Genomic DNA, 41,893 nt, shown 5'->3' on the forward strand with positions numbered 1-41,893 from the left:
CCGCCGTGAGCGCGCGCCACGGAGCCGCCGCGGGGCGACGGCTCACGCGACGTCCGTGAGGTCGGGCAGCACCGCGCTCGCGCCGGGGCCGGTGCCGTACTGCCCGGCCGACCCGCCCATCTGCTCGCGCAGCGCGTACACGACCGCCACCCGCCCCATCGGCGAGCCCACGTCGTCGACCGTCGAGACGGCCTTGCGCTCGTCGCCGTCGCCGCGCACGGTCGCGAGCAGCCCGCCCGCGTCGGCGCTCTCGACCGGACCGACGGCCACTGCACCGCTGCTCGCGCCGTCGAGCTGCGCGGCCACCGCCGACCACGCGCCGAGCGTCGCCGTCTTCTCGTCGTCGGTGCCGGTCAGGCTCGCGGCCGGGCCGGCCGCGACGACGGCGAGGGTGGACGGGAGCGGACCGTCGCCGTCGAACGTCACGAGCCCGGCGTCCTTCAGCCCCGCGAGCGCCTGTGCGGCGGCGGCGTTCGCGGTGTCGGCGTCGCTCACCTGCCCGACGACGAGCGCCCGGGCCAGCAGCTGCCCCATCCGCTGCTCGAGGTCGCCGTCGGACGCCGGCAGCCCCACCAGCGGGCCGAGGTTCGTCAGCAGCTGCTCGCGGAACGTGCGCTTGCTCGGGTCGGACCACGCCTTCTCGACCGTCACCTGGCCGTTCACCGTGGCCCCAGAGGCCTGCAGCGTCTTGGCCAGCGCGTCGACCTCGCCGCCGTCCACGCCGGGCAGCCGCACCACGACGACCGACCGGCCCCCGAGCCGAGACGCCACGAGCTGCGGGGTCACGGCGTCCGCGAACGCGTCGGAGGAGTCGACCTGCCGCTGAGCCTCGGTCAGCTGCGTGCGCAGGTCGGCCTTGTCCTTGCGCAGCGTGCTCACCTGGCTCTGCAGCGTCTTGCCGAGCTCCTGCTGCAGCGGCCCCGCCCCGAGCACGATACCCACCGCCAGCGCGAGGAAGATCGAGACGATGGACACCACGTGGTACCTGAAGTCGATCACCCGGGCACCACGCAGCCACGTCCGTCCGTCATGCCGCCACCGTACCGAGCGCCCCTGGGACGCCGTGCGCACCGCGCTGGCACCAGCCGCAGGCACAGGGACAGCAGCTTCGGCACGGCGGTATCCGAGATCCGAATGACCCGTTGACCGGCAGCCGGCGGGTCAGCGACGTTCCGTGCACCACGGACGCCTCTCGGACGGAGCACGATGCACCGACCTGCACCTGACACCGCGCCAGCCCATGGCGGCGCTCCCTCGCGCGCGGCCGCCGCCCGCCGCCGGCGCATCGTGGTGCGGGAGGCCGTGCACTTCCTGACGCTGGTGGTCTTGCTGGCGATCGGGGCCCGCGAGCGACCGACCGCCGCCGTCGGTCTGGGGCTGCTGCTCACGACCTACCGCCTGGCGTGGCTCGGGCGGGAGTGGCGACGCGCTGGCGCCACCTGAGGCGTCGGAGCGGCCTCAGGCCCGGACGTCGGGGACGCGGGCGACCTGGAACGTCGTGCGGCGGCGCAAGCGGAAGCCGAGCGACTCGTAGAGCCGGATCGCGTTCGTGTTGTCGCCGGCCGCGTGCAGGAAGGGCGTCTCGCCGCGCTCGCGGATGCCGTGCGCGACGGCGAGCACCAGCCGGGTGGCGAGGCCCTGGCCGCGGGCCGACTCGTCGGTGCAGACGGCGCTGATCTCGGTCCAGCCCGGCGGGTGCAGGCGCTCCCCCGCCATCGCGACGAGCCGGCCCTCGCGGCGGACGCCGAGGTAGGTGCCCATCTCGATGGTGCGCGGCAGGAACGGGCCGGGGCGGGTGCGCTCGACGAGCGCGAGCATCTCCGGGACGTCGGCGGCGGTCAGCCGCACGGCGTCCGGGTCGGGCGCCGCGGCCACCCCGTCGTCGACCAGCTGGACGCCGGCCACCCGGGCGACGACGTCCCAGCCGTCGGGCGGCGGTGCGTCCACGCCGGCCAGCGGCACCAGCGCGCCGGGGCCGGCGAGCGCGGCGACGTCGGCCCAGTCGTCGGGCTGCAGGTCGTCGGGCAGCGCGAGGAACGGCGACACGTCGACCGGGTAGCGCAGCACCCGACCGCGCCGCTCGGCGAAGTGCGCGTGCGGTCCGGTCAGGGCCGAGCGCGCGGGGTTCTCGAGCGGCTCGAACCGCGTGGGGGTCACCGACGTCACGGCTGCAGCCTGCGGTACGCGCTGCGGTGGAACACCAGCGGGTGCACGTCGTGGTCGGCGTCGAGGTCGTGCACCCGCAGCACCACGATGTCGTGGTCGCCCGCGCGGTGCTGCGCCTCGATGCTGCAGTCGAGCCACGCGCTCGCGCCGTCGAGCAGCACCGCGCCCTCGGGCGTCACCCGCCAGCCGAGGCCGGCGAACCGGTCGACCCCGCGGGCGGCGAGCCGCGCCCCGACGTGCTCCTGGTCGGCGCCGAGCACGCTGATGCCGAGTCGCTCGGCGCGGCGCAGCACCGGCCACGTGGTCGAGGTGTGCGCGACGCACACCGACACCAGCGCGGGCTCGAGCGACACCGACGTGAACGAGCTGGCGGCCAGGCCGACCGGCACGCCGTCGACCTCTGCCGCCACCGCGGTGACGCCGGTCGGGAACGCGCCCAGCACCCGCCGCAGGGCGGCCGGGTCGAGCACGTGCGCGGTACGTGTCACCGGCGTGCCCACTCGTCGGCGAGCAGCTCGTACGAGCGCACCCGGTCGGCGTGGTCGTGCGTGATCGTGGTGACGACCAGCTCGTCGGCGCCGGTGGCGTCGCGCAGCCGCTCGAGGTCGTCGGCCACCTGCGCTGGCGACCCCACGAACTGGGTGTCGACGCGGTCCTGCACCAGCGCCCGGTCGGCGTCGGTCCACCGGTGCCGGCGCGCCTCGTCCGGCGACGGGAACGGGATCGCGCCCTCGGCGGTGCGGATGCTGCGCACCCACACCCCGTAGCCCGTGGCGAGCTCGCGGGCAGCTGCCTCGTCCGGCGCGACGACGACGTCGGCCGAGACGCTGACGTGCGGCCGGTCGAGGTCCGCCGACGGGCGGAAGGCCGCGCGGTAGCCCTCGACGGCCTCGAGCACCGTCGCGGGGCTGACGTGGTAGTTCGCGGCGAACCGCAGGCCGCGATCGCCGGCGACCTCGGCGCTCTCGCCGGCGCTGCTGCCGAGGATCCACACCTGCAGGTCGGCGCCCTCCCCCGGCACGACGTGCGCCTCCTCGCCCGCGGCGTCCACGTAGGTGCCGGCCAGCAGCGCCAGCACGTCGTCGACCTGCTCGGTGTAGTCCTGCGACGTGGCCCCGGGCAGCGTGAGCAGCCTGCGCTGCAGGGCGAACCGCGGCGACGACAGCAGCGCGCCGGGCGAGAACCGCGGCGGGATCCGCAGCCCGTTGCCCGTGCGGCCGTCGACCACCTGCGACGACTCGGACGCCGGGCCGCCGACGAGCGCGGGCTGGCGCGGCGGCTTCGACGGCGGTCCGGTGCGGCCCAGGCCCAGGTCGAACCGGCCGGGGTGCGCGGCGTCCAGCAGCCCGAAGTCCTCGACCGTGGCGAGCGCGGTGCGGTGCCCCATCTGCAGCGCGCCCGACCCCAGTCGGATCGTCGACGTCGAGCCGGCGGTCAGCGCGAGGACGACGGCGGGCGAGGTGCCGGCGACGCCCGGGTTCAGGTGGTGCTCGGCGAACCAGTACCGCGCGTAGCCGAGCCGCTCGGCGCGCTGCGCGAGGTCGACGCTGTTGCGCAGCGCCTCGCCGGCGGTCGAGCCCGACGAGACGGGCACGAGGTCGAGCACGGTCAGCGGTGTGGTGGTCATGCGCGCGTCTCCTCCAGCTGGCGGGTCGGGAGCGGCGCGAGCCCGAGGTGCTCGCGCAGCGTCGTCCCCTCGTAGTCGGTGCGGAAGACACCGCGTTCCTGCAGCAGCGGCACCACCTGGTCGACGAACGGCACGAGGCCGTCGGGCGTCAGGTGCGGCACCAGGATGAAGCCGTCGCTCGCGTCGTCCTGCACCAGCTCGTCGATGGTGCGGGCGATCGTGGCGGCCGACCCGACGAACGACTGCCGGCCGGTCACCTCGACGACGACCTCGCGGGCGCTCAGGCCCTTCGCCTCGGCCAGCGCCCGCCACTCGTCCGCGGTCTCGACCGGGCTCTTGGCCAGCATGCGTGCGCTGGCCCTCCCCTGCGCCACCAGCTGCTCGCTCACCACCGGGTCGAACGAGGGCAGCGGACCGTCGACGTCGAAGCCCGGCAGCGCGGTGTTCCACAGCTGCTCGATGAACAGCACCGCGGTCTGCGGCGACACCTGCGCGAGCCGCACCTCACGGGCCAGCTCGGCAGCCTCCGCATCGGTGTCAGCGAGCGCGAACGTGGCCGCGGGCAGGATGAGCAGCTCGTCACGGGTGCGACCGAACCGCTCGAGCCGACCCTTGACGTCGGCGTAGAAGGCCTTCGCCGCAACGGGTTCGGTGTGCCGGGAGAAGATCGCGTCGGCGGACGACGCCGCGAAGTCGCGTCCCTCGTCGGAGTCGCCGGCCTGGAAGATCACCGGTCGTCCCTGCGGGCTGCGCGGCACGTCGAAGCGGCCCTCGACGTCGAAGAACCGGTCGTGGTGGCTGAACGAGCCGGCGCGCGGGTCGCTGAGGAACCGCCCGGAGTCGCGGTCGGCGAGCACCTCGTCGCCCTGCCACGAGTCCCACAGCTCGGTCGCGGTCTGCAGGAACGTGCGGGCCCGCTCGTACCGGTCGTCCTGCGCGAGGTACCCGCCGCGGCGGAAGTTCTCGCCGGTGAACGCGTCCCAGCTCGTGACCACGTTCCAGGCCGCCCGGCCGCCGGAGAGGTGGTCGAGGCTGGCGAACTGCCGCGCCACCTCGTACGGCTCGTTGAACGTCGAGTTGATCGTGCCGGTCAGCCCGATCCGCTCGGTGACGGCGGCCAGCGCGGCCAGGACGGTGAACGTGTCCGGCCGCCCGACGACATCGAGGTCGTGGATGCGGCCGTGCTGCTCGCGCAGCCGCAGCCCCTCCGCGAGGAACAGGAAGTCGAAGCGACCGCGCTCGGCGGTCTGCGCGAACCGGCGGAACGACTCGAACTCGATGTGGCTGCCCGCGGCCGGGTCGCTCCACACCGTCGTGTTGTTGACGCCGGGGAAGTGTGCCGCGAGGTGGATCTGCTTGCGCTGCCTGCTCACCGGAGGGCCTCTCGTGCGGAGTGGTCGAGTACGTCGCTCATGCGAGGGCGTAGCGGCTGGCCGGACGTGGCAGGCCGAGCAGCCCGCGCAACGTCGTGCCGGCCGCCGGGTAGGCGGTGCGGAACAGCCCCCGGCGCTGCAGCTCGGGCACCAGCGCGCGGGTGACCTGCTGCAGGTCGTGCGGCACCGTCGCCGGGCGCAGCCGGAACCCGGTCAGCCCGGCGGCGTGCCAGGCGGTCAGCAGGTCGGCCAGCTGGGCCGGCGTCCCCGCGAAGACCGTGGCGTCGCTGGTGAACTGTTCCCCCGCCACCAGGTCGAGCCGCTCGCGGCGCGCCCGGGCGGTCGCCTCCCGCTCGTCGAGGAGCACCACCAGGTCGCCGAAGACGTGCACGCGCTCGTCGGCGCGCCCGGCGGCCCGCTGCTGCGCGGCGACCTGCGCGACCAGGTCGGCGGCGTCCGCCTCGTCGCGCGGCGTCACGAAGCCGAGGTCGGCGGCGCGGCCCACGAGGCGGTACGGCACCTCCGCGTGCGCCAGCGCCGCCACCACGGGCTGCCCCTGCGGCGGCCGCGGCGTGATCGACGGCCCGCGCACCGAGAAGTGCTCGCCGACGAAGTCGATCGCGTGCAGCTTGTCGCGGTCGACGAAGCGGCCGGTGGCGACGTCGCGGATCTCGGCGTCGTCCTCCCAGCTGTCCCAGAGCCGGCGCAGCACCTCGACGTAGTCGGCGGCCTCGTCGAACAGCTCGCCGATCTGCCGCTGCCACGACGGGTCCGTCAGGTCGCGCGGGTCGCGGACCGCCGGCAGCTCGCGGCGACCGAAGTGCGCCGCCGTGTCCGGACGCGCGGCGACCTGCACGCGCACCCCGGCCCGGCCGGAGCTCACGTGGTCGAGGGTCGCGACCGCCTTGGACGCGTGGAACGGCTCGGTGTGCGTGACCACGACGGTCGGCACCAGGCCGACGTGCCGGGTCAGCGGCGCCACCCGCGCCGCGACCAGCAGCGCGTCGAGCCGGCCGCGCACCCGGTCGGTGCGCTCGTCCGGGCGGAACGGGTCGTCGGACTGCAGCTGCAGGCCGTCCTCGATGGTCACGAGGTCGAGCAGCCCGGCCTCGGCCTCGGTCACCAGGTCGGTCCAGTAGCCGGCGCTCAGCAGCTCGCGCGGTCGGGCGTCCGGCTCGCGCCAGGCGGCCGGGTGCCAGCCGGCGCCGTCGAGGGCGACGGCCAGGTGGATCGGGGGGTGTGCCACGGGTGCTCCGCTCGGGGTGGTGGTGGGCCGGTCAGGCGGTGACGGGGGCGACGTCCCACGCCGCGGCGGCGTCGGCCGCACCGAACGACGCGAAGTCGGTCGTCTCCCGGAACGCCGGCAGGGCGTACAGGTCGCGGGCGTACGCCCACAGGTGCTCGTGGTCGACCAGGGCCGGCGCACCGTCCGCCGGCCGGTACCGCACGAGCGTCACCCAGAGCCGGACGTCGGCGAGGGTGAGCCGGTCGCCGAGCAGGTAGCGCCCGCCGGCCAGCCGCGCGTCGAGGTCGGACAACGCGTGCTGCAGCGCCTCGCGGGCGGCCTCGGCGTCCGGGCCGGTGCCGGAGGCCGCACCGGCCCCGTGGTTCACCGCCGGGCCGATCCAGCCGTCGAGCGCGTCGACGTCGTCCGCCAGGTCGTCGGGCACGAGCTCGACCGCCCCCGGACCGGGCGCGAACTGCGTGGCCAGGTCGAGGTCGATGCCGCCGTAGTGGTTGCTCACCAGCCGGCCGCGCTCGCGGTCCCACAGGGCGGGCACCGAGACGTGGCCGGCGAAGCCCGGCTCGGTGGCCTCGTAGGCCTGGCGCAGCAGGCGGAACCCGTTCACCGGGTCGGCGCCGCGGGTCGCGCGGAACGCCCAGCCGCGGCCGTCGCGCTCGTCGTCGACGTACGACAGCGAGACGACGTCGTCGAGGCCGCGCAGCCGCCGGACGATCGTCGCGCGGTGCGACCAGGGGCAGAACAGCCCGCCGTACAGGTGGTAGCGGCCCGGCTCGGCGCGAAAGCCGCTCGAGCCGTCGGCGGTCACCCGGCCGGTGAACCGGATCAGCGGGTGCTCGTCGTCGACGTGCGGCAGCCGGTACCGGCCGAACGCCGCGGTGTCGACGGGCGAGGCGTGCGCGGGGACCTCGTGGGTCTCGGGGCTGGTCATGCGGTGCTCCCTTCCAGCGCCGGCGCGGGGTGCCCGCGGCGGCGGTCGAGCGCGAAGCGGTCGAGACCGGGGCGGCCCTCGACCAGGTCGGCGGCGAGCGCCCCGATCACGGAGCCGAACTTGAAGCCGTGGCCGGAGAACCCGGCCAGCACCGTCACCGGGCCGCGACGGTCGACGACGAAGTCGTGGTCGACCGTGGTCGTGTACAGGCAGGTGGTCGACGTCGGCCGCAGCGCGTCGACGCCGGGCAGCCACCGGGCGGCGTAGTCCTGCAGGCGGCGCTGCGCGACGACGTCCGTGCTGCGGTCGCGGTGCGACGGGTCGCTCACCACGGGGCCGACGCCGTGGAACCCGACCTTGATCCCGTCGACGCTGCCCAGGCCGTAGACGCCGTCGGACGTCGCGGGCAGCGCGCCGCCGCCGTGGTGGATGAAGCTCGGCCACCCCAGCGGCTGCGCGGCCGGGAAGTGCGCCGGCTGCTCCTGGGTGACCCGCAGCGACGGCACGTGGTCGAGCACGCCCGGCAGGCCGGCCAGCACCTGCGGCGCCCAGCCGCCGACGGCCGCCACCACGGCGTCCCCGTGCAGGGTCTCGTCGGCTGTCGACACCTCGACGCGGTCGTCGCCGCGCACCGCCACCCGCTCGACCCGGACGTCGTGACGCACCTGCGCACCCCGGCGCTCGGCCGGGCGCTGCAGCGCGGCCACGGAGTCGTCGGCGTGCAGGCGACCGGCGTCCGGGTGGAAGACCGCGGTGCCGTCGGCGCGCAGCCCCGGCCAGCGCTCGGTCACCTCGGCCGGGGCCAGCCGCTGCACCTCCCGCCCGGCCGCCGACAGGGCGCCGACGAGCGGCTCGGTCGCGGGTGCCGGCCCGTGGTCGAGCGCCCCGGTGAGGTCGAGCAGCTCGGCACCGGCCTCGTCCTCCAGCCGGCGCCACAGCGGCAGCGCCCGCACGGCGAGGTCGACGTAGAACGGGTCGGCGTACGCCAGCCGGAAGATGCGCGAGCTGCCGTGCGAGCTGCCCAGGTCGTGCCCCGGCCCGAACTGCTCGAGCAGCACCACGTCGTGACCGCGGCCGGCGAGGTGCCACGCGGCGGACGACCCCATCACTCCCCCACCGACCACGATCACCGCGCTCACCGACGTCCTCCTGAGGTGCTGTGTTGCATGCTGGTGAGTGTCACGAGCTGGTGACGGGCAGGCCGGGCGGGTTGACCTCGGACGATTTCACGGCCTCGGCCTCGAGGTGCCAGGCGGTCAGCCACTGCTGGTACTGACCGCCGTCGATCAGCGAGTTGATGGCGTCGGCGACCGGCTTCGCGAGCCCGGAGTCCTTCTTGCTCGTCGCGCAGATCAGGCCCTGCAACGACTGTCCTGCACCGGAGAACGTACCGGCCGCCTTCGTCGGGTTCGGCGTGCTGGCCGTCTGCGTCGCGTGGTAGACGATCGAGGGGTTCGGCGCGAAGTAGGCGTCGATCTTGCCCGAGGCGAGGGCGAGGTAGGTGGCGTTCTGGTCGGCGAAGTACTTCACCGTGAGCGTCTTGCCCTCCTGCTGCAGCTTGGTGCGCCACCCCAGCAGGATCTTCTCCTGGTTGGTCCCGGCGCCGACGGCGACGGTCCTGCCCGCCAGCACCTCGGGGTCGCCGGTGAAGGCGAACGAGCTGCTCTTCAGCACCTCGAACCCGAGGTTGTCCTGGCGGTAGCAGGCGAAGTCGTACTTCTCCTTGCGCTGCTCGGTGTCGGTGATGTTCGAGAACCCGAGGTCGGTGCGGCCGCTGTCGATGCCGACGAAGAGATTGTCCCACGTCGCGTTGTCCACCACCGGCTTCAGGCCGAGGACGCCGGCCACCAGGCGACCGAGGTCGGGCTCCGAGCCGGTGAGCGTCTTCTGGTCGGTGCCGACGAAGCCGAGCGGCGGGGCGCCGGACGGCAGCAACCCCAGGCCGATCACCAGCTCCCCCTTGTCCCGCACCGCAGCGGGCAGCTCGGCGCGGATGCTGTCGTCGCGGGTGACGGTCAGCTTCGTCTCCTGCGCCGAGCCGTTCGAGAGGGCTCCCACGGTGACGACGGACTGCGTGGCGTCCGACGCGTTCGCTGCCGGCTCGGCGTCCACGTCACCGGAGGCGTCGCCGCAGGCGGCCAGCACCCCGGCGATCACGAGCCCTGCGGCGAACAGGCCGGACGCTCGCGCGCGTCGGCGGGTGCGGGGGTGCTGCTGGGGCACGGTGCTCCTCGGGGTGTGCGGCTCGGCGGGGCGAGCCGGGGTGCGGGTGGGTCGCTGCGCGGTCACAGGACCCTGCTCAGGAACTCGCGGGTGCGAGGGTGCGTGGGGTGGTCGAGCACCTCGGCCGGGGTGCCCTGCTCGAGCACCCGGCCCTCATCGAGGAAGACGACCAGGTCGGCGACCTCGCGGGCGAAGCCGACCTCGTGGGTGACGACGATCATCGTGGTGCCGGTCGAGGCGAGGTCCTGCACGACGGCGAGCACCTCGCCGACCAGCTCCGGGTCGAGCGCGGACGTCGGCTCGTCGAAGAGCAGGACGCCGGGGCGCATGGCCAGCGCCCGGGCGATCGCCACGCGCTGCTGCTGCCCGCCGGACAGCTGCCGCGGGTACGCGGCCGCCTTCTCGGCCAGGCCGACGCGCTCGAGCAGCGCGCGCGCCTGCTCCTCGGCCTCGCGGCGGCTCGCCCGGCCGGTGGCGACCGGCGCCGACGCGACGTTGTCGAGCACGGTCAGGTTCGGGAACAGGTTGAACCCCTGGAACACGAAGCCGACCTTCGCGCGCTGCCGCAGGATCGTGCGCTCCGGCAGCGCCTTCAGCCGATCACCGTGCCGCCGCACGCCGATCAGCTCGCCGTTGACGCTGACGTGCCCGACGTCGAGCGGCTCGAGGTGGTTGATCGCCCGCAGCAGCGTGGACTTGCCCGAGCCCGACGGGCCGAGCACGACGGCGACCTGCCCCGGCTGCACGGTCAGGTGCACGCCGTCCAGCACCTTGTGCGCGCCGTACCACTTGTGCGCGTCGTGCACCTCGACGCCGGCCGCCTGCACCGGCTCGAGCGCGAGCGACGGGCTCGCGACCGCCTGCAGCGCCTCGATCCTCGTCACCACGACGCCCCCGTCCGGCGCGCACGCAGCGCGGCGGCGCCGAACCGCAGGCGCTGCAACGGTGTCGGAGGCAGCGTGCGCACCGCGCCGCGGGCGTAGGCGCGCTCCACGTGGTACTGGACGGTCGAGACGATGCTGGTGAGCACCACGTACCAGACGGTCGCGACGAGCAGCAGCGGCACGATGTCGCCGGGGTAGGTGCTGCCCATCGTCTCGACGGTGCCGAACAGGTCGAGCAGCGACACGTAGTAGACCAGCGACGTGCCCTTCACCAGGCCGATGAGCAGGTTCACGTAGCTCGGCACGATCGAGCGGAGTGCCTGCGGCAGCATGATCCTGCGGAACTGGTACCGCCTGGGCAGCCCCAGCGCGGACGCCGCCTCGTGCTGCCCCTGGTCGACCGAGAGGATGCCGGCACGGACGATCTCACCGGCGAAGGCCGCCTCGTTCAGGCTGATGCCGACCACCGCGATCGCCAGGTCGGTGGCCAGCCGCGACTCGGAGAACTCGAAGAACGCCGGGCCGAAGGGCACGCCGACGCTCAGCGTCTGGTAGAGGGCGCTGAAGTTGTAGAGGAACAACAGCAGCACGATGAGCGGGATCGACCGGAACAGCCAGGTGTAGGCCCAGCTCACGGCCTGCAGCACCGGGTTGCGCGACAGCCGCATGAGCGCCAGCACCACGCCACCGAGCAGCCCCAGCACCGCGCTCAGCGCGGCGACCTTCAGCGTGACGAGCAGGCCCTCGAGCACCACCGGCCGCAGGAACCAGTACCCGAAGCGGTCCCACTGGAAGAACGGGTTCACCACCAACCCGTGCACGACCTGGGCCACCACCACGAGCACCACGGCGGTGGCGATCCAGCGGCCGGGGCGGCGCAGCGGCACGACGCGCTGCGCCCTGCGCGGGACGGCGTGCAGCGGGGTGGGTGCCGTCTGGGACGACGCGGACGACGGCGGGGACGGCGGGGACGGCGGGGACGGCGGGCGGGCGGGCGGTGTCGCCGTCCGCACGTCGGTGTGGTCTGACACGGGCTCTCCGGTGGACGAAGGCACGACGCGGCGCGGCGGCGACACGGGACACGTGTCGTCGCACGCCGGTCGGCGGGCGAGGTGGGGCGCGGCTCGTCAGGGACGGCGCGCGCAGGTACCCGGCCGGGCGACGGCGCGCGGCGGGTCAGGAGGGCTGGCGGTGGTGCGGGCGGTCAGGCGTGACAGAGCGCGCTGCACGTGCGCGCGAGATCGACGTGACGTCGCGCGCTCAGCGCGAGCGCATCGAGGACAACCCAGCGGGTCGACACCTGTGAACCACCTGTTCCCCCCGGAGGGGCTTCGCGCTTACCGGACGATCCCGGTCTGGTCGTCACCTGGAGCACCCCACCGCGGAGCGAGGGTTGCTGGTCAGCAAGCCAGGGCCTGTTGCTGACGCTCTTGACCGTGCGACGCCGACGGTACGCACTCGAACGGCGTCGTGTCAATGTCGATCGACCGACTCGACTTTGCGGGCGCGGCCGGGCGCGACGTCCGGAGCCCGGTCTGGTCGGATGGACGCCGTGAGCGGTGCACCGGACGGCGCGTGGCAGCGGGCGGCGCGCCAGTTCGTGCACGTGCGGCCCGCGCCCGGGGCGCACCGGGCCGCGCTGCGGGCCGGCGTCAGCGTCGGCGTGCCGCTGCTGCTGGTCGTCGCCCTCGGGCGGCCGCACCTGTCGGCGTACGCCGCGTTCGGGGCGTTCACCTCGCTGTACGGCCGCAACCACGTCGGGCTGCCCCGCGTCACCATGCAGCTCAGCGCGGCCGCGGCGCTGCTTGCCTCGCTCGTGGCCGGCGTCCTGGTGGGTGCGACGGGGTCGCACTGGCTCGCCGTCGGCGTGGCGACCGTGCTGGTGCTGGCGGGCAGCGCGCTCGCCTCGGCGCAGGACTGGCACCCGCCCGGACCGCTGTTCCTGGTGTTCGCGTTCGGCGCGACGAGCTCGGTGCCGCACGCGACGTCCGACGTGGGGGTCGCCGCGCTGGTCGCGACCGCCAGCGCCGCCTTCGCGCTGGTGGTGGGCAACGCGGGTGCGGTGCTGCGGCGCGACCTGGCGGCCTTCCGGCGGGCCGGGCCGCGCGAGCGGCCGCGCCAGGTGGCCTGGGGCGACGTGCTGCTCTACGGCACCGCCGTGCTGCTCGCCGGTGCGGCGGCGACGCTCACCGGCCTCGGGCACCCGTACTGGGCGAGCGTCGCCGCGGTGGCGCCGCTCATGGGGCTCGGGGCCACGAACCGGCTGGTGCGGGCGGCGCACCGCGTGGTCGGCACGCTGCTCGGGCTGCTCACGAGCGCCCTGCTGCTCGCACCGCACCCGAGCCCCGTCGCCGCCGTGCTCGTCGTGGCGGTGCTGCAGGTGGCGGCCGAGCTGCTCATCGGGCGCAACTACGGCCTGGCGCTGCTCGTGATCACCCCCATGGCGCTGCTGCTGGGCCAGGTGGCGGTGCAGCGCCCGGTCGGCGAGCTGCTGCTCGAACGAGGCGTGCAGACGGTGCTCGGCGCCGTGGTCGCAGCCGTGGTGGTGCTGGTGGCCCGGCGGGTGCGGCCGGCCGGGGGACGCGGCTAGAAGAGGCCGCGCACCCACGACACGAGGTCGTCCAGCCGGGCGCCGAACAGCCCGAGCACCGCCTGACCGGACGGCGTGGCGTAGAGCGCGACGAAGAGCGCGAGCAGGCCGCACACGATGAGCGCCGCGACCTGCCACGACGAGACGCGCGTGCGGTAGAGCCGGCTGACGCCCTTCGCGTCGACGAGCTTGCCGCCGATGCGCAGCCGGGTCAGGAAGGTGCTGGCCATGCCGGCCCGGCCCTTGTCGAGGAACTCCACGAGCGTCGCGTGCGTGCCGACGGCCACGATGAGCTCGGCGCCCTTGTCGTCGGCCAGCAGCATCGCGACGTCCTCGCTGGTGCCGGTGGCTGGGAACACGACCGGCTCGATGCCGAGCCGCCGCACCCGCTCCAGGCCCGGCGCCCGGCCGTCGCGGTAGGCGTGCACCACGATCTCGGCGCCGCACGCGAGCGCCCGGTCGGACACCGAGTCCATGTCGCCCACGACCATGTCGAGGTGCAGGCCGGCCTCGAGCACGGCGTCCGCTCCCCCGTCGACGCCGATGATCACCGGCTTGTACTCGCGCACGTAGGTGCGCAGCGTGTGCAGGTCCTCGCGGTAGTGGTACCCGCGGACCACCACGAGCACCTGGCGGCCGTCCATCCGCGTGACGACGTCGGGCACGCCGACGCCGTCGAGCAGCAGCTCGCGCTCGCGGCGCAGGTAGTCCATGGTGTTCGCCGCGAACGCCTCCAGCTGCGTCGACAGCCCCGCCCGCGCTTCTTCCATCGCCACCGCGACCGTCGCGTCGGTCTGCCGCGTGCCCTCCGCCACCTGCTCCTCGAGGTCGTCACCCAGGTAGACGCGGCCCTCGTCGACCCGCACCCGCTCGCCCTCGGCAACCCGCACCATCACGTCGCGCCCCACGCCGTCGACCAGCGGCACTCCTGCGGCGAGCAGGATCCCCGGCCCGAGGTTCGGGTACCGGCCGCTCGTGCTCGGTGCGGCGTTCACCACGGCTCCCGGCCGCTTCGCCACCAGCGCCTCGGCCGCCACCGTGTCGATGTCGAGGTGGTCGATCACGGCCACGTCGCCGGGCTGCAGCCGCTTCGTGAGGTCCTTCGTGCGCGCGTCGACCCGCGCGGTGCCGACGACCCCCGCCACGTCGGGACGCGCCGCGCGGCGTCGGAGCAGGGACAGGCGCATCGCCGTCCATCGTGCCACGCCCGCACGCACCCGTCCGGCAGCCGCGCGGAGCCCGGCTCCGCCGGTGCGGCCTTCCACCCGTCGCCCCCTGGGGGCGACCGCCGCCGACGTCCCGGCGGGCTCGGTCTCCCCGACGCGGCGACGGCCGCCACGTGGTCGGTCAGCGTGTGGTGGCGAGGGCGGCGACGTGCGAGCGGGCGCCGTCGAGCAGCTCCTGCGCGTGCGCCCGGGCCGAGCCGGAGTCCTCCGCCCCGGCGAGCATGCGGGCGAGCTCGCGCACCCGCTCGTCGCCCTCGAGACGGGTCACGTCGCTCTCGGTCACGGTGCCGTCGTCGGCCTTCACCACGTGCAGGTGCCGGTCGGCGTACGCGGCGACCTGGGGCAGGTGCGTCACGACGACGACCTGCGAGGTGCGGGCGAGGGCGGCCAGCCGGCGTCCGATCTCGACCGCCGCACGACCACCGACCCCCGCGTCGACCTCGTCGAACACGAACGTGGGCACCGGGTCGGCGCCGGCCAGCACCACCTCGAGCCCGAGCATCACGCGGGACAGCTCGCCGCCCGAGGCGCCGCGGGCGACCGGCCGCAGCGGGGCACCGGCGTGCGGGGCCAGCTGCAGCTCGACGTCGTCGGCGCCGTGTGCGGCGACGGCGACGCGTCGCGACCCCCCGGGCAGGTCGAGCTCGAGCGCCTCGTCGTCGTCGCGGTCGGTCTGCGTCACCACGACCTCGAGCCGGGCGTGCGGCATGGCCAGCTGGGCGAGCTCGTCGGCGACGAGGGTGCCGAGCCGGCCGGCGGCCTCCGTGCGCGAGCGGGTCAGGGCGGCGGCCGCGGTCGCCAGCTCCGTACGGCACCGCGCCTCCTCGGCGCGCAGCTGCTCGACCAGCCCCTCGTCGTCGTCGAGCTCGAGCAGCCGGGCGGACGCCCGCTGCCCCCACGCCAGCACGGCGTCGACGTCCTCGCCGTAGACCCGCGTCAACGCGGCGAGCTCGGCGCGACGGTCCTGCACGGCCGCCAGCCGGGCGGGGTCGGTGTCGAGCGCAGCACCGTACGACGACAGGTCCTGCGCGAGGTCGGCCAGCAGGTACCCGATCTCGCCGAGCCGGTCGTCGATCGCGGCCAGCTCGGCGTCGTGCTGGCGCACCGCGTCGAGCGCCCGGCGGGCGTGCCCGACGAGCTGCTGCGCGTCCGTGGCGTCGAGGCCGCCGGCGTCGAGGCCGTCGGCGACCAGCGCCCCGTGCGCCTGCTCGGCGGCGGCTCGCAGCGCGTCGCCGTGGGCCAGCCGCCCCTCCTCGTCGCGCAGCGCGTGGTCCTCACCCGGCTGGGGGTCGACGGCCTCGAGCTGCTGCAGGCCGTGCCGCAGCACCTCGGCCTCCTGTGCGCGCTCCTGACGTCGGCCGACGACCTCCGTCAGGCGGGCGCGCACCTCCTGCAGCGCCGCGTGCGCGGACGCCACCGCGGTGAGCAGCCCGTCGTGCCCGGCGAAGCGGTCGAGCGCGGCGCGCTGGCGGGCAGGCTGCAGCAGCCGCAGCTGGTCGGACTGACCGTGCACCGTCACCAGCTCACCGGACAGCTGCCCGAGCGTGCCGACGGGCACGGCGCGGCCGCCGACGTGCGCCCGGGACCGGCCGGACTGCGCGACCGAGCGGGCGAGCAGCAGCACGTCGTCGTCGAGCACGCCCCCGGCCTCCTCGGCCGCGAGCGCCACCGGCCCGGTCGGGTCGACCACGACGCGACCCTCGACCACCGCGGCCGACGCGCCGGTGCGCACCACCCCGGCGTCGGCTCGGGCACCGAGGAGCAGACCGAGCGCCGTGACCACCATCGTCTTGCCCGCACCGGTCTCGCCGGTCAGCACCGTCAGGCCGGGGTCGAGCTCGAGCACGGCGTCGCCGATGACGCCCAGCCCGCGGATCCGCATCTCCTCCAGCACGTCCGTCAGCCTAGGCGGTGGGTGCGACGACGGGCGGACGTCGTGCACAGGCTCCGGGGTCAGCCGCGGGTGGGGCCGCCGCGCCAGCCCTGCACCGGCAGGCGGAACTTGCCGACCAGCCGGTCGGTGAACGGGCTGCGGCTGAGCCGGGCCAGCCGCACGGGCCGCTCGCCGCGCACGGCCTCGATCCGCGACCCGGGCTTGAGCTCGTAGCGCCGGCGGCCGTCGCACCACAGCACGCCGTCGCCCTCGGTGTCGGCGAGCACCTCGACCGCGAGCCGCGAGCGGGGGTCGACGACGAGCGGCCTCGAGAACAGGGCGTGTGCGGAGATCGGGACCATGAGCAGCGCCTCGACCTCGGGCCACACGACCGGGCCGCCGGCCGAGAACGCGTAGGCCGTCGAGCCGGTGGGGGTCGCCATGACGACGCCGTCCGCACCGACGGTCGACAGCGGCCGGTCGTCGACCTCGATGACCAGCTCGAGCATGCGCTCCCGGGCGGCCTTCTCGACGGTCGCCTCGTTCAGCGCCCAGCACCGGTGCTGCACGACGCCGCCGGCGCGCACCGTGATGTCGAGGGTCATCCGCTCCTCGACCTCGTAGTCGGCGGCCACCACGCGGGCGGCCGTGGACGCGATGGCGTCCCGCTCGCTCTCGGCGAGGAACCCGACGTGCCCGAGGTTGACCCCCAGCACCGGCACCTCGCTGTCGCGCACCATCTCGGCGCCGCGCAGGATCGTGCCGTCGCCGCCGAGCACGACCGCGAGCTCGGCGCCGCGCGCCGGGTCGTCGGGGTCGGCCGTGACCACACCCGCTCCGGCCCGCGGCGCGGACTCCTCGGCGAGCACGGCCACCTCGAGCCCGGCGGCCAGCAGCCGCTCGAGCATCTCGTCGGCGGCGGCCACCGCCTCCGGACGCCCGAGGTGGGTGACGAGCAGCACGCGACGGCTCATGCGGGGCCTCTCTCGACGGCGGCGGCGACGACGCCGGGCAGGTCGTCGGCATCCACGCTGCCAGTCGGCTCACCGCTGCCGTCGGGCAGGGTCAACCACAGGAAGTACTCGACGTTGCCGCTCGGTCCCGGCCAGCGACTGGCGTGCACGGCGCGCACCACCAGCCCGAGGTCGTGCGCGGCGGTCGCCACCCCGAGCACCGCCTCGGCCCGCAGCGCCGGGTCGCGGACGACGCCACCGCTGCCGAGGCGCTTGCGCCCGACCTCGAACTGCGGCTTCACCATCGGGAGCAGGTCGGCGCCCGGCCGCACGAGCGCGAGCAGGTCGGGCAGCACGAGACCGGTCGAGATGAACGACAGGTCGGCCACGAGCAGGTCGGCCGGGCCGCCGACGTCGGCCGCGAGGAGGCCTCGGACGCTGGTGCCCGGACGGTCGTCGACGCGCGGGTCGGCACGCAGCGGTGGCGCCAGCTGGTCGTGCCCCACGTCGACGGCGACGACCTCGCGAGCGCCGCGCTCGAGCAGCACCTGCGTGAACCCACCCGTGCTCGCGCCGGCGTCGAGGCACCGGCGTCCCGCGACGACCGGGCCACCACCGGGCACGGCGCCGAGGTCGTCCAGGAACCCGCGCAGCTTCAGGGCACCGCGCCCCACGACGTCCGGTTCGGCACCGGCGTCGACCGTGATGTCCGCCGCCGAGGACACGGTCTGCGAGGCCTTCGTCGCCGCTGATCCGGCGACCCGCACCCGTCCGGCGCGCACCAGCTCACCCGCCTGCCCGCGGGCTCGCGCGAGCCCGCGACGCACCAGCTCGACGTCGAGGCGCACGTGGACGGCGTCGCCCGCCTGCGGATCGCTCACCCGTCGAGGTCGGCGAGCCGGTCCTGCAACGTCCGGTGGACCGTCGCGTACCGCTCGACCTGCTCGGACAGGGGCGCGGACCGCACCTCGGACAGCGCCTCCAGGGCCTCGTCGACCCGACGGTCGCCGGTCTGCGGCAGCGCCGGACCCTGCACACCCTCGGCCGTTCTGGCCCCACCGTCGTCACCGGACGTCGCGGGTGCCGCCGGACCGTTGCCGTCCGCCTCGACGACCACCGCAGCGCCGGACCGCTCGCCTGCCGGGGCGACCTCCGGCGACTCGGTGTCGCCCGTCGGACGGGACGACGCACCGTGGTCGGGCAGGCCGGCCCCGGGCGGCGTCGGCCGAAGCCCCGGTCGAGGGCCGGGCCCTGGTCGCGGGACGCCGGCACCCGGCCCGGGAACGGGTCGCCCACCGTCTGCGCCCTGCCCGGCCACGGGCCGCTCGTCGTCAGTGGTCACGGCGTGCTCGTCGGCGGTTCGGCGGCAGCGGTGCCTTCGTCGCCACCCGCGGTCCTGGTGGTCACGCCCACTGCCTCCAGGGCAGCCGCGCGCTCGGCCTCGGACGGCCGTGCCGCGACCGGCTCCCCGCCTGCGCCGTTCTCGACACCAGGTCCCGGCGCAGTGCGCCGAGGTGCCGCCGTCTTCGTGGTCTTCTTGACGGCCTTCTTGACGGCCTTCTTGGTGGCCGCCTTCGCGACCTTCTTGGTGGCCGCCCTCGTGCCCGCCGCGACGCTGCCCGGGGTCGCAGCGCCGGGCAGCGCAGCCTCCGACGCATCCGGCACGTGTGCGCCGGCCCGCGTGGCCTCGTCCGACGACGGTCGGTCCGCCGCTGCGATCTGCTCGGCGGCCGCTCGCTGCGCGGTCGCCCGCTTCGCCACCGCCTGACCTCCACCAGCCTGCGGCACGGCGGTCTTCGCGGCTGCGGACTTCGTGGCGGCCGAGGACTTCGTGGCGGCTGCGGACTTCGTGGCTGCGGACTTCGTGGCTGCGGACTTCGTGGCTGCGGACTTCGTGGCTGCGGACTTCGTGGCGGCCGCGGACTTCGTGGCGGCCGCGGACTTCGTGGCGGCCGCGGACTTCGTGGCGGCCGCGGACTTCGTGGCGGCCGGCGCCGTCGCGGGCGGCGCCGAGTCGGCCGCGGGAGCCGCCTGCTCAGCGGCTCGGGAGGGGCCGGCGCTCCTCCCGCCGGTCGGAGCGGAGGTGGCGACGGCCGCGCCGGTCACGACGGCCGGGCGCTTGGGCACCGCACGCCCAGCGGTTCGACCAGCCGTTCGGCCAGTGGGTGCCGCCGTCGCGCCGCCGTCGGTGGCCGTGAACGATGCCAGCTCCTGCTCGAGCTCGCGCACCCGTGCCTTGCTCGCGGCCAGCTCCGCCTCGAGGTCGGCCTGCCGCTCCTCGGCGACGACACCCAGCCGTTCGAGCACCTGCTCGACCTCGTGGCGCACCAGCGACACCAGCTGCTCGCCCTGCTCGCGGCCCGCAGTGAGCAGCTCGTCGGCGATCGCCTCGGCCTGGCCGCGCACCATCTCGCGGCCGAGCGCAGCGGCTGGCCAGACGCCGGCGACCGGCGACGCCGCCAGGGCTTCCCGGGCCACCTCGAGCGCGCGCTGGCGGGTCATCTCGGTGACCCCACCGGCGACCTGCAGGTAGCCCTTCAACGACTCGAGCACGTGCGTCCCTCCAGGTGGGCGGCGTGGTGCGGACAGGTCGGGACCCGCGTCCCCTGGTCGGCAACGCTACTCGTCCCGCGCGCGAACGGCCCCTCGCCGGCGGGTGTCGCGACCCGGTCCGGGCGCCGCAGCGCCGTCACGACCCTGCGGTGTCGAGCAGCCGGCGGCCCGCCTCGACGAGCGCCGGTCGGCGAGCCGGTCGGGCGTCACCCAGCGCCCACACTGCCGACGCCACGGCCTGCGCGAGCTCGAGCCGGTCGCCACCTCGCTCGTCGACGACCAGCTCGCCGTCCACCTCGCGCACCCGCGCCTCGCCGCACTGCCAGCCACCGCCTCCCGCCACGACCGCGGCGTGCGGTCGGTGCAGCGCCGACAGGTCGTCGCCGAGGAAGGTGGGCCGCTCGTCGGCACCGGCGGCCAGCAGCCCGGCCAGGTCGGTGACGCCGGTGAGCACCAGGAGGCTGGGCAGCCCGACGCCCACCGCGCCGGCGACGTCGGTGTCGAGCCGGTCGCCCACGACGAGCGGCGAGCGACCGCCGGTGCGCTCGACGCTCTCGCGCATCAGCGGTGGGAACGGCTTGCCCGCGACCTGCTGCGGCTGCCGCCCCGTCGTGCGCGCCACGACCTCCACGAAGGCGCCGTTGCCGGGTGCGACGCCGCGCTCCGTCGGGATGGACAGGTCCGTGTTGGACGCGACCCACGGGATGCCGCGGCGGACGGCCGCACAGGCCTCGACGAGCATCGACCAGTCGAGCGCGGGCGTGAACCCCTGCGCGACGGCCAGCACCGCCTCGGCTGCCGCGCGCTCCTGCGGGGACGCCTCTGCGGACGGCGGCGCCACGGGCTGCAACCCGACAGCGCGCAGCGCCTGCACCAGACCCTCGCCGCCGACCGCGAGCACGGGCGCACCGGCAGGCAGCTGCGCTGCGAGCACGGACGCCGCTGCCTGCGCGCTGGTCACGACGTCCGAGGGCGCCGCCTGCACGCCGAGGCGCTCGAGGTGCGCGGCCACGGTCTCGGGCGTGCGGGCGGCGTTGTTCGTGACGAACGCGAGCCGTGCGCCCCGGGACCGCGCCGCGTCGAGGGCAGCCTGCGCGCCCTCGACCGCGTGACCCCCCACGTACACGACCCCGTCGAGGTCGAGCAGCAGCACGTCGTGGTGCGCGAGCAGCGGTCCGTCGGAGCCCGGGAAGGACGCCGGCGGTGGAGCGCCGTCGACACTCACCTCGGCACCCGGTCCGTGCGCGTCGGCCGCCCACCCGGCACCGCCGTCATTGCGCGACCACCGGCCACTCGGGCGCTCGAGCCTGCACCGGCGGTGTCACCGCTCGCCCGCGCGACCGTGAGCGCCGTCATCGTCACCGGCCTCCGAGGCAGCGCCCGACTGCACCGGCGGCGGCGTCGCCGGCCGAGGGCCAGGCGGCCGGCCGTCCCCCGACGTCGTCCCGTGGTCCGCACGCTCGTTCCCCTGCGGCACAGCGGGCTCGTGGGTGCGGCGAGCGGTATCGCGAGCTGCGGGACCTGCGGGAGCCTGGTCGCCCGGGAACTGCACCGCGGCCGCTCGCTCCTCCAGCTCGCGCTCGGTCTGCTCGCGCAGGTCGGCGCGGGCGCGCAGCGTGGCCCGCGCCTGCCGGAGCCGGTCGACGTACTCGGCGCGGCCAGGTTGCATCGTGGCCGCCATGGCGAGGTGCTCGGCACCACGCTCGAAGCGGTCGACCCGTGTGAGGCTGAGGCCGAGCGCGAAGTGCCCGTAGTGCGAGTCGGGCGCCAGGCGCACGAGCTCGTCGAACGCGTCGACCGCGCGGGCGAAGTCGCCCGCGTCGTAGCGGGCGCGACCGAGTGCCTCCCAGCAGCTCGCGGCGCCCGGGTCGGCCGCGACGGCCCGCTCGAGCAGCACAGCCGCCGCAGCGGCGTCGCCGCGTTCGAGCAGGTCGACGCCACGACGCCACCACTCGTAGAGGCCGCCGCCGGGGGCACCGTCGGTGCCACCGACCTCGTCCCCGCGATCGGGGTCTGCGGGTGGATTCGGCACGGCACCACCGTACGTGGCGCGTGCTCAGCGAGCACGGCCGACCCGGCGCAGCACCTGGACCTCGATCTCGGTGCGGCTGGCCACCCCGGCGCCGGCGCGCCACCACCGGCGGCGCAGCCGGCCCTCGACGTCGACCGGCACGTCCGCAGGCAGCTGCAGCGCCCGCCGCTGCAGCTTCGGGAGCCACACGGCGCAGTCGAGCGTGTCGGAACCCGTCTCGTCGACCCGGGGCACGACCACGCGCCCCGAGACCAACCGCGTGCCGCTGGGGAGCTCCCGTTCCTGCGCCCCGCGCCAGGTGCCCCGAACCCGTACCTCGTTCAGTCCACCCGCTCGACCTGCCTCGTCGCCCATGACATCCCCTGCCCGAGGACGAGCCCGACGCCCGTCACGCAGGACAGTCCAGCAGCCGCGGTGCGCCGCGCGCACGGCCGGCGCTGCACCTGTGGACGACGACCGGCCGGCCGTCCACAGGTGGACGACCGGCGGTGCTCACCGGCCGGACCCGTCGCCGAGGTCGCTGAAGAGGACGCCCTGCTGCGACGTGGCCGCCGGCCGCTCCGGCTCGCGCTGCGCGTCGTCGACGGAGGACTCCTCCGCGACGGGCGCCTTGGCGGACTCGTCCTCGACGGACTCGTCCTCGGCGGACTCGTCGTCGGCGGGCTCGTCGTGCCCCCGCGTCGAGACGGCGCCGGGATCACCCGCCGCGGGAGCGTCGACGGGAGGTAGCTGCTCCTCGGTGAAACCTTCGGCGCTCTTCGCAGCCGGCGACTGCGAGGCCGACGCCGCCGGCGCGTCCGGGTCGGCCTCGGACCGCCCGTCCGTCACGGCCGCGGACTGCACCTCTTGCCCGGCCTCGGACTGCACCTCGTGCAGAGCCTCAGGCTGCACCTCTTGCACAGCCTCGGCGCGCCGCTTCGAGCCGTCCCCGTCGTTCTCGGTCGGCTCCGCCGCAGCTGCCGGCTCGGCTGTGGGCGCAGCGGCCGACCGACCGGTGACCGTATCCGACGGCGCGTCGGCGTCCGAGCTCGCACCCTGGGCTCGAGCGGAGCCCTCGATGGCGGGCTCGAGGTCTGCAGCCGAGGCAGCGGGCTCGATGTCTGCCGCGGAGGCAGCGGCCTCGGGAGTCTCTGCCTCGTCCGTCAGCTGCTCGTCGCCCTCGAGCGCCTCCGCGCTGTCAGCGGCGTCGGAGTCCTCGTCCTCCAGGTCGACGAAGACGAGCCCCTGCAGCTCGGCCAACCGGTCCTCGGCGTCGGTGACACCCTCGAGGTCGCTGTCCGCCGCGCGGGCGAACCAGGAGAGCGCCTCGTCGCGGCGACCGCTCTCGAGCAGGGCGTCGGCGTATGCGTACTGCAGCCGCGGGGTGACCGGCGTGCGCGGGCCCTGGAGCGCGGGGAGCTGCAGCGCCAGCACCCCCGCCTCCGGCTGCCCGAGGTCACGCCGGGCACCCGAGACGACGATGGCGAGCTCGAGCTGCTCCTCCGGCGCGAGCGTCGCGGCCTCCGGTGACGTCGAGAGCTCGAGCGCACGCTCGGGTCGCCCGAGCCCACGCTCGGCGTCGGCCATCAGCGGGAGCTGGTGCGACGAGCCGCTCATCCGGCGGGCGGTGCGCAGCTCGCTCAGGGCCTCCGCCCAGAGTCCCGCGTGGTACGCGGCGACACCCGCGACCTCTCGCACGACCGCCACGCGACCGGCCCGCCGCTGCGCCGCCATCGCGAACGCGTACGCAGCCTGCGGGTCGTCGGGCAGCGTGCGCTGCACCATGACCAGGAACTTCGCGACGGCCTCGGCGTTCGCCTTCGTCAGCGACCGCAGCTGGGCGCGGACGCTGCGATCGAGGTCGTTGAACGTGACGTCGTCGGGCAGCCGCGGCTCCGGGGGGCCCTCACGACGCGGGCCACCGAGGACGCCCTCGCGGTCGTTGCGGTCACCGCGCTCGCCGCCGCGCGACCGCTCCACCGGACGCTGCCCGCTCGGTCGTTCCGTCCGCCGGCCGCGGTCGGGGCCAGAGCCGGCGTCGCGCCACGAGCTGCGGGGGGCGTCCGCACGCCCCGATGTGGACGAGTTCGTGGGACGGCCACGCTGCGGTCCGTCTCCCGCCCGGACGTCGCGGCGACCGGCGTCGCGGGCGCCGCCCGACGCACTGCTGCGGGGACCGGCATCGCGGGACCAGGGTCCGCGCGGACCACGGGACTCCGACGAGGATCCACCGCCAGCACCCGACGGACCGCGTCGCGCTCCGCCGCCACCTTTCCGAGGACCCTCGCCGCGCGAGCCACCGCGCTCGTCACGAGCCGCGTCGGCGCGCCTGGCGTCCGGGCCGCGCCCCGGGGAGGCATCGGCGCCCGAACGCCTGGGGCTGCTCCCAGCAGACCGGTCCGACCAGGTGCGGTTGCTCCCCGCCTGACCGACGGATCGGTTGGGCCGCTGCTCGCGCGCCCCGGAGGCACCACGGGTCGCTTCACCGGACGACCGGCCGCCGTCGGTCGTGCCTCCAGGTGCACGATCCCGCCAGGAGGCTGTGCCACTGCGGTCACCCGCCTGGGGACCGCTCGGACGCTCACGGCGAGGCGCTCCACCAGCAGAGCCGACGACCCGATCGTCACCGCGACCAGCAGCGCGGCCGTTCCCGCGGCCGGTGTCGCGACCGCCAGAGCCGACGGCCTGTCGCCCCTGTTCGTCCCGACTGCTTCGCGCACCTCCGCTGGGCCCACCGCGCGCAGCGCCGCGATCTCGACCACCCCGAGCAGACGACGAAGCATCCGTTCGCGCTGGGCGACCCTCCCCGCTCCGATCGGGTCCAGCACCACGACCGCGCGAAGCATCACGACGCTCCGCGGGGGCCGCCTCACGGCGGGAACGGTCAGGGGATGCGGCGCCGCTAGCAGCATCTCGTGTGCTGGGCGCGCGATCCGGCCGGCTGCTCTGAGACTTCTGCTCGTCTCGGTCGTCGTCAGCTCGAGCCACGGTCATGCTCCTCGTTTCGGCGGTGCAGTGTTCGCGCGAGCGAACCAGCGATGTCCAGACATGACAAGACGGCCACCCGGTGAACCGGGTGGCCGTCTCGAAAAGATGTCCGGCGGCGTCCTACTCTCCCACGAGGTCCCCCTCGCAGTACCATCGGCGCAGTTGGGCTTAGCTTCCGGGTTCGGAATGGAGCCGGGCGTTTCCCCAACGCTATGACCGCCGAAACTCTATGGAGATGTCACAGTCGATGATCCGACCGCATCTCGGGAACCGCACAGTGGACGCGTAGCGTATTTGTAGAAAAGTTATCGGCTTATTAGTACCGGTCAGCTGCATGCATTACTGCACTTCCACATCCGGCCTATCAACCCAGTAGTCTAGCTGGGAGCCTCTCGGGGAACACCCCATGGAAACCTCATCTTGAAGCGTGCTTCCCGCTTAGATGCTTTCAGCGGTTATCACTTCCGAACGTAGCTAATCAGCGGTGCTCCTGGCGGAACAACTGACACACCAGAGGTTCGTCCATCCCGGTCCTCTCGTACTAGGGACAGCCCTTCTCAAGTTTCCTACGCGCACAGCGGATAGGGACCGAACTGTCTCACGACGTTCTAAACCCAGCTCGCGTACCGCTTTAATGGGCGAACAGCCCAACCCTTGGGACCTACTCCAGCCCCAGGATGCGACGAGCCGACATCGAGGTGCCAAACCATGCCGTCGATATGGACTCTTGGGCAAGATCAGCCTGTTATCCCCGGGGTACCTTTTATCCGTTGAGCCACGGCGCTTCCACAAGCCACCGCAGGGTCACTAGTTCCGACTTTCGTCCCTGCTCGAGATGTCTCTCTCGCAGTCAAGCTCCCTTGTGCACTTACACTCGAAACCTGATTGCCAACCAGGCTGAGGGAACCTTTGAGCGCCTCCGTTACATTTTAGGAGGCAACCGCCCCAGTTAAACTACCCATCAGGCACTGTCCCTGATCCGGATCACGGACCGAGGTTAGATATCCAGAACGACCAGAGTGGTATTTCAACGTTGACTCCACCGACACTGGCGTGCCGGCTTCACAGTCTCCCACCTATCCTACACAAGCCGTACCGAACACCAATACCAAACTATAGTAAAGGTCCCGGGGTCTTTCCGTCCTGCTGCGCGTAACGAGCATCTTTACTCGTAGTGCAATTTCGCCGAGTTCGCGGTTGAGACAGCGGAGAAGTCGTTACGCCATTCGTGCAGGTCGGAACTTACCCGACAAGGAATTTCGCTACCTTAGGATGGTTATAGTTACCACCGCCGTTTACTGGCGCTTAAGTTCTGAGCTTCGCCTTGCGGCTAACCCGTCCCCTTAACGTTCCAGCACCGGGCAGGCGTCAGTCCGTATACATCGTCTTGCGACTTCGCACGGACCTGTGTTTTTAGTAAACAGTCGCTTCTCCCTGGTCTCTGCGGCCATCAGGGCTAGGGAGCAAGTCCCTTCACCCATCCGGCCCCCCTTCTCCCGAAGTTACGGGGGCATTTTGCCGAGTTCCTTAACCACGATTCACTCGATCGCCTTGGTATTCTCTACCTGATCACCTGAGTCGGTTTGGGGTACGGGCGGCTCGAACCTCGCTAGAAGCTTTTCTTGGCAGCATAGGATCACCCTGCTTCCCGCTATCGCGGTCACTATCGAGTCTCAGGCTATGTGAGGTACGGATTTGCCTATACCTCGCCCTACGCTCTTGGACGTGGACTACCATCGCCACGCGGAGGCTACCTTCCTGCGTCACTCCATCGCTTGCCTACTACTTGCTCGGGTCGCGCGCTCCGCTGTGCTGGCTCCGAAGAGCCGGCCAGTTTCAGGCGCTTAGCATCACAAGGTTCAGCATGGGCGGTTCTTCGCCGGTACGGGAATATCAACCCGTTGTCCATCGACTACGCCTGTCGGCCTCGCCTTAGGTCCCGACTTACCCAGGGCAGATTAGCTTGACCCTGGAACCCTTGATCATTCGGCGGACGGGTTTCTCGCCCGTCATTCGCTACTCATGCCTGCATTCTCACTCGTGTGGCGTCCACGGCTGGATCACTCCGCCGCTTCTCTCGCCACACGACGCTCCCCTACCCATCCACACGCTTGGACCAACCCTCAAGGAGTTGGCCGGGCAAAGTGTGAATGCCACAGCTTCGGCGGTGTGCTTGAGCCCCGCTACATTGTCGGCGCGGAATCACTTGACCAGTGAGCTATTACGCACTCTTTCAAGGGTGGCTGCTTCTAAGCCAACCTCCTGGTTGTCTGTGCAACTCCACATCCTTTCCCACTTAGCACACGCTTAGGGGCCTTAGCTGGTGGTCTGGGCTGTTTCCCTCTCGACTATGGAGCTTATCCCCCACAGTCTCACTGCCACGCTCTCACTTACCGGCATTCGGAGTTTGGCTGACGTCAGTAACCTTGTAGGGCCCATTAGCCATCCAGTAGCTCTACCTCCGGCAAGAAACACGTGACGCTGCACCTAAATGCATTTCGGGGAGAACCAGCTATCACGGAGTTTGATTGGCCTTTCACCCCTACCCACAGCTCATCCCCCAGGTTTTCAACCCTGGTGGGTTCGGTCCTCCACGCGGTCTTACCCGCGCTTCAACCTGGCCATGGGTAGATCACTCCGCTTCGGGTCTAGATCATGCGACTGCACGCCCTGTTCGGACTCGCTTTCGCTACGGCTCCCCCACACGGGTTAACCTCGCCACATAACGCTAACTCGCAGGCTCATTCTTCAAAAGGCACGCCGTCACCCCTGCTAGGGAGGCTCCGACGGTTTGTAAGCACACGGTTTCAGGTACTATTTCACTCCCCTCCCGGGGTACTTTTCACCTTTCCCTCACGGTACTTGTCCGCTATCGGTCACTAGGGAATATTTAGGCTTAGCAGGTGGTCCTGCCAGATTCGCACGGGATTTCTCGGGCCCCGTGCTACTTGGGATCCCTCTTATGAGATCGCGCCATTTCGTCTACGGGGGTGCCACCCTCTGTGCCGGGCCTTTCAATGCCCTTCGACTATGACGCGATTTTGTAACTCATTGCCAGTTCGGCAGAACTGACCAAGAGGTCCCACGACCCCGAACATGCAACGCCTGCCGGCTATCACACATGCTCGGTTTAGCCTCTTCCGCTTTCGCTCGCCACTACTCACGGAATCGCGGTTGCTTTCTCTTCCTGTGGGTACTGAGATGTTTCACTTCCCCACGTTCCCTCCGCACGCCCTATGTGTTCAGGCGTGGGTGACTGGACATGACTCCAGCCGGGTTTCCCCATTCGGAAATCCTTGGATCACAGCTCGGTTACCAGCTCCCCAAGGCTTATCGCAGGTTCCTACGTCCTTCTTCGGTTCCTAGTGCCTAGGCATCCACCGTGTGCCCTTATTAACTTTGGCCACAAATACAGATGCTCGCGTCCACTGTGCAGTTCTCAAGGTACGGGCGGCTCTCGACCCCTTGCCAGCGCCTGCTCACCAGTGTGAGTGGTTCATCCGGGAAGGTCGGTCCGCACGACAAGGCCCCGAAGGGCCCGATGTCGCTGAGGTCAGGCGTGAAGCCCGGTCCCTCAGGACCCAACAGCGTGCCGGACTCCGATCGTCTCTCCTACATCAGGTTCCTGCTCCGAAGAGCTGTACTAAGATGTACTTGGTCAGATCGTCGCCACAGAATCAATGTTCCACCCTTGAGCTCCATCCTCGAGACGTACGCCCGAGGCATGGGCCTGGACGCCAGCAGAGCCGGCGCCAGATGCTCCTTAGAAAGGAGGTGATCCAGCCGCACCTTCCGGTACGGCTACCTTGTTACGACTTAGTCCCAATCGCCAGTCCCACCTTCGACGGCTCCCTCCACAAGGGTTGGGCCACCGGCTTCGGGTGTTACCGACTTTCGTGACTTGACGGGCGGTGTGTACAAGGCCCGGGAACGTATTCACCGCAGCGTTGCTGATCTGCGATTACTAGCGACTCCGACTTCATGGGGTCGAGTTGCAGACCCCAATCCGAACTGAGACCGGTTTTTTGGGATTCGCTCCACCTTGCGGTTTCGCAGCCCTTTGTACCGGCCATTGTAGCATGCGTGAAGCCCAAGACATAAGGGGCATGATGATTTGACCTCATCCCCACCTTCCTCCGAGTTGACCCCGGCAGTCTCCTATGAGTCCCCGCCATTACGCGCTGGCAACATAGAACGAGGGTTGCGCTCGTTGCGGGACTTAACCCAACATCTCACGACACGAGCTGACGACAACCATGCACCACCTGTACAGGATCCCTTGCGGACCCGACGTTTCTGCCGGATTACCCTGTATGTCAAGCCTTGGTAAGGTTCTTCGCGTTGCATCGAATTAATCCGCATGCTCCGCCGCTTGTGCGGGCCCCCGTCAATTCCTTTGAGTTTTAGCCTTGCGGCCGTACTCCCCAGGCGGGGCGCTTAATGCGTTTGCTGCGGCACAGAACTCGTGGAATGAGCCCCACACCTAGCGCCCAACGTTTACGGCATGGACTACCAGGGTATCTAATCCTGTTCGCTCCCCATGCTTTCGCTCCTCAGCGTCAGTTACGGCCCAGAGATCCGCCTTCGCCACCGGTGTTCCTCCTGATATCTGCGCATTTCACCGCTACACCAGGAATTCCGATCTCCCCTACCGCACTCTAGTCTGCCCGTACCCACTGCAGGCCCAGGGTTAAGCCCTGGGTTTTCACAGCAGACGCGACAGACCGCCTACGAGCTCTTTACGCCCAATAATTCCGGACAACGCTTGCACCCTACGTATTACCGCGGCTGCTGGCACGTAGTTAGCCGGTGCTTCTTCTGCAGGTACCGTCACTTTCGCTTCTTCCCTGCTGAAAGAGGTTTACAACCCGAAGGCCTTCATCCCTCACGCGGCGTCGCTGCGTCAGGCTTTCGCCCATTGCGCAATATTCCCCACTGCTGCCTCCCGTAGGAGTCTGGGCCGTGTCTCAGTCCCAGTGTGGCCGGTCGCCCTCTCAGGCCGGCTACCCGTCGTCGCCTTGGTAGGCCATTACCCCACCAACAAGCTGATAGGCCGCGAGTCCATCCCTAGCCGAAAAACTTTCCACACAGTACAGATGCCTGTCTGTGTCGTATCCGGTATTAGCTTCGGTTTCCCGAGGTTATCCCAGAGCCAGGGGCAGGTTACTCACGTGTTACTCACCCGTTCGCCACTGATCGCCCGGAGCAAGCTCCGAGGTCACCGTTCGACTTGCATGTGTTAAGCACGCCGCCAGCGTTCGTCCTGAGCCAGGATCAAACTCTCCGTTGATGTCTTTTCGTACCCGCGCTGGCGCAGGTACGACATCTCTGAAGACCGAGCCCCGAAGGACTCTGATCATGGCTAGAAGTCGAGCGACCACGTGGGCCGCTCGTTCTATACCAAAGGATGTCTCGAGATCAGTCGCTCGGAGCCGAGTGGCTCTCCGCTGCCTGACCTCGTGACGAGGTTGTTTGGCATTGATTTGGCACGCTGTTGAGTTCTCAAGGATCGGACGCGCACCGCTTCGAGCCTCTCAGCTCTCCGTCGGGGCAACCGTTCTAACGTAGCAGACCCGCGTCGAGCCGTTCAAACTCGGTTCCGGCCGTAGGCCAAGACCTCGTCGTTGCGAACTCCGTTGGGGTCGTGCTCCACTCTAGCAGGCCCTGGTGGGCCGGCTGACCGGGCTCGAGAGCCGCGATCAGCCCCCGGGACGTACCCGGCGCTGCGAGGGGTCTTCCCGCGAGACCGGCCACCTCTCGGTGTCCGTTCCTCCCTGTCGGGCTGACGTCGAGAACATTACGGGGGCGTTCTGCGAGACGTCAAATCGCCCCCCGCGGCAGCGCCGTCCGTTCACCCGGACGCGTCGTCCGCGTGCTCGGGAGCACCCGCCGCCACCCCTGCGGCGAGCGTGCGCCGACCGCGGCGCAGCAGCACGAACCGCCCGTGCAGGAGCTGCTCCTGCGTCAGGACAGCGTCGACGTCGCTCACCCGCGCGTTGTTCACCGACACCCCGCCCTCCTCGATCGTGCGGCGGGCGGCACCGCGGCCTGCGGCCAGGCCGGTGTCGACCAGCGCCTGCACCACGGGCGTCCCCACCGCCACGGGGGCACTCGGCAGCTCCGCGGTCGCGTCGGCGAGGGTGCGCTCGTCGAGGACGTCGAGATCTCCCCGCCCGAACAGCGCCTGGCTGGCCGCCACCACGGACGCCGTCACGGCAGCCCCGTGCACCAGGGTCGTGACGTCCTCCGCGAGCGTCCGCTGCGCCACCCTGGCGAAGGGCCGCTCGGTGAGCTCGCGCTCGAGGTCGGCCAGCTGCTCCCGGCCGCGGTCGGTGAACACCCGCAGGTACCCCAGGACGGAGGCGTCCTCGACGTTGAGCCAGAACTGGTAGAAGGCGTACGGCGAGGTCATGGCCGGGTCGAGCCACACCGTGCCGCCCTCGGTCTTGCCGAACTTCGTGCCGTCGGCCTTCGTGACCAGCGGCGTGGTCAGCACGTGCACGGCCGCGCCCTCGACCTTGCGGATCAGGTCGACGCCCGCGGTGAGGTTGCCCCACTGGTCCTGCCCGCCGGTCTGCAGCGTGCAGCCGTGGGCCCGGTACAGCTCGAGGTAGTCGAGCCCCTGCAGGATCTGGTAGCTGAACTCGGTGTAGCTGATGCCCTCGTCGCTGTTGAGCCGCGCCGCGACGGCGTCCTTGCGCAGCATCGTGCCGACCCGGAAGTGCTTGCCGACGTCACGCAGGAACTCCAGCGCCGAGATGGGCGCCGTCCAGTCGAGGTTGTTCACCACCACCGCGGGGTTCGCGCCCTCGAAGTCGAGGAACGGGCGCACCTGCTGCTGGATGCGGTCGACCCACTCGGCCACCACCTCGGGGGCGTTCAGCGTGCGCTCCGACGTCGACTTGGGGTCGCCGATCAACCCGGTGCTGCCCCCGACCAGGCAGATGGCCCGGTGCCCGGCGCGCTGCAGGTGCCGAGCGAGCAGCAGCTGCACCAGGTTGCCCATGTGCAAGGACGGCGCAGTGGGGTCGAAGCCGACGTAGAACGTGACCGGTCCTGCCGCGAGCGCGTCGCGCAGCGCGGTCTCGTCGGTGGACTGCGCCACCAACCCCCGCCACCGCAGCTCGTCCAGGATGTCGCCGCTCACGTCGTCCTCCGTCCAGTCACCGCGCCCCGGTGGACGCCGCACCCAGCCTGCCGCATGGACCGTCAGGGAGCCACGCGGTTGCGCACGACGCCCGGCCGGTACGCGGACACCGTGGGCTCGCCGTCGAGCCAGAAGCGCAGCGGGTAGGCGGTGCCGTCTCCGCCCGGCCCGCTGACCCCCACCCGCGGGCCGGTGCGCACCGCGGACGTCGCCCGGCCCGGCCGCACCCGCACCGCGTCACCGAGCGCGACGCCGTCCAGCGCCTTGTCGACGCCCAGCGCCTGGGCGAGCCGGGCCGGACCGCGCGCCAGGTCGCGGTCGTGCTTCGCCGCGGGACGCCGGGCTCGGGCCAGCTCGTGCCCGCGCACCACCTCGCCGGCTCGGAGCAGCACCGCCGAGGCCTCGCCGTCGGGCGAGCACACCAGGTTGACGCACCAGTGCATGCCGTACGAGAAGTACACGTACAGGCGGGCGGGCGGGCCGAACATGACCGCGGTGCGCGGCGTCAGGCCGGCGCGCGCGTGCGAGCCGGGGTCGCCCGGGCCGAGGTACGCCTCCACCTCGGTGAGCCGCACCGCCACGAGGCCTGCGGGCGAACGGTGCTCGACCACCCTGCCCAGCAGCAGCGGAGCCACCTCGTCCGCGCGGCGGTTCCACGCCAGCCGGGGCGGGGCTGCCCCAGCCGCGGCCGTCACCGACCCCGCCGGGTCACGACCGGACCGGCACCGACGTCGTGGCCCAGCCGCGCTGGGCCGCGAGCGCCGCGCGCGCCTGGTCGAGCTGCTCGGCGACCCGGGCCGGCGCGGTGCCCCCGACGGCGTCGCGCGACGCCAGCGACCCCTCGACGCTGAGCACCCCGCGCACGTCCGGCGTCAGGTGCGGCGAGATCGCGGCGAGGTCGTCGTCCGAGAGGTCCCACAGCTCGATCCCCCGCCGCTCGCACTCGCGCACGCACGCGCCGGCGAGCTCGTGCGCGACCCGGAACGGGACGCCCTGCCGCACCAGCCACTCGGCGACGTCGGTCGCGAGCGCGAACCCCTGCGGCGCGAGCTCGGCCATCCGCGCGGTGTGGAACACCAGGGTCGCGACCATGCCGCTCACCGCCGGCAGCAGCACCTCCAGCGTGTCGACCGCGTCGAAGACCGGTTCCTTGTCCTCCTGCAGGTCACGGTTGTAGGCGAGCGGCAGGCCCTTGAGCGTCGTCAGCAGACCCGTCAGGTCGCCGACCAGCCGGCCGGCCTTGCCGCGGGCCAGCTCGGCGACGTCCGGGTTCTTCTTCTGCGGCATGATGCTCGACCCGGTCGAGTAGGCGTCGTCGAGCGTGACGAACGAGAACTCGCGAGTGGCCCAGAGCACGACCTCCTCGGCCAGCCGCGACAGGTCGACGCCGATCATCGCCGTGACGAACGCGAGCTCGGCGACGACGTCGCGCGCCGCGGTGCCGTCGATGCTGTTCTCGGACGGCCGGTCGAAGCCGAGGTCGGCGGCCACGGCCGCGGGGTCGAGCCCCAGCGACGAGCCGGCCAGCGCACCCGAGCCGTACGGCGACACCGCGGCCCGTGCGTCCCAGTCGCGCAACCGGTCGACGTCGCGCAGCATCGGCCAGGCGTGCGCGAGCAGGTGGTGCGCCAGCAGCACCGGCTGGGCGTGCTGCAGGTGCGTGCGCCCCGGCATCGGCGCCCCCGGGTGCGCGGCCGCCTGCTCGATCAGCGCCGCGACCACGTCGAGCAGCAGACCGGCGACGACCCGCGCGTGCTCGCGCGCCCACGAGCGCACGAGCGTGGCGATCTGGTCGTTGCGGCTGCGACCGGCGCGCAACCGACCGCCGAGGTCGTCACCGGCCCGTTCGAGCAGCCCGCGCTCGAGCGCGCTGTGCACGTCCTCGTCGTCGGGCAGGAACCCGAACGCGCCGCTGGCCACGTCGTCGTCGAGCCGGCGCAGGGCGTCGAGCATGCCGGCCAGCTGGTCGTCGTCGAGCAGCCCCGCGGCGTGCAGCACCCGCGCGTGAGCCCGCGACGCGGCGAGGTCGTGCCGCGCCAGCCGCCAGTCGAAGTGCGTGCTGCGGCTGAGCGCGGCCAGCGCGTCGGCGGGGCCGCCGCTGAAGCGACCTCCCCAGAGCGCGCCCTCGTTCGTCTCGCTGCGTGTGCTGTCGGTCATCAGTCGGTGCCCGCCTCCATCGCGGCGTGGTCGAGCGCGGCCGCGTCGTCGGCCAGGCCCGGGTTGGCCGTGATGCGGTCGGCACCGCCCGCCGGCAGCGCCCCGAACAGCGTGCCGTGCTCGACGAGCACCTGCCCCTGGTCGAGCGGCTGGCCCGCGTAGTGCTCCAGGAGCGCGCGGGAGTCGGCGATGTCGAGGTTGCGCATGGTCAGCTGCCCGATGCGGTCGGTGGGACCGAACACCGCGTTCTCGGTGCGCTCCATCGACAGCTTGTCGGGGTGGTACGAGAACGCCGGTCCCTCGGTGCGCAGGACGGTGTAGTCCTCGCCGCGCCGCAGCCGCAGCGTCACCTCGCCGGTGACGACGGAGGCGATCCAGCGCTGGATCGACTCGCGCAGCATCAGCGACTGCGGGTCGAGCCAGCGTCCCTCGTAGAGCAGCCGGCCCAGCCGGCGGCCGTGGGCGTGGTAGTTCGCGATGGTGTCCTCGTTGTGCACCGCGTTCAGCAGCCGCTCGTACGCGGTCCACAGCAGCGCCATGCCCGGCGCCTCGTACACCCCGCGGCTCTTGGCCTCGATGATGCGGTTCTCGATCTGGTCGGACATGCCGAGCCCGTGGCGACCGCCGACCGCGTTCGCCGCCTGCACCAGGGCCACCGGGTCGTCGTAGCGGGTGCCGTCGATCGCGACCGGCCGCCCCGCCTCGAACCGCACGGTGACGTCCTCGGGCTCGATGGCCACGGACTGGTCCCAGAAGCGGACGCCCATGATCGGCTCGACGGTCTCGAGCGGGACGTCGAGGTGCTCGAGGGTCTTCGCCTCGTGGGTGGCGCCCCAGATGTTGGCGTCGGTGGAGTACGCCTTCTCGGCGCTGTCGCGGTAGGGCAGGCCGTGGTCGGTGAGCCAGCGGCTCATCTCGGCGCGACCGCCCAGCTCCTCGACGAAGCGCGGGTCGAGCCAGGGCTTGTAGATGCGCAGGGACGGGTTGGCCAACAGGCCGTAGCGGTAGAAGCGCTCGATGTCGTTGCCCTTGAACGTCGACCCGTCGCCCCAGATCTCGACGCCGTCCTCGTGCATGGAGCGCACCAGCAGCGTGCCGGTGACCGCGCGGCCGAGCGGGGTGGTGTTGAAGTACGTGCGCCCGCCGGACCGGATGTGGAAGGCGCCGCACGCCAGCGCCGCCAGCCCCTCCTCGACCAGTGCCGCACGGCAGTCGACGACGCGCGCCAGCTCGGCACCGTACTGGAGCGCGCGCTGCGGCACGCCGCTGACGTCCGGCTCGTCGTACTGGCCGATGTCGGCGGTGTAGGTGCAGGGCACCGCGCCCTGCTCGCGCATCCACGCCACCGCCACCGACGTGTCGAGCCCTCCGCTGAAGGCGATGCCGACGCGCTCGCCGGCTGGCAGGGAGGTCAGGACCTTGCTCACGTGAGTTCCTCGTCTCGGACGGTCGGCGCGTCGGTCGGTGCGTCGGTGCCGGTGGTGGTGTCGGTGAAGGCCACCGCGGCGGGTGCGGGGACCACGATGTCGATGGTCGCGTGGTCGCGCTCGGCCAGGGACAGCAGCTCGGTGGCCAGCGCCGCGCCGCCGTCGACGGCGCGGGTGATGAGCAGCACGGTGTCGTCGCCGCCGATGGTCCCCAGCAGGTCGGGCAGCTCGGCGTGGTCGAGGGCGCTGGCCAGGTAGTTCGCGGCGCCCGGCGGGGTGCGCAGCACCACCAGGTTGCCGGACGCCTCGGCGCTCACCAGCACCTCGGTGGCGACCTTCGACAGCCGCGCGTCGGCCAGGCCGTCACCGGGGCGGGGCGTGCGGTCGCCGCCCTCGCCGGGTACCGCGTAGACCAGGCCGCCGTCGGCACGCACCCGCACGGCGCCCATCTGCACGAGGTCGCGCGACAGGGTCGCCTGCGTCACCTCGATGCCGTCGGCGGCGAGCAGCTGCGCGAGCTGGGTCTGCGACCGGACCGCCTCGCGACCGAGCAGGTCGCTGATTCGTTGCTGCCGCGCCGCCTTCGTCTGCGGGATCACGAGCGCTCCAGCAGCCAGACGAGGAGCGCCTTCTGGGCGTGCAGCCGGTTCTCGGCCTCGTCCCACACGACGGACTGCGGGCCGTCGATGACCTCGGCGTCGATCTCGAGGCCGCGGTACGCGGGCAGGCAGTGCAGCACGACCGCGTCGACCGCCGCCGTCTTCAGCAGCGCCGACGTGACGGCGTAGGGCGCGAACGGCCCGGTGGCGTCGGTGCGATCGGCCTTCGCAGCCTCCTGGCCCATCGACACCCAGGTGTCGGTGGCGAGGACGTCGGCGCCGTCGGCGGCCGCCTCGGCCGAGTCGGTGACCACCACGGACCCGCCGGTCGTGGCCGCGATCTGCCGGGCGCGGTCGACCACGGCCGGGTTGGGAGCGTGCGACGCCGGCGCGCCCACGCGCACGTGCATGCCCGCGGTGGCGCAGCCGAGCAGGTAGGAGTGCGACATGTTGTTGGCGCCGTCACCGAGGTAGGCCAGCGTCAGGTCGGCCAGCGACCGCTTGTGCCGACGGACGGTCTGCAGGTCGGCCAGCACCTGGCACGGGTGGAACGCGTCGGTCAGCGCGTTCACGACCGGTACCCGGCTGACCCGCGCCATGTCCACCAGCCGCTGCTGGGCGAACGTGCGGTAGACCACCGCCGCCACCTGGCGGTCGAGCACGCGGATGGTGTCCTCGGCCGGTTCACCGCGGCCGAGCTGCGTGGTGCCGGTGTCGATGACCATCGGGTACCCGCCGAGCTGCGCGATGCCGGCAGCGAACGAGACCCGGGTGCGCGTCGACGGCTTGTCGAACAGCACGGCCACGGAGCGCGGGCCTTCCAGCGGGCGCAGCGAGAACGGCTCCTCGCGCACCTGGTCGGCGAGGTCGAGCACCTCGACCAGCTCGTCGGGGGCGAGGTCGTCGTCGCGCAGGAAGTGCCGGGGCATCAGTCGTCCCTTCCGTCGGTGGGGGCCGTCGCCACGTCGAGTGCGTGCGGCAGCACGGCGAGGAACTCGTCGGCCTGCTGGTGGGTGAGCACCAGCGGCGGGGCCAGGCGGACGACCTCGGGTGCCACGGCGTTCATCACGACCCCGGCCTCGAGTGCCGCGACCACCACCTGCGCGGCGACGGGTCGCGTGAGCTGGATGCCGAGCAGCAGCCCCTCGCCCCGCACGCCCTGCACCAGCGGGTGGCCGAGACCCTCGACGCCGCGCACCAGGTGGGCGCCGACCTCGGTGGCCTGCCGAAGCAGGTCGTCGCGCTCGATCACGTGCAGGGTGGCCAGCGCCGCGGCGGCCGACACCGGGTTGCCGCCGAACGTCGAGCCGTGCTGACCGGCACCCAGCAGCGTCGACGCCCGCTCCCCCAGCGTCACCACCGCACCGATCGGCACACCCCCGCCGAGCCCCTTGGCGAGCGTCACGACGTCGGGGACGACGCCGTGCCGGGTGTGCGCGAACCAGGCGCCGGTGCGGCCCACGCCGGTCTGCACCTCGTCGACCACCAGCAGCGCACCGGCCGCGGTGGTCAGCCGGCGGGCGGCCGCCAGGTAGCCGGGCGGCAGGGGCCGGACGCCGCCCTCACCCTGCACGGCCTCGACGACCAGCGCGGCGACGTGCTGCCCGGCGTCACCGACCAGGGCGGCCTCGAGCGCGCCGAGGTCGCCGAACGGCAGGTGCACCACGCCACCCGGGAGCGGCTCGAACGGCTCGCGGTAGGCGGGCTTGTGCGTCAGCGCCAGGGCGCCGAGGGTGCGGCCGTGGAAGCCGCCCTCGAGGGCCAGGATCGTGGGGCGGCCGGTGCGGCGGGCGACCTTGAACGCACCCTCGTTCGCCTCGGCGCCGCTGTTGCCGAAGAACACCTTCGAGCCGGCAGGGGCGGCGAGCAGCTGCAGCAACCGCTCGGCGAGCGCGACCTGGGGCGCGCTGGCGAAGAAGTTGGAGACGTGGCCGAGGGTCGACAGCTGGGCCGTCACCGCACCCACCAGCGTCGGGTGCGCGTGGCCCAGCGCGTTGGTCGCGATGCCACCGAGCAGATCGAGGTAGCGGCGGCCGTCCGCGTCCCACACGTAGGCGCCGTCGCCGCGGACCAGGACACGTTGCGGCACACCGTAGGTGGGCATGATCGCCGCGGTGTACCGCTGCAACCAGTCGTCCGACACCAGGTCGCCGCCCGTCACCGGCAGCACCTCGCTGTGTTGCGTCACGTCAACCTCACCATCGTCCCGGTGCCTTCGCTGCTGAGCATCTCGAGCAGCAGCGCGTGCGGCAGCCGCCCGTCGACCACGGTCGCGCGGTCGACGCCACCCCGCACCGCGCGCAGGCAGGCCGCCATCTTCGGTCGCATGCCGGAGTCGATCTGCGGCATCACCGACTCGAGCTCGTCGGCACCGATCTGCTGCACCAGCGACGAGCGGTCGGGCCAGTCGCTGTAGAGCCCCTCGACGTCGGTCAGCACGACGAGCTTCAGCGCACCGAGCGCCACCGCGAGGGCCGCTGCGGCGGTGTCGGCGTTGACGTTCAGCACCTGCCCGTCGGCGTCGGGCGCCACGCTCGACACCACCGGGATGCGTCCGGCCTCGACCAGGTCGAGCACCGCTCCTGGCCGCACCGACACCACGTCGCCGACCAGCCCGACGTCGACCGGCTCGCCGTCGACGACCGGCATCGTGCGCTCGGCCCGGAACAGGCCGCCGTCCTCGCCGGACATGCCCACGGCGAGCGGCGCGTGCTCGTTGACCAGGCCGACGAGCTCGCGCGCCACCTGGCCGACGAGCACCATGCGCACCACCTCGATGGCCTCGGGCGTGGTGACCCGCAGCCCGCCCCGGAACTCGCTGTCGATGCCCAGGCGCGCCAGCATCGAGCTGACCTGCGGGCCGCCCCCGTGCACGATCACCGGTCGCATGCCCACGTGCCGCATGAACACGATGTCCTGGGCGAACGCGCGCTTCAGCTCGTCGTCGATCATCGCGTTGCCGCCGTACTTGACGACGACGACCTGCCCGTGGAACTCCTGCAGCCACGGCAGCGCGTCGACCAGCACGCCCGCACGGGTGGCGTCCCACGCCGGGTCGTCGGCGCGCATCACCCGGGTGGTGCCCCAGCGGCCGGTCACGTCGAGTACGCCGAGTTCTCGTGCACGTACGCGTGCGTCAGGTCGTTCGTCCAGACCGTCGCGGTGGCGTCGCCCGCGTGCAGGTCGACGGTGACCTGCACCGCGCGCGGCTCGAGGTCGACCAGGTCGCGCGAGGCCCCCGGCTCGCCGCCGACGCAGATCTGCACGCCGTTCACCGCGACGTCGAGGGTGTGCGGCTCGAACGCGGCGGACGTCGTGCCCACGGCGGCCAGGATGCGGCCCCAGTTGGGGTCGCGGCCGAAGACCGCGGCCTTGAACAGGTTGCTGCGCGCGATCGAGCGGCCCACCTCGACCGCGTCGTCCTCGGTGGCGGCGTGCCGCACCTCGATGGCGATGTCGTGGTCGGCGCCCTCGGCGTCGCGCACCAGCTGCTGCGCCAGGTCGTGGCAGGCGGCGCGCACCGCGTCGTCGAAGGCCGCAGGGTCGGGCCGGACGCCGGACGCGCCGCTGGCCATGAGCAGCACGGTGTCGTTCGTGGACTGGCACCCGTCGGAGTCGAGCCGGTCGAAGGTGACGCGGGTGGCCGCGCGCAACGCCCGGTCGCAGTCGCCGGCGGTGACCTCGGCGTCGGTGGTGAGCACCACGAGCATCGTGGCGAGCGCCGGCGCGAGCATGCCGGCGCCCTTCGCCATGCCGCCGACCGACCACCCCTCCCCCGCGACGTGCACCTGCTTGTCGACGGTGTCGGTGGTCATGATCGCCCGGGCCGCGTCGGCACCGCCGTCGGCCGCGAGCGCCGCCGCGGCGGCGCGGACGCCGGCCTCGAGCCGGTCGCGGTCGAGCTGCTCGCCGATCAGGCCGGTGGAGCACACCACGACGTCGGCGGCTCCCGCGCCCACGAGCTCGCCGACCAGCTCGGCGGTGGCGTGGGTGGTGGCGAAGCCCTGGGCACCGGTGTAGCAGTTGGCGCCGCCGGAGTTCAGCACGACCGCGCGGACCACGCCGTCACCGCTGGCGGTGCGGCTCCAGGTCACGGGGTGGGCGGCACAGCGGTTCTGCGTGTAGACGGCCGCGGCCGCGTGCGCGGGCCCGTCGTTCACGACCAGGGCGACGTCGGGCCGGCCGCTGGGCTTGAGCCCGGCGGTGACGCCGGCGGCGCGGAAGCCGGCGGGGGCGGTGACGCTCACGGTGCCACCCCCACCAGCGGCAGGCCGGTCGTCTCGACCAGCCCGAGCGCGAGGTTGGCGCACTGCACGGCGGCACCCGCCGTGCCCTTGGTGAGGTTGTCGACGGCGGCGACCGCGACGACCCGCCCGACCCGCTCGTCGAGCGCGACCTGCAGGTGCACGGTGTTCGCCCCCAGGGTGTCGGCGGTGCGCGGCCAGCGCCCCGGCTCGAGCAGCTCGACGAACGGCTCGTCGCGGTACGCGTCGTGCCAGGCGGTGCGGACGTCGGCAGCCGTGGTGCCGGGGCGGGCGCGCGCGGTGGCGGTGGCGAGGATGCCGCGCGGCATCGGCGCCAGCGTGGGCGTGAACGACACGGTGACCGGCACCCCGGCGGCCGCGGTGAGGTTCTGCTCGATCTCCGGCGTGTGCCGGTGCACCCCGCCCACGCCGTACGGCGACATCGAGCCCATGACCTCGCTGGCGAGCTGCGAGGCCTTCAGGCCCCGGCCCGCGCCGGAGGTGCCGCTGGCCGCGACCACCACGACGTCGCCCGGCTCGAGCAGCCCGGCGGCGAAGCCGGGCGCGAGGGCGAGCGAGACCGCCGTGGGGTAGCAGCCCGGGACGGCCACCCGGCGGGATCCGGCCAGGACGTCGCGCTGGCGTCCGCCACCGGCCAGCGGCAGCTCGGGCAGCCCGTAGGGCCACGACCCGGCGTGCCCGCTGCCGTAGAACGCGGACCACGCCGCGGCGTCGGTGAGCCGGAAGTCGGCGCCGCAGTCGAGGACCACCACGTCGTCGGGCAGCTGCTCGGCGAGCTCGGCCGACGCCCCGTGCGGCAGCGCCAGCACCACGACGTCGTGCTCGGCCAGGTCGGCGACGTCGGTCGGGGACAGCACGCGGTCGGCCAGCGGCCGCAGATGCGGGTGGTGCTCCCCGAGCCGGCTGCCGGCGCTGCTCGCCGCCGTCACCGACCCGACCTCGAGCGCGGGGTGCCCCAGCACGAGCCGCAGCACCTCACCGCCCGCGTACCCGCTCGCTCCGGCGACCGCCACCTTGACCATGCGCATGACCATACACGGTCTCGCAAGAGCATGCACGACCACCCGGCCGTCGGTCAGACCCGCTGCTCGGCTCCGGTCCGCTGCACCGCGAGCGCCACGGCGGCCTCGCTGACGGCTGCCGCCTCCTCGCCGGTCAGCGTCCGGTCGGGCGCGCGCAGCACCAGCCGGTAGGCGAGCGACCGCTTGCCCGCCGGCACCTGGTCGCCGCGGTACTCGTCGAAGAGCTGCACCCGCTCGACCAGCGGTCCGCCGCCCTCGCGCAGGGCCCGCTCGACGTCCGCCGCCGGCACGGACACGTCGACGACGAGCGCGACGTCGCGCAGCGCCACGGGGTGCGTGGGCACCGGCTCCGCCTGGCGGACGTCGGGCACCGCGGCGAGCAGCACGTCGAGGTCGATCTCGGCGGCGCAGGCGCGCTCGGGCAGGTCGAGGGCGGCGAGCATCGCGGGCGCGAGCTCGCCGGCGTGGCCGACCAGCGTGCCGTGCGGCAGCGCCACCCGGGCGCAGCGACCGGGGTGCCACGGGGCGTGCCGGTCGGCCGTGACCTCCAGCCGGACGCCGAGCGACTCGGCCAGCACGCGCACCGCGGCGTCGACGTCGGTCCAGTCGGCGGCCCGGCCCGGCCCCCACCAGCC

The 41,893-nt window shown here is 72.9% G+C and carries 33 protein-coding genes, 3 rRNA genes, 1 pseudogene and 1 riboswitch; of the genes and pseudogenes, 2 read left to right on the plus strand and 35 right to left on the minus strand.

All coding sequences use genetic code 11. The features are described from left to right. Window positions 1-42: 42 nt before the first annotated feature. Window positions 43-999 carry a copper transporter gene (locus ACYVI6_RS07735; protein WP_460445819.1) on the minus strand — a complete coding sequence of 319 codons (957 nt, stop codon included), beginning with the start codon at window positions 997-999 and terminating at the stop codon, window positions 43-45. A gap of 303 nt (window positions 1,000-1,302) precedes the next feature. On the opposite strand from ACYVI6_RS07735, the gene ACYVI6_RS07740 reads away from it, so the two are divergent. Then, window positions 1,303-1,443, plus strand: coding sequence for a hypothetical protein (locus ACYVI6_RS07740; RefSeq protein WP_460445820.1), 141 nt, complete (start codon window positions 1,303-1,305; stop codon window positions 1,441-1,443). A 15-nt stretch (window positions 1,444-1,458) separates the two neighbouring features. On the opposite strand, the gene ACYVI6_RS07745 is transcribed toward ACYVI6_RS07740, so the two are convergent. The 10 genes from ACYVI6_RS07745 to ACYVI6_RS07790 all read right to left on the minus strand — a co-directional run bounded on the left by ACYVI6_RS07745 (window position 1,459) and on the right by ACYVI6_RS07790 (window position 11,367). Beyond that, window positions 1,459-2,166: a GNAT family N-acetyltransferase gene (locus tag ACYVI6_RS07745; protein ID WP_460445821.1), complete on the minus strand. Its 708-nt coding sequence runs from the start codon at window positions 2,164-2,166 to the stop codon at window positions 1,459-1,461. Beyond that, a complete protein-coding gene (locus tag ACYVI6_RS07750) occupies window positions 2,163-2,654 on the minus strand; it encodes a flavin reductase family protein (RefSeq protein WP_460445822.1) in 492 nt (163 codons plus the stop codon). Before ACYVI6_RS07750 ends, ACYVI6_RS07745 begins: the two co-directional genes overlap by 4 nt. Next, the gene (locus ACYVI6_RS07755; protein WP_460445823.1) at window positions 2,651-3,793 is read right to left on the minus strand and encodes an LLM class flavin-dependent oxidoreductase; all 1,143 of its coding nucleotides are present in this window, start codon (window positions 3,791-3,793) and stop codon (window positions 2,651-2,653) included. Before ACYVI6_RS07755 ends, ACYVI6_RS07750 begins: the two co-directional genes overlap by 4 nt. Beyond that, complete coding sequence (locus tag ACYVI6_RS07760; protein ID WP_460445824.1) at window positions 3,790-5,166, minus strand: NtaA/DmoA family FMN-dependent monooxygenase; 1,377 nt, start codon at window positions 5,164-5,166, stop codon at window positions 3,790-3,792. Before ACYVI6_RS07760 ends, ACYVI6_RS07755 begins: the two co-directional genes overlap by 4 nt. 37 nt (window positions 5,167-5,203) lie before the next feature. Continuing rightward, window positions 5,204-6,412 (minus strand): LLM class flavin-dependent oxidoreductase, encoded by a 1,209-nt coding sequence (locus tag ACYVI6_RS07765; RefSeq protein WP_460445825.1) that lies wholly within the window; start codon window positions 6,410-6,412, stop codon window positions 5,204-5,206. Between the two features lie 31 nt (window positions 6,413-6,443). Next, window positions 6,444-7,340, minus strand: a complete 897-nt coding sequence (locus tag ACYVI6_RS07770) for a glutathione S-transferase C-terminal domain-containing protein (RefSeq protein ID WP_284287361.1) — start codon at window positions 7,338-7,340, stop codon at window positions 6,444-6,446. After that, window positions 7,337-8,479: an FAD-dependent oxidoreductase gene (locus ACYVI6_RS07775; RefSeq protein ID WP_460445826.1), complete on the minus strand. Its 1,143-nt coding sequence runs from the start codon at window positions 8,477-8,479 to the stop codon at window positions 7,337-7,339. Before ACYVI6_RS07775 ends, ACYVI6_RS07770 begins: the two co-directional genes overlap by 4 nt. A gap of 40 nt (window positions 8,480-8,519) precedes the next feature. Then, the gene (locus tag ACYVI6_RS07780) at window positions 8,520-9,563 is read right to left on the minus strand and encodes a transporter substrate-binding domain-containing protein (protein ID WP_460445827.1); all 1,044 of its coding nucleotides are present in this window, start codon (window positions 9,561-9,563) and stop codon (window positions 8,520-8,522) included. Between the two features lie 62 nt (window positions 9,564-9,625). Beyond that, on the minus strand, window positions 9,626-10,390 hold the full coding sequence (locus tag ACYVI6_RS07785; protein WP_460445847.1) for an amino acid ABC transporter ATP-binding protein: 765 nt from the start codon (window positions 10,388-10,390) through the stop codon (window positions 9,626-9,628). Window positions 10,391-10,443: 53 nt separating this feature from the next. Then, the gene (locus ACYVI6_RS07790) at window positions 10,444-11,367 is read right to left on the minus strand and encodes an amino acid ABC transporter permease (protein WP_460445848.1); all 924 of its coding nucleotides are present in this window, start codon (window positions 11,365-11,367) and stop codon (window positions 10,444-10,446) included. A gap of 408 nt (window positions 11,368-11,775) precedes the next feature. Then, window positions 11,776-11,883, minus strand: a riboswitch (SAM riboswitch). A 116-nt stretch (window positions 11,884-11,999) separates the two neighbouring features. Between ACYVI6_RS07790 and ACYVI6_RS07795 the strand changes: the two genes are divergently transcribed. Then, a complete protein-coding gene (locus tag ACYVI6_RS07795) occupies window positions 12,000-13,037 on the plus strand; it encodes an FUSC family protein (protein WP_460445828.1) in 1,038 nt (345 codons plus the stop codon). Here the strand turns inward: ACYVI6_RS07795 and steA are convergent. The 24 genes and pseudogenes from steA to ACYVI6_RS07915 form a co-directional block, all read right to left on the minus strand. Further along, a complete protein-coding gene (gene steA / locus ACYVI6_RS07800; protein ID WP_460445829.1) occupies window positions 13,034-14,224 on the minus strand; it encodes a putative cytokinetic ring protein SteA in 1,191 nt (396 codons plus the stop codon). The genes ACYVI6_RS07795 and steA overlap by 4 nt on opposite strands. Window positions 14,225-14,384: 160 nt before the next feature. After that, a complete protein-coding gene (gene recN / locus ACYVI6_RS07805; protein WP_460445849.1) occupies window positions 14,385-16,145 on the minus strand; it encodes a DNA repair protein RecN in 1,761 nt (586 codons plus the stop codon). A gap of 71 nt (window positions 16,146-16,216) precedes the next feature. Then, window positions 16,217-17,110: an NAD kinase gene (locus ACYVI6_RS07810; RefSeq protein WP_460445830.1), complete on the minus strand. Its 894-nt coding sequence runs from the start codon at window positions 17,108-17,110 to the stop codon at window positions 16,217-16,219. Beyond that, window positions 17,107-17,970 carry a TlyA family RNA methyltransferase gene (locus tag ACYVI6_RS07815; protein WP_460445831.1) on the minus strand — a complete coding sequence of 288 codons (864 nt, stop codon included), beginning with the start codon at window positions 17,968-17,970 and terminating at the stop codon, window positions 17,107-17,109. Before ACYVI6_RS07815 ends, ACYVI6_RS07810 begins: the two co-directional genes overlap by 4 nt. Next, entirely contained in the window at window positions 17,967-18,206 is a 240-nt protein-coding gene (locus ACYVI6_RS07820; protein WP_460445832.1) for a hypothetical protein, read from the minus strand. Before ACYVI6_RS07820 ends, ACYVI6_RS07815 begins: the two co-directional genes overlap by 4 nt. A 221-nt stretch (window positions 18,207-18,427) precedes the next feature. After that, a complete protein-coding gene (locus ACYVI6_RS07825; protein WP_460445833.1) occupies window positions 18,428-19,642 on the minus strand; it encodes a hypothetical protein in 1,215 nt (404 codons plus the stop codon). A gap of 136 nt (window positions 19,643-19,778) precedes the next feature. Continuing rightward, window positions 19,779-20,867, minus strand: a complete 1,089-nt coding sequence (locus ACYVI6_RS07830) for an HAD-IIA family hydrolase (protein ID WP_460445834.1) — start codon at window positions 20,865-20,867, stop codon at window positions 19,779-19,781. Window positions 20,868-20,963: 96 nt separating this feature from the next. Further along, on the minus strand, window positions 20,964-21,674 hold the full coding sequence (locus ACYVI6_RS07835; protein WP_460445835.1) for a tetratricopeptide repeat protein: 711 nt from the start codon (window positions 21,672-21,674) through the stop codon (window positions 20,964-20,966). Between the two features lie 24 nt (window positions 21,675-21,698). Beyond that, window positions 21,699-21,908: a hypothetical protein gene (locus tag ACYVI6_RS07840; protein WP_460445836.1), complete on the minus strand. Its 210-nt coding sequence runs from the start codon at window positions 21,906-21,908 to the stop codon at window positions 21,699-21,701. A 258-nt stretch (window positions 21,909-22,166) separates the two neighbouring features. Next, window positions 22,167-23,633, minus strand: coding sequence for a hypothetical protein (locus ACYVI6_RS07845; RefSeq protein ID WP_460445837.1), 1,467 nt, complete (start codon window positions 23,631-23,633; stop codon window positions 22,167-22,169). Between the two features lie 1,115 nt (window positions 23,634-24,748). Further along, a 5S ribosomal RNA gene (gene rrf / locus ACYVI6_RS07850) occupies window positions 24,749-24,865 on the minus strand. 72 nt (window positions 24,866-24,937) lie between these two features. Continuing rightward, window positions 24,938-28,045: ribosomal RNA gene (locus tag ACYVI6_RS07855) — 23S ribosomal RNA — on the minus strand. A gap of 363 nt (window positions 28,046-28,408) precedes the next feature. Continuing rightward, a 16S ribosomal RNA gene (locus ACYVI6_RS07860) occupies window positions 28,409-29,931 on the minus strand. Together the 16S, 23S and 5S rRNA genes form the textbook arrangement of a ribosomal RNA operon. A 561-nt stretch (window positions 29,932-30,492) precedes the next feature. Continuing rightward, on the minus strand, window positions 30,493-31,788 hold the full coding sequence (gene tyrS / locus ACYVI6_RS07865) for a tyrosine--tRNA ligase (RefSeq protein ID WP_460445838.1): 1,296 nt from the start codon (window positions 31,786-31,788) through the stop codon (window positions 30,493-30,495). 62 nt (window positions 31,789-31,850) lie between these two features. Next, window positions 31,851-32,483: a DNA-3-methyladenine glycosylase gene (locus ACYVI6_RS07870; RefSeq protein WP_460445839.1), complete on the minus strand. Its 633-nt coding sequence runs from the start codon at window positions 32,481-32,483 to the stop codon at window positions 31,851-31,853. Window positions 32,484-32,496: 13 nt separating this feature from the next. Continuing rightward, window positions 32,497-33,945, minus strand: coding sequence for an argininosuccinate lyase (argH, locus tag ACYVI6_RS07875; protein WP_460445840.1), 1,449 nt, complete (start codon window positions 33,943-33,945; stop codon window positions 32,497-32,499). Further along, complete coding sequence (argG, locus tag ACYVI6_RS07880) at window positions 33,945-35,372, minus strand: argininosuccinate synthase (RefSeq protein WP_460445841.1); 1,428 nt, start codon at window positions 35,370-35,372, stop codon at window positions 33,945-33,947. Before argG ends, argH begins: the two co-directional genes overlap by 1 nt. Window positions 35,373-35,482: 110 nt before the next feature. Further along, a pseudogene (locus ACYVI6_RS07885) lies at window positions 35,483-35,989 on the minus strand (arginine repressor); the annotation flags it as partial. After that, window positions 35,968-36,900: an ornithine carbamoyltransferase gene (gene argF / locus ACYVI6_RS07890; protein WP_460445842.1), complete on the minus strand. Its 933-nt coding sequence runs from the start codon at window positions 36,898-36,900 to the stop codon at window positions 35,968-35,970. The pseudogene ACYVI6_RS07885 and the gene argF, both read right to left, overlap by 22 nt. Next, a complete protein-coding gene (locus tag ACYVI6_RS07895) occupies window positions 36,900-38,159 on the minus strand; it encodes an acetylornithine transaminase (protein ID WP_460445843.1) in 1,260 nt (419 codons plus the stop codon). Before ACYVI6_RS07895 ends, argF begins: the two co-directional genes overlap by 1 nt. Next, a complete protein-coding gene (gene argB, locus ACYVI6_RS07900; protein ID WP_460445850.1) occupies window positions 38,156-39,040 on the minus strand; it encodes an acetylglutamate kinase in 885 nt (294 codons plus the stop codon). The genes ACYVI6_RS07895 and argB overlap by 4 nt, the downstream gene beginning before the upstream one ends. 26 nt (window positions 39,041-39,066) lie before the next feature. Further along, a complete protein-coding gene (gene argJ / locus ACYVI6_RS07905) occupies window positions 39,067-40,218 on the minus strand; it encodes a bifunctional glutamate N-acetyltransferase/amino-acid acetyltransferase ArgJ (protein ID WP_460445844.1) in 1,152 nt (383 codons plus the stop codon). Then, a complete protein-coding gene (gene argC / locus ACYVI6_RS07910; RefSeq protein ID WP_460445845.1) occupies window positions 40,215-41,258 on the minus strand; it encodes an N-acetyl-gamma-glutamyl-phosphate reductase in 1,044 nt (347 codons plus the stop codon). The genes argJ and argC overlap by 4 nt, the downstream gene beginning before the upstream one ends. A 53-nt stretch (window positions 41,259-41,311) precedes the next feature. After that, on the minus strand, window positions 41,312-41,893 hold a 582-nt coding region (locus ACYVI6_RS07915; RefSeq protein ID WP_460445846.1), incomplete at its 5' end, for a phenylalanine--tRNA ligase subunit beta-related protein.

Source organism: Angustibacter aerolatus (genome assembly GCF_054776675.1).

Coding starts and splice junctions, on each gene's coding strand:
- ACYVI6_RS07755 (WP_460445823.1), bottom strand. CDS start 3,793: ATGACCACCACACCGCTGACCGTGCTCGACCTCGTGCCCGTCTCGTCG.
- ACYVI6_RS07770 (WP_284287361.1), bottom strand. CDS start 7,340: ATGACCAGCCCCGAGACCCACGAGGTCCCCGCGCACGCCTCGCCCGTC.
- steA (WP_460445829.1), bottom strand. CDS start 14,224: ATGCGCCTGTCCCTGCTCCGACGCCGCGCGGCGCGTCCCGACGTGGCG.
- recN (WP_460445849.1), bottom strand. CDS start 16,145: ATGCGGATCCGCGGGCTGGGCGTCATCGGCGACGCCGTGCTCGAGCTC.
- ACYVI6_RS07810 (WP_460445830.1), bottom strand. CDS start 17,110: ATGAGCCGTCGCGTGCTGCTCGTCACCCACCTCGGGCGTCCGGAGGCG.
- argH (WP_460445840.1), bottom strand. CDS start 33,945: ATGACCGACAGCACACGCAGCGAGACGAACGAGGGCGCGCTCTGGGGA.
- argF (WP_460445842.1), bottom strand. CDS start 36,900: ATGCCCCGGCACTTCCTGCGCGACGACGACCTCGCCCCCGACGAGCTG.
- argB (WP_460445850.1), bottom strand. CDS start 39,040: ATGCGCGCCGACGACCCGGCGTGGGACGCCACCCGTGCGGGCGTGCTG.
- argC (WP_460445845.1), bottom strand. CDS start 41,258: ATGGTCAAGGTGGCGGTCGCCGGAGCGAGCGGGTACGCGGGCGGTGAG.